Source organism: Pseudomonas sp. dw_612 (genome assembly GCF_018449725.1).
Lineage (GTDB): Bacteria > Pseudomonadota > Gammaproteobacteria > Pseudomonadales > Pseudomonadaceae > Aquipseudomonas.
In genome coordinates, this window is record NZ_JAAVVC010000010.1 from 1 (window position 1) to 55608 (window position 55608).

The 55608-nt window shown below is 59.8% G+C and carries 61 protein-coding genes and 1 pseudogene (1 of these 62 only partly in view); 36 read left to right on the forward strand and 26 right to left on the reverse strand.

Annotated elements, in window-relative coordinates:
- The 6 genes from HB680_RS16550 to HB680_RS16575 form a co-directional block, all read left to right on the forward strand.
- On the forward strand, positions 1–964 hold a 964-nt coding region (locus HB680_RS16550; RefSeq protein ID WP_256735566.1), incomplete at its 5' end, for a metallopeptidase TldD-related protein.
- A 244-nt stretch (positions 965–1208) separates the two neighbouring features.
- Positions 1209–1613 carry a FagA protein gene (locus HB680_RS16555; RefSeq protein WP_213939691.1) on the forward strand — a complete coding sequence of 135 codons (405 nt, stop codon included), beginning with the start codon at positions 1209–1211 and terminating at the stop codon, positions 1611–1613.
- On the forward strand, positions 1594–2970 hold the full coding sequence (locus HB680_RS16560; protein ID WP_213939692.1) for an aspartate ammonia-lyase: 1377 nt from the start codon (positions 1594–1596) through the stop codon (positions 2968–2970). Before HB680_RS16555 ends, HB680_RS16560 begins: the two co-directional genes overlap by 20 nt.
- Before the next feature lie 27 nt (positions 2971–2997).
- Positions 2998–3438, forward strand: coding sequence for a hypothetical protein (locus HB680_RS16565; RefSeq protein ID WP_213939693.1), 441 nt, complete (start codon positions 2998–3000; stop codon positions 3436–3438).
- A gap of 1 nt (position 3439) precedes the next feature.
- A complete protein-coding gene (locus tag HB680_RS16570; RefSeq protein WP_213939694.1) occupies positions 3440–4051 on the forward strand; it encodes a superoxide dismutase in 612 nt (203 codons plus the stop codon).
- Between the two features lie 30 nt (positions 4052–4081).
- Positions 4082–4975: a ZIP family metal transporter gene (locus HB680_RS16575; RefSeq protein WP_213939695.1), complete on the forward strand. Its 894-nt coding sequence runs from the start codon at positions 4082–4084 to the stop codon at positions 4973–4975.
- A gap of 149 nt (positions 4976–5124) precedes the next feature.
- Here HB680_RS16575 and HB680_RS16580 read toward each other — a convergent pair whose 3' ends face one another.
- From HB680_RS16580 to HB680_RS16625, 10 genes are all read right to left on the reverse strand, one after another.
- Positions 5125–5400 carry an HPr family phosphocarrier protein gene (locus tag HB680_RS16580; protein ID WP_213939696.1) on the reverse strand — a complete coding sequence of 92 codons (276 nt, stop codon included), beginning with the start codon at positions 5398–5400 and terminating at the stop codon, positions 5125–5127.
- A 15-nt stretch (positions 5401–5415) separates the two neighbouring features.
- The gene (gene rapZ, locus HB680_RS16585; protein WP_213939697.1) at positions 5416–6273 is read right to left on the reverse strand and encodes an RNase adapter RapZ; all 858 of its coding nucleotides are present in this window, start codon (positions 6271–6273) and stop codon (positions 5416–5418) included.
- A gap of 2 nt (positions 6274–6275) precedes the next feature.
- Positions 6276–6740, reverse strand: coding sequence for a PTS IIA-like nitrogen regulatory protein PtsN (ptsN, locus tag HB680_RS16590; RefSeq protein ID WP_090175482.1), 465 nt, complete (start codon positions 6738–6740; stop codon positions 6276–6278).
- 12 nt (positions 6741–6752) lie between these two features.
- The gene (gene raiA / locus HB680_RS16595) at positions 6753–7061 is read right to left on the reverse strand and encodes a ribosome-associated translation inhibitor RaiA (protein WP_054049907.1); all 309 of its coding nucleotides are present in this window, start codon (positions 7059–7061) and stop codon (positions 6753–6755) included.
- Positions 7062–7134: 73 nt separating this feature from the next.
- Positions 7135–8628 (reverse strand): RNA polymerase factor sigma-54, encoded by a 1494-nt coding sequence (locus tag HB680_RS16600; RefSeq protein WP_032828652.1) that lies wholly within the window; start codon positions 8626–8628, stop codon positions 7135–7137.
- Positions 8629–8812: 184 nt separating this feature from the next.
- Complete coding sequence (lptB, locus tag HB680_RS16605) at positions 8813–9538, reverse strand: LPS export ABC transporter ATP-binding protein (RefSeq protein ID WP_054049904.1); 726 nt, start codon at positions 9536–9538, stop codon at positions 8813–8815.
- Positions 9538–10086 (reverse strand): lipopolysaccharide transport periplasmic protein LptA, encoded by a 549-nt coding sequence (gene lptA / locus HB680_RS16610; protein ID WP_213939698.1) that lies wholly within the window; start codon positions 10084–10086, stop codon positions 9538–9540. The genes lptB and lptA overlap by 1 nt, the downstream gene beginning before the upstream one ends.
- Positions 10073–10645, reverse strand: a complete 573-nt coding sequence (gene lptC / locus HB680_RS16615; RefSeq protein WP_169374248.1) for an LPS export ABC transporter periplasmic protein LptC — start codon at positions 10643–10645, stop codon at positions 10073–10075. Before lptC ends, lptA begins: the two co-directional genes overlap by 14 nt.
- 13 nt (positions 10646–10658) lie before the next feature.
- Positions 10659–11183, reverse strand: a complete 525-nt coding sequence (locus tag HB680_RS16620) for an HAD family hydrolase (protein ID WP_213939699.1) — start codon at positions 11181–11183, stop codon at positions 10659–10661.
- Positions 11183–12157, reverse strand: a complete 975-nt coding sequence (locus HB680_RS16625; RefSeq protein ID WP_213939700.1) for a KpsF/GutQ family sugar-phosphate isomerase — start codon at positions 12155–12157, stop codon at positions 11183–11185. The genes HB680_RS16620 and HB680_RS16625 overlap by 1 nt, the downstream gene beginning before the upstream one ends.
- Before the next feature lie 275 nt (positions 12158–12432).
- Here HB680_RS16625 and HB680_RS16630 point away from each other — a divergent pair, with 275 nt between their 5' ends.
- The 10 genes from HB680_RS16630 (at position 12433) to hisC (ending at position 20388) form a co-directional block, all read left to right on the forward strand.
- On the forward strand, positions 12433–13242 hold the full coding sequence (locus HB680_RS16630; RefSeq protein ID WP_213939701.1) for an ATP-binding cassette domain-containing protein: 810 nt from the start codon (positions 12433–12435) through the stop codon (positions 13240–13242).
- Positions 13242–14039, forward strand: coding sequence for a lipid asymmetry maintenance ABC transporter permease subunit MlaE (mlaE, locus tag HB680_RS16635; RefSeq protein ID WP_213939702.1), 798 nt, complete (start codon positions 13242–13244; stop codon positions 14037–14039). Before HB680_RS16630 ends, mlaE begins: the two co-directional genes overlap by 1 nt.
- Positions 14039–14506, forward strand: a complete 468-nt coding sequence (mlaD, locus tag HB680_RS16640) for an outer membrane lipid asymmetry maintenance protein MlaD (RefSeq protein WP_054049893.1) — start codon at positions 14039–14041, stop codon at positions 14504–14506. The genes mlaE and mlaD overlap by 1 nt, the downstream gene beginning before the upstream one ends.
- An 11-nt stretch (positions 14507–14517) precedes the next feature.
- Positions 14518–15171, forward strand: coding sequence for an ABC transporter substrate-binding protein (locus HB680_RS16645; protein ID WP_213939703.1), 654 nt, complete (start codon positions 14518–14520; stop codon positions 15169–15171).
- On the forward strand, positions 15168–15473 hold the full coding sequence (locus HB680_RS16650; RefSeq protein ID WP_213939704.1) for an STAS domain-containing protein: 306 nt from the start codon (positions 15168–15170) through the stop codon (positions 15471–15473). The genes HB680_RS16645 and HB680_RS16650 overlap by 4 nt, the downstream gene beginning before the upstream one ends.
- A gap of 115 nt (positions 15474–15588) precedes the next feature.
- On the forward strand, positions 15589–15828 hold the full coding sequence (locus HB680_RS16655) for a BolA family protein (RefSeq protein WP_007912386.1): 240 nt from the start codon (positions 15589–15591) through the stop codon (positions 15826–15828).
- A 22-nt stretch (positions 15829–15850) separates the two neighbouring features.
- The gene (gene murA / locus HB680_RS16660; protein ID WP_213939705.1) at positions 15851–17116 is read left to right on the forward strand and encodes a UDP-N-acetylglucosamine 1-carboxyvinyltransferase; all 1266 of its coding nucleotides are present in this window, start codon (positions 15851–15853) and stop codon (positions 17114–17116) included.
- A gap of 129 nt (positions 17117–17245) precedes the next feature.
- A complete protein-coding gene (gene hisG / locus HB680_RS16665) occupies positions 17246–17881 on the forward strand; it encodes an ATP phosphoribosyltransferase (RefSeq protein WP_092273233.1) in 636 nt (211 codons plus the stop codon).
- 126 nt (positions 17882–18007) lie between these two features.
- A complete protein-coding gene (gene hisD / locus HB680_RS16670) occupies positions 18008–19333 on the forward strand; it encodes a histidinol dehydrogenase (protein WP_213939706.1) in 1326 nt (441 codons plus the stop codon).
- A gap of 2 nt (positions 19334–19335) precedes the next feature.
- Complete coding sequence (gene hisC, locus HB680_RS16675) at positions 19336–20388, forward strand: histidinol-phosphate transaminase (RefSeq protein ID WP_213939707.1); 1053 nt, start codon at positions 19336–19338, stop codon at positions 20386–20388.
- Between the two features lie 122 nt (positions 20389–20510).
- Here the strand turns inward: hisC and algW are convergent, their stop codons facing one another.
- Positions 20511–21665: a Do family serine endopeptidase AlgW gene (gene algW / locus HB680_RS16680; RefSeq protein ID WP_201200607.1), complete on the reverse strand. Its 1155-nt coding sequence runs from the start codon at positions 21663–21665 to the stop codon at positions 20511–20513.
- Between the two features lie 102 nt (positions 21666–21767).
- On the opposite strand from algW, the gene HB680_RS16685 reads away from it, so the two are divergent.
- The 4 genes from HB680_RS16685 to cysN all read left to right on the forward strand — a co-directional run bounded on the left by HB680_RS16685 (position 21768) and on the right by cysN (position 26108).
- Positions 21768–22526, forward strand: coding sequence for a Nif3-like dinuclear metal center hexameric protein (locus HB680_RS16685; protein ID WP_213939708.1), 759 nt, complete (start codon positions 21768–21770; stop codon positions 22524–22526).
- 267 nt (positions 22527–22793) lie between these two features.
- Positions 22794–23711 (forward strand): sulfate adenylyltransferase subunit CysD, encoded by a 918-nt coding sequence (gene cysD, locus HB680_RS16690; RefSeq protein WP_010463281.1) that lies wholly within the window; start codon positions 22794–22796, stop codon positions 23709–23711.
- Positions 23712–23814: 103 nt separating this feature from the next.
- Positions 23815–24156 carry a four helix bundle protein gene (locus HB680_RS16695; protein WP_213939709.1) on the forward strand — a complete coding sequence of 114 codons (342 nt, stop codon included), beginning with the start codon at positions 23815–23817 and terminating at the stop codon, positions 24154–24156.
- A gap of 53 nt (positions 24157–24209) precedes the next feature.
- Positions 24210–26108 (forward strand): sulfate adenylyltransferase subunit CysN, encoded by a 1899-nt coding sequence (cysN, locus tag HB680_RS16700; RefSeq protein ID WP_213939710.1) that lies wholly within the window; start codon positions 24210–24212, stop codon positions 26106–26108.
- Positions 26109–26276: 168 nt separating this feature from the next.
- On the opposite strand, the gene HB680_RS16705 is transcribed toward cysN, so the two are convergent.
- Genes HB680_RS16705 through HB680_RS16715 form a run of 3 tightly spaced genes read right to left on the reverse strand, consistent with a single transcriptional unit; the run spans position 26277 to position 29681 of the window.
- Positions 26277–27182: an acyltransferase gene (locus tag HB680_RS16705; protein WP_213939711.1), complete on the reverse strand. Its 906-nt coding sequence runs from the start codon at positions 27180–27182 to the stop codon at positions 26277–26279.
- Positions 27183–29282, reverse strand: coding sequence for a phosphate acetyltransferase (gene pta, locus HB680_RS16710; RefSeq protein WP_213939712.1), 2100 nt, complete (start codon positions 29280–29282; stop codon positions 27183–27185).
- A gap of 60 nt (positions 29283–29342) precedes the next feature.
- A complete protein-coding gene (locus HB680_RS16715; RefSeq protein WP_213939713.1) occupies positions 29343–29681 on the reverse strand; it encodes a DUF3565 domain-containing protein in 339 nt (112 codons plus the stop codon).
- Between HB680_RS16715 and HB680_RS16720 the strand changes: the two genes are divergently transcribed.
- From HB680_RS16720 to HB680_RS16730, 3 genes are all read left to right on the forward strand, one after another.
- Positions 29650–30135, forward strand: a complete 486-nt coding sequence (locus tag HB680_RS16720) for a peptidylprolyl isomerase (RefSeq protein ID WP_008150718.1) — start codon at positions 29650–29652, stop codon at positions 30133–30135. The two genes, HB680_RS16715 and HB680_RS16720, sit on opposite strands and share 32 nt — an antisense overlap.
- Positions 30136–30256: 121 nt before the next feature.
- Positions 30257–30739, forward strand: coding sequence for a glutathione peroxidase (locus HB680_RS16725; protein WP_213939714.1), 483 nt, complete (start codon positions 30257–30259; stop codon positions 30737–30739).
- Positions 30740–30922: 183 nt separating this feature from the next.
- Positions 30923–32026: an NADH:flavin oxidoreductase gene (locus HB680_RS16730; protein WP_054049862.1), complete on the forward strand. Its 1104-nt coding sequence runs from the start codon at positions 30923–30925 to the stop codon at positions 32024–32026.
- A gap of 101 nt (positions 32027–32127) precedes the next feature.
- On the opposite strand, the gene HB680_RS16735 is transcribed toward HB680_RS16730, so the two are convergent.
- Entirely contained in the window at positions 32128–33303 is a 1176-nt protein-coding gene (locus tag HB680_RS16735) for a glycosyltransferase family 1 protein (protein WP_213939715.1), read from the reverse strand.
- Between the two features lie 36 nt (positions 33304–33339).
- On the reverse strand, positions 33340–34116 hold the full coding sequence (cysZ, locus tag HB680_RS16740; RefSeq protein ID WP_213939716.1) for a sulfate transporter CysZ: 777 nt from the start codon (positions 34114–34116) through the stop codon (positions 33340–33342).
- A 314-nt stretch (positions 34117–34430) separates the two neighbouring features.
- Here cysZ and trxB point away from each other — a divergent pair, with 314 nt between their 5' ends.
- A complete protein-coding gene (gene trxB / locus HB680_RS16745) occupies positions 34431–35393 on the forward strand; it encodes a thioredoxin-disulfide reductase (RefSeq protein ID WP_213939717.1) in 963 nt (320 codons plus the stop codon).
- 176 nt (positions 35394–35569) lie between these two features.
- Here the strand turns inward: trxB and HB680_RS16750 are convergent, their stop codons facing one another.
- From HB680_RS16750 to HB680_RS16780, 7 genes are all read right to left on the reverse strand, one after another.
- Entirely contained in the window at positions 35570–36820 is a 1251-nt protein-coding gene (locus tag HB680_RS16750; protein WP_213939718.1) for an aspartate aminotransferase family protein, read from the reverse strand.
- A 213-nt stretch (positions 36821–37033) separates the two neighbouring features.
- Entirely contained in the window at positions 37034–37372 is a 339-nt protein-coding gene (locus tag HB680_RS16755; RefSeq protein ID WP_213939719.1) for a HopJ type III effector protein, read from the reverse strand.
- Entirely contained in the window at positions 37365–37661 is a 297-nt protein-coding gene (locus HB680_RS16760) for a DUF1244 domain-containing protein (RefSeq protein WP_213939720.1), read from the reverse strand. Before HB680_RS16760 ends, HB680_RS16755 begins: the two co-directional genes overlap by 8 nt.
- A 118-nt stretch (positions 37662–37779) precedes the next feature.
- Positions 37780–38151, reverse strand: coding sequence for a dihydroneopterin triphosphate 2'-epimerase (folX, locus tag HB680_RS16765; RefSeq protein ID WP_054049847.1), 372 nt, complete (start codon positions 38149–38151; stop codon positions 37780–37782).
- Between the two features lie 2 nt (positions 38152–38153).
- A complete protein-coding gene (gene folE, locus HB680_RS16770; RefSeq protein WP_213939721.1) occupies positions 38154–38729 on the reverse strand; it encodes a GTP cyclohydrolase I FolE in 576 nt (191 codons plus the stop codon).
- Between the two features lie 22 nt (positions 38730–38751).
- The gene (folM, locus tag HB680_RS16775; protein WP_213939722.1) at positions 38752–39462 is read right to left on the reverse strand and encodes a dihydromonapterin reductase; all 711 of its coding nucleotides are present in this window, start codon (positions 39460–39462) and stop codon (positions 38752–38754) included.
- Between the two features lie 161 nt (positions 39463–39623).
- On the reverse strand, positions 39624–40193 hold the full coding sequence (locus HB680_RS16780) for an antibiotic biosynthesis monooxygenase (RefSeq protein ID WP_213939723.1): 570 nt from the start codon (positions 40191–40193) through the stop codon (positions 39624–39626).
- A 232-nt stretch (positions 40194–40425) separates the two neighbouring features.
- Here HB680_RS16780 and HB680_RS16785 point away from each other — a divergent pair, with 232 nt between their 5' ends.
- A complete protein-coding gene (locus tag HB680_RS16785; protein WP_213939867.1) occupies positions 40426–41385 on the forward strand; it encodes a MerR family transcriptional regulator in 960 nt (319 codons plus the stop codon).
- Positions 41386–41388: 3 nt separating this feature from the next.
- Here HB680_RS16785 and HB680_RS16790 read toward each other — a convergent pair whose 3' ends face one another.
- Both HB680_RS16790 and HB680_RS16795 read right to left on the reverse strand, forming a co-directional pair.
- On the reverse strand, positions 41389–41994 hold the full coding sequence (locus tag HB680_RS16790) for a hypothetical protein (RefSeq protein ID WP_213939724.1): 606 nt from the start codon (positions 41992–41994) through the stop codon (positions 41389–41391).
- A 54-nt stretch (positions 41995–42048) separates the two neighbouring features.
- The gene (locus HB680_RS16795; RefSeq protein WP_213939725.1) at positions 42049–42525 is read right to left on the reverse strand and encodes a PAS domain-containing protein; all 477 of its coding nucleotides are present in this window, start codon (positions 42523–42525) and stop codon (positions 42049–42051) included.
- Between the two features lie 151 nt (positions 42526–42676).
- On the opposite strand from HB680_RS16795, the gene HB680_RS16800 reads away from it, so the two are divergent.
- The gene (locus tag HB680_RS16800; protein WP_213939726.1) at positions 42677–43132 is read left to right on the forward strand and encodes a flavodoxin; all 456 of its coding nucleotides are present in this window, start codon (positions 42677–42679) and stop codon (positions 43130–43132) included.
- Here the strand turns inward: HB680_RS16800 and HB680_RS16805 are convergent.
- Complete coding sequence (locus HB680_RS16805) at positions 43113–44009, reverse strand: LysR family transcriptional regulator (RefSeq protein ID WP_213939727.1); 897 nt, start codon at positions 44007–44009, stop codon at positions 43113–43115. The genes HB680_RS16800 and HB680_RS16805 overlap by 20 nt on opposite strands.
- 96 nt (positions 44010–44105) lie before the next feature.
- Here HB680_RS16805 and HB680_RS16810 point away from each other — a divergent pair, with 96 nt between their 5' ends.
- The 10 genes and pseudogenes from HB680_RS16810 to HB680_RS16850 all read left to right on the forward strand — a co-directional run.
- A complete protein-coding gene (locus HB680_RS16810; RefSeq protein ID WP_213939728.1) occupies positions 44106–44492 on the forward strand; it encodes a CidA/LrgA family protein in 387 nt (128 codons plus the stop codon).
- The gene (locus tag HB680_RS16815) at positions 44482–45168 is read left to right on the forward strand and encodes an LrgB family protein (protein ID WP_213939729.1); all 687 of its coding nucleotides are present in this window, start codon (positions 44482–44484) and stop codon (positions 45166–45168) included. The genes HB680_RS16810 and HB680_RS16815 overlap by 11 nt, the downstream gene beginning before the upstream one ends.
- A 134-nt stretch (positions 45169–45302) precedes the next feature.
- The gene (locus HB680_RS16820) at positions 45303–46085 is read left to right on the forward strand and encodes a class II aldolase/adducin family protein (RefSeq protein WP_054049827.1); all 783 of its coding nucleotides are present in this window, start codon (positions 45303–45305) and stop codon (positions 46083–46085) included.
- On the forward strand, positions 46085–46987 hold the full coding sequence (locus tag HB680_RS16825) for an alpha/beta hydrolase (protein WP_213939730.1): 903 nt from the start codon (positions 46085–46087) through the stop codon (positions 46985–46987). The genes HB680_RS16820 and HB680_RS16825 overlap by 1 nt, the downstream gene beginning before the upstream one ends.
- A 254-nt stretch (positions 46988–47241) precedes the next feature.
- A complete protein-coding gene (locus HB680_RS16830) occupies positions 47242–48153 on the forward strand; it encodes an SDR family oxidoreductase (RefSeq protein WP_213939731.1) in 912 nt (303 codons plus the stop codon).
- A gap of 717 nt (positions 48154–48870) precedes the next feature.
- Positions 48871–50664, forward strand: a complete 1794-nt coding sequence (locus HB680_RS16835; protein WP_213939732.1) for a DUF1302 domain-containing protein — start codon at positions 48871–48873, stop codon at positions 50662–50664.
- A gap of 23 nt (positions 50665–50687) precedes the next feature.
- A complete protein-coding gene (locus HB680_RS16840; RefSeq protein ID WP_213939733.1) occupies positions 50688–52055 on the forward strand; it encodes a DUF1329 domain-containing protein in 1368 nt (455 codons plus the stop codon).
- A 13-nt stretch (positions 52056–52068) separates the two neighbouring features.
- Positions 52069–52164 (forward strand): annotated as a pseudogene (locus HB680_RS32845) (metal ABC transporter ATP-binding protein); the annotation flags it as partial.
- 122 nt (positions 52165–52286) lie between these two features.
- Positions 52287–54839 carry a LuxR C-terminal-related transcriptional regulator gene (locus HB680_RS16845; protein ID WP_213939734.1) on the forward strand — a complete coding sequence of 851 codons (2553 nt, stop codon included), beginning with the start codon at positions 52287–52289 and terminating at the stop codon, positions 54837–54839.
- Between the two features lie 199 nt (positions 54840–55038).
- On the forward strand, positions 55039–55608 hold the beginning of the coding sequence (locus HB680_RS16850; RefSeq protein WP_213939735.1) for a DUF6543 domain-containing protein. 1839 nt of this gene lie beyond the right edge of the window; 570 of the gene's 2409 nt are visible here — the first part of the coding sequence; the start codon lies at positions 55039–55041; the stop codon falls past the right edge of the window.

Genomic DNA, 55608 nt, shown 5'->3' on the forward strand with positions numbered 1-55608 from the left:
GACCACCACGCGGAAAAAACCCACCGAAGGGGCCTGGGGCGGGAAGGGGGGGGCTTTGCCCCCCGACAGCCGGATCAAGAACGCCGACGGCACTACCCTCAGCACCCATCAGGGCTGCCGCGTGTACGGCAACAGCCACGGCTTTATCGGCGGTTACGCGTCGACCCGCCACAGCCTGAGCTGCGTGATGATCGCCGAGGCCGAAGGCCAGATGCAGCGCGATTACTGGTACGACGTGAACCGTCAGGGCAGCTTGCTGGCGGATCCGGTGAGCATTGGTCAGCGCGCCGCGCAACGGGCCGCGAGCCGACTGGGCGCGCGTCCGGTGCCGACTTGTGAAGTGCCGGTATTGTTTTCGGCAGAACTGGCCGGTGGTTTGTTCGGCAGCTTCCTGTCGGCGGTGTCCGGCGGCAGTCTGTATCGCAAATCGTCGTTCCTCGAAGGTACGCTGGGGCAGAAACTCTTCCCGGAATGGCTGACCCTCGATGAGCGTCCTCACCTGATGCGCGCCATGGGCAGTTCGGCATTCGATGGCGATGGCTTGGCGACCTACGCCAAACCGTTCGTCGAAAACGGCGTGTTGGTGTCGTACATCCTCGGCACCTATTCCGGTCGCAAACTCGGCATGCCGAGCACCGCCAACGCGGGCGGCGTGCACAACCTGTTCGTCACCCATGGCGATGAAGACCAGGCTGCCCTGTTGCGTCGCATGGGTCGTGGCTTGCTGGTGACTGAATTGATGGGGCAGGGCCTGAACATGGTCACGGGCGATTACTCCCGTGGCGCGGCGGGTTTCTGGGTCGAGAACGGCGAAATCCAGTTCGCGGTCCAGGAAGTGACCATTGCCGGCAATATGCGCGACATGTTCAAGCAGATCGTCGCGGTGGGGAATGACCTGGAACTGCGCAGTAATATTCGTACCGGTTCGGTGTTGATCGAGCGGATGACGGTGGCGGGCAGCTAAGCCCGACCGTTACACAAAAAGGCGCGCCATCCATTGGATGGCGCGCCTTTTTTTGCGCCCTGCACCAATCCCCTGTGGGAGCGGGCTTGCTCGCGAATGCGGTGTATCAGCCGAAATTATGGCGACTGATACACCGCATTCGCGAGCAAGCCCGCTCCCACAATGAATCTCATCGATTTCCCGGGGTTGTTTTGGTTCTCATTATCATCTAATAATAAATCTCATTACCGAATGAGCCCGGATTATGAGTTCTGCCTTGCACGAGCAGCCGTACCTCGAAAGCTGGCGCTGGATGAGTCGCCAGATCCGTTGCGCGATGGATCCCGACGAACCGCGCCTGATCGAACATTACCTGGCCGAAGGCCGGTATCTGGCCTGCTGCACGGCCACCTCGCCCTGGACCATCGCTGAAACCTCCTTCCGTTTGCTGCTCGACACCGCCGCCGATGTCGCGCTGCCGTGGCACTGGCGCACTTACTGTCTCGACCAGGCCTGGCGCCCGTTGCGCGAACTGGAACGTCTCTCCCTGTGTAAATGCCGGCTCAAACGCTGGCAGAGCTACACCTGGCAACTGGCGACCTGCGAGTTGCAGCCCTCGATTCCCCTCATAGAACTGGTGCAAGGATTTAGTGATGACCAAGCGTATTGAACGCGACAGCATGGGCGAGCTGCAAGTCCCGGAAGCCGCCCTCTACGGCGCGCAAACCCAACGTGCGGTGGATAACTTCCCGATCAGCGGCCAGCCGATGCCGGTGCAGTTCATTCGCGCGTTGATCCTGGCCAAGGCGGCCGCCGCCCGGGCCAACGTCGAGCTCAAGCAGATCAGCGAATCCCAGGGCAAAGCCATCGTCGATGCGGCGCAAGGCTTGCTTGAAGGCGATTTCATGCAGCACTTTCCGGTGGATATCTTCCAGACCGGTTCCGGCACCAGCTCCAACATGAACGCCAACGAAGTGATCGCCACCCTGGCCAGCCGGCTCCTGGGCGAGCCGGTGAACCCCAACGATCACGTCAACTGCGGCCAGAGCAGCAACGACATCATCCCGACCACCATCCACGTCAGCGCCGCGTTGGCCTTGCATGAACAATTGCTGCCGGCGCTGGTGCATCTGGTGCAGGTGATCGAGGACAAGGCCGAGCAGGTTCATCACCACGTCAAAACCGGCCGCACGCACCTGATGGACGCCATGCCCGTGCGTATGAGCCAGGTGCTGAATGGCTGGGCGCAACAGCTCAAGGCGAATATTGGCCACCTGCAAGACTTGTTGCCGAGCCTGCAATCCCTGGCCCAGGGCGGCACGGCAGTCGGCACCGGGATCAACGCGCATCCGCAGTTTGCGGCGCTGTTCAGCCAGCAACTGAGCAAACTGACCCAGGTGCAATTCCAGCCAGGCAAGGACCTGTTCGCGCTGATCGGTTCCCAGGACACGGCGGTTGCAGTGTCCGGGCAACTCAAGGCCACCGCCGTGTCGCTGATGAAAATCGCCAACGATCTGCGCTGGATGAACTCCGGCCCATTGGCGGGTCTTGGCGAAATCGAACTCGAAGCCTTGCAGCCGGGCTCCTCGATCATGCCGGGCAAGGTCAATCCGGTGATCCCGGAAGCCACCGCGATGGTCGCCGCTCAGGTGATCGGCAACGACACGGTGATCACTATCGCCGGCCAGTCGGGGAATTTCGAACTGAACGTGATGCTGCCGATCATCGCGCAGAACCTGCTGAGCAGCATCGAATTGCTGGCCAACTCCAGCCGTCTGCTGGGCGACAAAGCCATCGCCAGCTTCAAGGTCAACGAGGCCCGGATCAAGGAAGCGCTGGCACGCAATCCGATTCTGGTCACCGCACTCAACCCGATCATCGGTTACCAAAAAGCCGCGGAGATCGCCAAGAAGGCGTATCAGCAGGGCCGTCCGGTGATTGATGTCGCCCTGGAACACACCGAGCTGTCGCGCAGCCAACTGGAAGAGTTGCTCAACCCGGAAAAGCTCACCGCCGGCGGCGTGTAATCACTGCTACCGCTTTGGAGGCACACCATGGACCACTGGAAACGCACGATCGAAAGGGCCAATCGCCATTTCATGCTGGGCGAGTTCGTCGATGCCCGCGAGGCATACTTGCAGGCACTGGCGCTGGCCCAGGTGTTGTTCGAACGCTGGGCGGATGCCGACGAAGCGGTGGCTGCTTGCGTGATTTCCCACCACAACCTGGCGGACCTGCATTTGCGTCTGAACCAGCCGGAGGAGAGCGCCGAGTACCTGTGCGCCATCCATCAACGCTTGTTGCAGACCATGCAGGACTCGCGCCTGGCCCCGGCCCTGCGCGAGGCCGCGCTACGCCAGAGCAGCAAAACCTACGTCGAACTGCTGAATTTCATCAGTGAACACGGCGAATACCCGCGCACCCATCGTTTGCTGCACATGGATGCTGCGTCGCCCCGGCATCAGCCTGCCCCTCTTCAACATGGAGTCCATTGAAATGGCTTTTACCTTGCCTGCCTTGCCGTACGCCTACGATGCCCTGGAACCGCATATCGATGCGCAGACCATGGAAATCCACTACACCAAGCACCACCAGACCTACATCAACAACCTCAACGCCGCCGTCGAAGGCACCGAGTTTGCCGAATGGTCGGTGGAAAAACTCGTGGCCAGCGTCCAGCAGCTTCCGGAAAAACTGCGCGCTGCAGTGATCAACCAGGGAGGTGGCCATGCTAACCATTCGCTGTTCTGGGAAGTCATGGCGCCCAACGCCGGCGGCAAGCCTGACGGCGCGCTGGCCACAGCCATTGATGAGCAATTGGGTGGCCTCGACAGTTTCAAGGACACCTTCACCAAAGCCGCGCTGACTCGCTTCGGCAGTGGCTGGGCGTGGTTGAGCGTCACGCCTCAGAAGACTCTGGTCGTGGAAAGCAGCGGCAATCAGGACAGCCCGCTGATGAACGGCAACACGCCGATCCTCGGCCTGGATGTCTGGGAGCACGCCTATTACCTGCGTTATCAGAACCGTCGTCCGGAATACATCAACGCGTTCTACAACGTGATCAATTGGCCCGAAGTCGCGGCGCGCTATCAGGCGGCGCTGGTTTAAGTCCTCTATAAAAACAATCCAAGGCTGACTATGGGCACTGAAACACTGGCGATCGGTAGCGGACGAATGTTTCGTTACGCGTTGGGATCGCTGTTACTAATGGCGGGTATGACGTTGTTGGTCGCCCAGGGATTGGCGTGGCTGGACCTGGAGCCGAAGTTGCTGCGCGCCCTGCAAGGTGGGGCGATTTGCGCCTTGGGCACGGCGCTCGGTGCGGTGCCAGTCCTGGTGATTCGGCGCATGCCCCAGGCGCTCAGCGATACCCTGCTCGGTTTCGGTGCCGGGGTGATGCTCGCGGCGACGGCGTTTTCGCTGATCGTCCCGGGCATTTCCGCGGCCGAAAGCCTGGGGCTGACGCCTTGGGCCGCCAGTGGTCTGATCAGCTTCGGCATCATGTTCGGCGCGTTCGGGTTGTTTCTGGTGGACCGCAAAGTCTCCGGGGCCAGCCCGGAAATGCTCGTCGGCACATTGGAACGACCGGTGATTCCGCCGCGAATCTGGCTGTTTGTGTTCGCCATCATCGCCCACAACATTCCTGAAGGCATGGCGGTCGGGGTGTCGGCCGGTGGCGGCATGCCGGACGCCGACAGCCTCGCGATGGGCATCGCCTTGCAGGATGTGCCCGAAGGGCTGGTGATTGCGTTGGTGTTGGCCGGGGCGGGGATGTCGCGGGTCAAGGCGTTCCTGATCGGTGCTGCATCAGGATTGGTGGAGCCGGTGTTCGCGCTGTTGTGTGCGTGGCTGGTGAGCCTGGCTGAATTGCTCTTGCCGTTGGGTCTGGCGCTGGCGGCCGGGGCGATGCTGCTGGTGGTGACCCATGAAGTCATTCCAGAGTCGCGGCGCAATGGTCACGACAAACTGGCCAGCCTTGGGTTGTTGATGGGGTTTTGTTTGATGATGGTGATGGATACTGCGCTGGCTTAGCAGACTTCGGAGTCTTGTAGAAGCTGCCGAAGGCTGCGTTCGACTGCGAAGCAGTCGGAAGTCTGGCATACGCGGTTTGCTTGAAGGACTGTGGTGTCTGATTTTACGACTGCTCCGCAGCCGAACGCAGGCTAGCCAGCTGCTACAGGCTAGCCGCCTTCGCCGAAGTAGTCGTTGATCAGATCCACCAATGCCTGCAAGGCTTCGTCAGCCTGCTCACCTTCGGTGCTCAGGTGAATGATGGTGCCCTTGCCGGCCGCGAGCATCATCATGGCCATGATGCTTTTGCCGTCTACCAGGGATTCGGAATTGCGCCCGACCCGGATCGTGCACTCCTTGAACTCACCGGCAACGCCAACGAATTTCGCAGAAGCACGGGCATGCAGGCCCAGCTTGTTGATGATTTCAATTTCCAGAGCAGGCATCGCGTTGTGAATCCTTTAGCTGAGGTCGCGGTGGCGGACCTGGACGTTCTTCAGGGATTGTTGCAGGGCCTGGCCCAGACGTTCGGTCAGGTAGACGGAGCGGTGATGACCGCCGGTGCAGCCAATGGCAATGGTGACGTAGGCGCGGTTGCTGGCGGCAAAGCGCGGCAGCCACTTGAACAGGTAGTTGTAGATGTCCTGGAACATCTCCTCGACGTCCGGCTGTGCCGCCAGGTACTCGGCCACCGGTTGATCAAGCCCGGACTGGGCTCGCAGCTCCGGTTTCCAGTAAGGATTGGGCAGGCAGCGCACATCGAACACCACGTCGGCATCCACCGGCATGCCACGCTTGAACCCGAAAGACTCCACCAGGAACGCCGTGCCGGGCTCCGGCTGGTTCAACAGGCGCAACTTGATGGTGTCGCGCAGCTGGTACAGATTCAGGTTGGTGGTGTTGATCTTGAGGTCGGCCAGGTCGGCGATCGGTCCCAGCAGTTGGGTTTCGTCGTCGATCGCCTCGGCCAGTGAGCGACTGGCATTGCTCAGGGGGTGACGGCGGCGGGTTTCCGAGAAGCGCTTGAGCAGCGTTTCCTCATCGGCGTCCAGATACAGCACATCGCACTGGATATGCCGGCTGCGAACTTCTTCAAGCAATTCGGGAAAACGCGAGAGGTGGCTGGGCAGGTTACGGGCGTCGATGGACACGGCGACCAGCGGCTGTGCCAGCTCGGTATGAATCAGCGCGCGTTCGGCCAGCTCCGGCAGCAGGCCGGCGGGCAGGTTGTCGATGCAGTAGTAGCCGTTGTCCTCAAGGACATTGAGCGCGGTACTTTTACCGGAGCCGGAACGGCCACTGACAATGATCAGGCGCATGATTAGTGACCGTTTTGCTCGCTCAGGACAACCTGATACAAGGCTTCGTTGCTCGGGGCACTGCGCAGTTTTTCGCGTACTTCCTTGCGATCGAGCATGCTGGCGATCTGGCGCAACAGTTCCAGGTGCGCATCGGTGGCGGCTTGCGGGACAAGCAGGACAAACAGCAAGTCAACCGGGGCGCCGTCGATGGCGTCGAAATCGATAGGTGCGTCCAGGTGCATCAGGGCGCTGATGGGTGAGGTGCAACCCTTGAGGCGACAGTGGGGGATAGCGATGCCGTTGCCAAAACCAGTGGAACCGAGTTTTTCACGGGCAATCAGAGCCTCGAAGACATCTTGCATCTCCAGATCCGGCACTTCCCGGGCGATCAGGTTGGCAATTTGCTCGAGGGCTTTCTTTTTACTGCCGCCCGGCACGTTCACGAGGGAACGGCCGGGGGTCAGGATGTTTTCAAGTCGGATCATGGGTTGGGAGTGTTAACGACCGGTTGCGCCCTGGAGGAGGCTCTGGGTCTTTTCCTTATGCTTTTTGAGTTGTTTATCCAGCTTGTCGGTCAGTGAGTCGATCGCTGCGTACATATCGGTATGTTCCGCGTTGGCGACCACTTCACTGCCGGGAATATGCAGGGTGGCTTCGATTTTCTGCTTCAGCTTCTCGACCGTCATCGTCACCTGCACGTTGGTGATCTTGTCGAAATGCCGCTCTAATCGTTCGAGTTTTTCGCCGATGTAGGCGCGCAGGGGTTCGGTCACTTCCAGTTGGTGTCCACTGATGTTGACTTGCATACAGCTTCTCCTTCGTTGCCAGTGCATAAAGCGGCAGGTAGAGGTACCTGCCACTGGAACGCTGTGCTGTGGCTTACATCAACCGCTTGCGTTCGCTCGAAGGCGCGATCCCGAGGGACTCGCGGTACTTGGCGACGGTGCGGCGAGCCACCTGAATGCCTTGTGCCTCCAGTAAACCAGCGATCTTGCTGTCACTCAACGGCTTTTTCTGATTTTCCGCGGCAACCAGTTTTTTGATGATCGCGCGGATCGCTGTGGACGAGCATTCACCGCCTTCAGAGGTGCTGACATGGCTGGAGAAAAAGTATTTCAGCTCATATATGCCCCGTGGGGTATGCATGAACTTTTGGGTGGTGACCCGTGAAATCGTCGATTCGTGCATGCCCACCGCTTCGGCGATGTCATGCAGGACCAGCGGTTTCATGGCTTCGTCGCCGTACTCCAGGAAGCCGCGCTGATGCTCGACGATCTGGGTGGCTACTTTCATCAGGGTTTCGTTGCGGCTTTGCAGGCTTTTGATGAACCAGCGGGCTTCCTGCAGCTGATTGCGCATGAAGGTGTTGTCGGCGCTGGTGTCGGCGCGGCGCACGAAGCCGGCGTATTGGGCGTTGACCCGCAGCCGTGGCACCGACTCCTGGTTCAGCTCCACCAGCCAGCGCTCGTTGTCCTTGCGCACGATGACGTCGGGAACGACATACTCGGCTTCGCTGGATTCGATTTGCGAGCCCGGGCGCGGGTTCAGGCTCTGGACCAGTTCGATGACCTGGCGCAGTTCATCTTCCTTGAGCTTCATGCGGCGCATCAACTGGCTGTAGTCGCGGCTGCCGAGCAGGTCGATGTAATCGGTGACCAGGCGCTTGGCCTCGGCCAGCCAAGGCGTCTTGGCGGGCAGTTGGCGCAATTGCAGCAACAGGCATTCGCCCAGGTTGCGGGCGCCGATGCCGGCCGGTTCGAATTGCTGGATGCGGTGCAGGACGGCTTCGATTTCGTCCAGTTCGATGTCCAGTTCCGGATCGAAGGCTTCGAGGATTTCCTCGAGGGTTTCGTCCAGGTAGCCCTGATTGTTGATGCAATCGATCAGGGTCACGGCGATCAGGCGATCGGTGTCGGACATCGGTGCGAGGTTCAGTTGCCAGAGCAGGTGGCTTTGCAGGCTTTCACCGGCGGATGTGCGGGTGGTGAAATCCCACTCGTCGTCATCGTTGCTCGGCAGGCTGCTGGCGCTGGTCTGGTAGACGTCTTCCCAGGCGGTATCGACGGGCAGCTCGTTGGGAATGCGCTCGTTCCAGTCACCTTCCTCGAGGTTGTCCACCGTCGGGGCGGTTTCCTGGTAGGAGGGTTCCGAAACATCGGCGTTGGGTTGCTGTTCGGCTTTGTCGGCCAAGGGGTCGGCGTTATCGAAGTCGTCGCCTTCTTCCTGGCGTTCGAGCATCGGATTGGACTCCAGGGCCTCCTGGATTTCCTGTTGCAGGTCCAGGGTCGACAATTGGAGCAGGCGGATGGCCTGTTGCAGCTGAGGTGTCATCGTCAGCTGCTGGCCCATTCTCAAGACTAGCGATGGTTTCATGGCAGGGGCTTAACACCTTATTCGCCGGCGCGCATGCGCCATCCACTACAGGGCGCCGAAGCGCCAAACTTAAGCAAATTATATGCCCGAAACCACGGCGTTTGACTAGAGCGCCGTAACAATAAAAAAATGTTGTTTTTTTATCGATACGAGCGCTCGGGCAACCAGCCAGGCACCTCAGTGCTTACAGGCGGAACTCGTGGCCCAGATACACTTCCTTGACCAGTTCGTTGGCCAGGATGGTGGCAGAGTCACCTTCGGCGATCAGTTGACCATCGTTGACGATGTAGGCGGTTTCGCAGATATCCAGGGTTTCACGGACGTTGTGGTCGGTGATCAACACGCCAATGCCCTTGGCCTTGAGGTGGTGGATGATCTGCTTGATGTCGCCTACCGAAATCGGGTCTACACCGGCGAAAGGTTCGTCGAGCAGGATGAATTTCGGGTTGGTGGCCAGCGCGCGAGCGATTTCTACCCGGCGGCGTTCACCACCGGACAGGCTCATGCCCAGGTTGTCGCGGATGTGGCTGATGTGGAATTCCTGCAGCAGGCTCTCCAGCTCTTTGCGACGACCGGCCTTGTCGAGTTCCTTGCGGGTCTCGAGGATGGCCATGATGTTGTCGGCCACCGACAGTTTGCGGAAGATCGACGCTTCTTGCGGAAGATAGCCGATACCGGCCTTTGCACGACCGTGCATCGGCTGGTGGCTGACGTCCAGGTCATCGATCAGTACGCGACCCTGATCGGCCTGCACCAGGCCGACGATCATGTAGAAGCAGGTGGTCTTGCCAGCGCCGTTCGGGCCCAGCAGGCCGACGATCTGACCGCTGTCGATGGACAGGCTGACGTCACGCACGACCTGGCGGCTCTTGTAGCTCTTGGCCAGATGCTGAGCTTTCAGGGTTGCCATTAATTGGCCTTTTTCTGGTCGGATTTCGGCTTCGGCTGGATCACCATGTCGATGCGCGGACGCGCTTCGGTGACCTTGTTGCCCGTGGCGCGACCGGCGCTGGCCAGTTTCTTGACCGTGTCGTAGACGATTTTCTCGCCCTGGGTGGTGTTGTTGTCCTTGTCGACAACCTTGGCCTTGTCGATCAGCACGACGCGGTTTTGCGCGGCGTGGTACTGGATGGTCACGCCCCAACCCTGAACAGGCTTGGTGTCGCCAGCGGTTTGCAGTTGCTCGAAGTAGGCGAGGTTGCCCACCGAGGTCACCACGTCGATGTCACCGGCCGGGGTGCGGGTGATGGTCACGGTGTTGCCGGTAACCTTCATCGAGCCTTGGGTGATGATCACGTCACCTTTATAGGTGGCAATGCCATTCTTGTCGTCCAGTTGGGCGTCGTCGGCCTGAATGCGGATAGGCTGCTCTTGATCGTTCGGCAGAGCCCAGGCGCTCACGCTTCCCAGTGCTGCGCCCAGACTGAGCAAAATAGGGAGAGTTTTAACGAGCCTCATACTGTCCTCTTACGTTCGATAGCAGGTGTATCCTGCTTTCTTTCAAATACGCTTTCATTCCGTTGCCAGTCGACACACCGCCAGCGCCGTCGATTCTAACGGGTTGATCGGTCTGCGCATATTGCTGCTGCGGGAACACGGTCATCCGGGTGCTGGTAACGATCAAATTACGGTTCTTTTCATCGGTGCGTGCAATACGGACCGAGTCGATCAGTTCGACCTGGGTGCCGTCCGCGTTCACTTCACCGCGCAAACTGGTGACGTGCCACGGGAAATCGGTGCCGCGGTACATGTTCAAGTCCGGGTTGGTCAGCAACGACACATCGGTCGCCTTGAGGTGCTCTACCTTGTCGGACGTCAGGTCGTACTGCAGGCCACCGTCGGGCAGGTACTGAACACTGTGGGCATTGAGCGCGTAATAGTCGATCGCGCTTTCATCGACCTTGGCCACCGGCTTGTCGAGGAAGCGTTCCGGGCTGATGTTCCAGTAGCCGACCGCCGCGAATATCGCCGCGATGCAACCGAATAGCAGGAATCTGCGAAACTTTTTGCTCAGGATAAACATAATAGGCTCACAAGTACGCAGCGTTGGCCGCATCGAGGCGGCCCTGGGCGCGCAGGATCAGTTCGCAGAATTCGCGGGCAGCCCCTTCGCCGCCACGGGCCTGGGTGATGCCGTGGGCGTGTTCGCGCACGAAACTGGCGGCATTGGCCACGGCCATGCCCAGGCCTACGCGGCGAATCACCGGCAGGTCCGGCAGGTCGTCACCGAGGTAGGCCACCTGTTCATAGCTTAGGTTGAGTTGGGCAAGAAGTTCGTCCAGCACCACCAGTTTGTCTTCGCGCCCCTGATACAGGTGTGGAATGCCGAGGTTTTTCGCTCGACGTTCGACCACCGGGGTTTTGCGGCCGCTGATGATAGCGGTCTGCACGCCGGCTGCCATCAACATCTTGATGCCTTGGCCGTCGAGGGTGCTGAATGTCTTGAATTCACTGCCGTCTTCGAGGAAGTACAGGCGTCCGTCGGTGAGGACGCCGTCGACGTCGAAAACCGCCAGTTTGATGTTCTTGCCGCGTTGCAGCAGGTCATTGCTCATCACATTACTCCGGCACGCAGCAGGTCGGACAGGTTGAAGGCGCCAACCGGGCGGTCTTCCTTGTCGACGACTACCAGTGCGTTGATTCGATGGTCTTCCATGATTTTCAGGGCTTCGGCTGCCAGCATATCGGGCCGGGCGGTCTTGCCATGAACGGTCATGACCTCATCGATGGTCGTATGGTGGATATCGATAGTCCGGTCAAGGGTGCGGCGCAAGTCGCCGTCCGTGAAGATCCCGGCCAGTTTGCCATCGGCTTCAAGAATCGCGGTCATGCCCAGGCCCTTTCGGGTCATTTCCATCAGGGCGTCCTTGAGCAGCGTGCCGCGTTGCACCTGGGGCAGTTCTGCGCCGGCGTGCATCACGGTTTCGACTTTCAGCAGCAGGCGTCGGCCAAGCGCGCCACCCGGGTGGGAAAACGCGAAGTCTTCAGCGGTAAAGCCGCGGGCTTCCAGCAGCGCCACGGCCAGGGCATCGCCCATGACCAGCGCGGCGGTGGTCGACGAGGTCGGCGCCAGGTTCAGCGGGCAGGCTTCGTGCTCCACGTGCACGTTGAGGTTGATCTCGGCAGCCTTGGCCAACGGTGAGTCGGGGTTGCCGGTCATGCTGATCAACTGGATGCCCTGGCGCTTGATCAGCGGCAGCAGGGTGACGATTTCGTTGGTGGAACCGGAGTTCGACAGCGCCAGGATGATGTCGTCGCGGGTGATCATGCCCATGTCGCCGTGGCTGGCTTCGGCCGGGTGCACGAAAAAAGCGGTGGTGCCGGTGCTGGCCAGGGTGGCGGCAATCTTGTTGCCGATGTGCCCGGATTTGCCCATGCCGAGCACGACCACGCGGCCTTTGCTGGCCAGAATCATCTCGCAAGCGCGTACGAAATCAGCGTCGATATGGGGCAGCAAGCCTTGTACGGCTTCCACTTCGAGACGGATGGTGCGTTGTGCCGATTGAATCAGGTCGCTGGATTGGCTCATGTCAGAATCGTATAGCCCGATGAAAAGGCGGCGATTATAGCGGTAATGATCGAAACCCTCACGCAAGTTCGTCGTGCTTTGTAAATAGCTGTTACCGAATCCCTCTAAATCAGCGTATTCGCCTGTCCTGTTGCTGAACATGTCCCGGCTTTGGCCTTGGGCGCTTGGCCTTTGCAGTGATATAGTTCGCCGCCAGTTCGGCCTGCCCACGGAGGTGTGTGCTTTCGTCAGAAAGCCAGGCGTCCGAGTGAGAGGCTGCATCGCAAGGAGTTTAGATGAGTGCCGATAACGCCTACGCGGTCGAGCTGAAGGGACTGACCTTCAAGCGCGGTACGCGCAGCATTTTCAATAACGTCGATATCCGCATCCCGCGCGGCAAGGTCACCGGCATCATGGGACCTTCCGGGTGTGGCAAGACCACGCTGTTACGGCTGATGGGCGCACAGTTGCGACCTTCCAGCGGTGAAGTCTGGGTCAACGGTCAGAATCTGCCCCAATTGTCTCGCAGCGATCTGTTCGATGCGCGCAAGCACATGGGTGTGCTATTCCAGAGCGGCGCACTGTTTACGGATCTCGATGTGTTCGAGAACGTCGCCTTTCCGCTGCGCGTTCATACCGAATTGCCGGAAGAAATGATCCGTGACATCGTCCTGCTCAAATTGCAGGCGGTGGGCTTGCGTGGCGCCATCGACCTGATGCCGGACGAGTTGTCCGGTGGCATGAAGCGTCGCGTCGCGCTGGCCCGCGCCATTGCCCTCGATCCGCAGATCCTCATGTATGACGAGCCCTTCGTGGGGCAGGACCCGATCGCCATGGGTGTACTCGTGCGCCTGATCCGCCTGCTCAACGACGCGCTGGGCATCACCAGCATCGTGGTTTCCCATGATCTGGCGGAAACCGCGAGCATTGCCGATTACATTTATGTGGTGGGCGAAGGGCAAGTGTTGGGGCAGGGCACGCCTGAAGAGCTGATGAACTCGGACGAGCCGCGTATCCGTCAATTCATGACAGGCGAACCCGACGGCCCGGTCGCCTATCACTTTCCAGCGACGGATTACCGCGCAGATCTTCTGGGGAAGCGCTGATGCGCAAGATTTCACTAATAGAAAGAGTGCGCCGGTTCGGCCAGGCGGCGATCGATGCCATCGGGGTGTTCGGGCGCGCGGCGATTTTCCTGTTCCATGCGTTGCTGGGGCGCGGCGGAATTGGCGGCGGTTTCGGCTTGCTGGTCAAGCAACTGCATTCGATCGGCGTGATGTCCCTGGTGATCATCGTGGTCTCCGGGGTGTTCATTGGCATGGTGTTGGCGCTGCAAGGCTTCAATATTCTGTCCAGCTACGGTTCGGAGCAGGCCGTCGGGCAGATGGTTGCCCTGACGTTGCTGCGTGAACTGGGGCCGGTAGTGACTGCATTGCTGTTCGCCGGGCGTGCCGGTTCGGCCCTGACCGCCGAAATCGGCAACATGAAGTCCACCGAGCAGTTGTCCAGTCTGGAAATGATTGGCGTCGACCCGCTCAAGTACATCGTTGCCCCGCGTCTGTGGGCCGGTTTCATTTCCCTGCCGGTGCTGGCGATGATTTTCAGCGTCGTCGGGATCTGGGGCGGTTCGTGGGTCGCAGTCGACTGGCTGGGGGTCTATGACGGCTCCTACTGGGCGAACATGCAAAACAGCGTGACGTTCAATGGCGACGTGCTCAACGGCATCATCAAAAGCATCGTTTTCGGGTTTGTCGTGACCTGGATTGCCGTATTCCAAGGCTATGACTGCGAGCCCACTTCCGAGGGGATCAGTCGTGCCACAACCAAGACCGTGGTGTATGCCTCTTTGGCAGTGCTCGGCCTGGACTTTATTCTGACTGCCTTGATGTTTGGAGATTTCTGATGCAAAACCGCACCCTGGAAATCGGTGTCGGCCTTTTCTTGCTGGCTGGCATCCTGGCTTTGCTGCTGCTTGCGTTGCGGGTCAGTGGCCTGTCCCCGACCGCAAACGCCGAAACGTATAAACTTTATGCGTACTTCGACAATATCGCCGGTTTGACTGTCAGAGCTAAAGTGACCATGGCCGGTGTGACCATCGGCAAGGTCACGGCGATCGATCTGGACCGCGACAGTTTCACCGGCCGGGTGACCATGCAACTGGAAAAGCGCGTAGATAATCTGCCGACTGACTCCACTGCATCTATCCTGACGGCGGGCCTGTTGGGCGAGAAGTACATCGGTATCAGCGTGGGCGGGGAACAAGCCTTGCTCAAGGATGGTGGAACCATCCACGACACCCAGTCGTCGTTGGTGCTCGAGGACCTGATCGGTAAATTCCTGCTCAATACCGTTAGTAAAGACGCCAAATGAGGAGCTTTTGAATGATCTCTACCTTGCGACGTGGCCTGTTGGTATTACTCGCGGCCCTGCCGTTGATGGCTAACGCCGTGGCGGCGCCTTCGGCGCACGATCTGGTTCAGGACACTACAACCCGGATGCTTGCCGATTTGTCGGCCAATAAAGAGAAGTACAAGCAGGATCCCGCAGACTTTTACACGGCGCTGAACACCATCGTCGGGCCTGTGGTGGATGCCGAGGGTATTTCCAAGAGCATCATGACGGTCAAGTATTCGCGCAAAGCTACACCTGCGCAGATGCAAGCGTTTCAGGAAAACTTCAAGAAAGGCCTGTTCCAGTTCTATGGCAACGCCTTGCTTGAGTACAACAACCAGGGCATTACCGTTGAGCCTGCCAAGGATGAGTCGGGCGACCGCACCAGCGTTGGCATGACCGTCAAGGGTAGCAATGGCGCGGTTTATCCTGTGCAGTACACGCTCGAAAAGATCAATGGCGAGTGGAAACTGCGCAACGTGATCATCAACGGCATCAACATCGGCAAGCTGTTCCGCGATCAATTCGCTGACGCAATGCAGCGCAACGGCAACGATCTGGACAAGACCATCAACAATTGGGCCGGGGAAGTCGCCAAGGCCAAGGCTTCTACCGAAGGCGCCGACAAGAAGTCCGCCCAATGAGTGAGTCGGCCGTTCGCATGAGCGAAGCCGGCGAGTTGCTGCTCAGCGGCGTGCTGGATTACCGTACCGGCCCTGACTTGCGCAAGCAGGGTCAGGCGCTGATCAAGTCCAGCAAGGCTACCGCCGTAGTGGTTGATTGTTCGGCGGTGGTGAAGTCCAGCAGTGTCGGCTTGTCGCTGCTGCTGTGCTTCATGCGCGATGCCCAGGCGGCTGGTAAGGCCCTAAGCATCCGCGCAATGCCCGAAGACATGCGCGAAATCGCTCAGGTCAGCGAATTGACCGAGCTGTTGGCGCACCCCTAACGACATCTATTAAAGAAGCCCCCCGTCAGAGTCCTGTGAATGCGGGGTTCGCAGGCGCGGGGCTTTTTTGTATGATGTCCGACCCGCGCGCACAGGGCGCCGATTGAGGTTGAGCATGCAGGCCGTAGAAGTGAAGAGCTTCCTTGAAGGAAAGCTGCCCGGAACGTTGGTAGAAGTTGAGGGCGAAGGCTGCAATTTCCAGCTGAACGTGATTAGCGATGAACTGGCGGCGTTGAGCCCGGTGAAGCGTCAGCAGCAGATCTATGCCCATTTGAACCCATGGATCACCGATGGCAGCATCCATGCGGTCACTATGAAATTTTTCAGCAGCGCGGCCTGGGCCGAGCGCACCTGAGCCCAAGGGCGTCGAGATTCTTATGGATAAATTGATTATTACTGGCGGCGTTCGTCTTGATGGCGAAATCCGCATCTCCGGGGCAAAGAACTCTGCCCTGCCGATCCTGGCCGCCACCTTGCTGTGCGATGGCCCGGTCACCGTGGCCAACCTGCCGCACCTGCACGACATCACCACCATGATCGAGCTGTTCGGTCGCATGGGTATCGAGCCGGTGATCGACGAGAAACTGAGCGTCGAAATCGACCCACGCACCATCAAGACCCTGATCGCGCCGTACGAACTGGTGAAAACCATGCGTGCCTCGATCCTGGTGCTGGGCCCGATGGTTGCCCGTTTCGGTGAAGCCGAAGTCGCACTGCCTGGCGGTTGCGCGATCGGTTCGCGTCCGGTTGACCTGCACATCCGTGGCCTTGAAGCCATGGGCGCGATCATCGACGTCGAAGGCGGCTACATCAAGGCCAAGGCGCCAGAAGGCGGCTTGCGCGGTGCGCACTTCTTCTTCGACACCGTCAGCGTGACCGGTACCGAAAACATCATGATGGCCGCTGCTTTGGCCAAGGGCCGTAGCGTGTTGGCTAACGCCGCGCGCGAGCCTGAAGTCATCGACCTGGCGAACTTCCTGATCGCCATGGGCGCCAAGATCACCGGCGCGGGCACAGACACCATCACCATCGATGGCGTTGAGCGTCTGCACCCGGCCACCTACAAGGTGATGCCGGACCGTATCGAAACCGGCACCTACCTGGTCGCGGCAGCCGTGACCGGCGGTCGTGTGAAGGTCAAGGACACCGATCCGACCATCCTCGAAGCCGTTCTGGAAAAACTTCGTGAGTCGGGTGCCGAAATCACCTGCGGCGACGACTGGATCGAGCTGAACATGCACGGCAAGCGGCCAAAAGCCGTCAACGTGCGGACCGCTCCGTACCCGGCGTTCCCGACCGACATGCAGGCGCAGTTCATCTCCCTCAACGCCATTGCCGAAGGCACCGGTGCGGTGATCGAGACGATCTTCGAAAACCGTTTCATGCACGTGTACGAACTGCACCGCATGGGCGCCAAGATCCAGGTCGAAGGCAACACGGCCATCGTCACCGGTACCGAGAAGCTCAAAGGCGCGCCAGTCATGGCCACCGACCTGCGTGCTTCGGCCAGCCTGGTGATCTCGGCGCTGATCGCCGAAGGCGACACCCTGATCGATCGCATCTACCACATCGACCGTGGTTACGAGTGCATCGAAGAGAAACTGCAGATGCTCGGCGCCAAGATCCGCCGCGTACCGGGCTAGTTTCTGCTGCATGGGCGCAGGGACGCGCCCGTTGAATTCGTTTCAGGTCGAGGGTGGTTGCGCCCTCGATGTGTGTCCGGCGCCGTTTGCGACCGGGCATGAGTACCTTGATAAGGACTGACGTTTCCCATGTTGACCATCGCACTGTCCAAGGGCCGCATCCTTGACGACACCCTGCCGCTTCTGGCTGAAGCGGGCATCGTGCCGACCGAGAATCCGGACAAGAGCCGCAAGCTGATCATCCCCACGACCCAGCCTGACGTCCGTCTGCTGATCGTGCGCGCCACCGACGTGCCGACCTATGTCGAGCATGGTGCCGCGGACCTGGGCGTCGCCGGTAAAGATGTGCTGATGGAATACGGCGGCCAGGGTCTCTATGAGCCACTGGACCTGCGGATTGCCCTGTGCAAACTGATGACCGCCGGCAAGGTCGGTGCCATCGAGCCCAAGGGCCGTCTGCGCGTCGCCACCAAGTTCGTCAATGTTGCCAAGCGTTACTACGCCGAGCAGGGCCGTCAGGTCGACATCATCAAGCTCTACGGCTCGATGGAGCTGGCGCCGCTGATTGGCCTGGCCGACAAGATCATCGACGTGGTCGACACCGGTAACACGCTGCGGGCCAATGGCCTGGAGCCACAGGATTTCATCGCTGACATCAGCTCCCGGCTGATCGTCAACAAGGCTTCGATGAAAATGCAGCACGCCCGTATCCAGGCGTTGATCGACACCCTGCGCAAGGCAGTGGAGTCTCGACACCGCGGCTGATTCACCTGCGCGACGTTAAGTCGCGCCCGTCTATCCGCCTCATAGCCAGAATTCTCAGGTGCCCAAGCGGATCGGCTGCTAGCTTACGGCACCTGAGTTTTTTGCCATTCCTATGAGGCTCTCGCTATGACCGCACCGACTGCAATTCGCCGACTCAACGCTGCTGACCCGGATTTCGCGCATCATCTGGATCATCTGCTGAGCTGGGAAAGTGTGTCTGACGACTCGGTCAATCAGCGGGTGCTGGACATCATCAAGGCTGTGCGCGAGCGCGGCGATGCGGCGCTGGTGGAATTCACCCAGAAGTTCGACGGCCTGCAAGTCGCGTCCATGGCGGACCTGATTCTGCCGCGCGAACGCCTGGAACTGGCTCTGACCCGTATCACGGCGCCGCAGCGCGAAGCCCTGGAAAAAGCCGCGGCCCGGGTGCGCAGCTACCACGAAAAACAGAAACAGGAATCCTGGAGCTACACCGAAGCCGATGGCACGGTGCTGGGCCAGAAAGTCACGCCGCTGGATCGCGCCGGCCTGTACGTGCCGGGCGGCAAAGCCTCGTACCCGTCGTCGGTGCTGATGAATGCGATTCCGGCCAAGGTGGCCGGGGTGACCGAAGTGGTCATGGTTGTGCCGACCCCGCGCGGTGAAATCAATGAATTGGTGTTGGCCGCGGCCTGCATCGCTGGCGTGGATCGGGTGTTCACCATCGGCGGCGCGCAAGCGGTCGCCGCGCTGGCTTACGGCACCGAAAGTGTGCCGAAGGTCGATAAGGTCGTCGGCCCGGGCAACATCTATGTCGCCACCGCCAAGCGCCACGTGTTTGGCCAGGTCGGCATCGATATGATCGCCGGGCCTTCGGAAATCCTCGTGGTCTGCGACGGCCAGACCGATCCGGACTGGATCGCCATGGACCTGTTCTCCCAGGCCGAGCACGACGAAGACGCCCAGGCGATTCTGGTCAGCCCGGACGCCGAGTTCCTCGACAAGGTGGCCGCGAGCATCAGCAAATTGCTGCCGACCATGGAGCGTGCCGAGATCATCGAAACCTCGATCAATGGTCGCGGTGCGCTGATCAAGGTGCGCGACATGGAGCAAGCCATCGAAGTGGCCAACCGCATTGCGCCGGAGCATCTGGAGTTGTCGGTCGCTGATCCGCAAGCCTGGCTGCCGCAGATTCGTCACGCTGGTGCGATTTTCATGGGCCGTCACACTTCCGAAGCCTTGGGCGATTACTGCGCCGGTCCGAACCATGTGTTGCCGACCTCGGGCACCGCGCGCTTCTCGTCGCCGCTGGGTGTGTATGACTTCCAGAAACGCTCGTCGATCATCTTCTGCTCCGAGCAGGGTGCCTCCGAACTGGGCAAGACTGCTTCCGTGCTGGCCCGTGGCGAGTCGCTGACCGCCCACGCCCGCAGTGCCGAATACCGCATCGTTGACGATAAGAAGGTTGACTGATCATGAGTAAATTCTGGAGCCCCTTCGTCAAGAGTCTGGTGCCTTACGTGCCGGGCGAGCAGCCGAAACTGGCGAAACTGGTGAAGCTCAACACCAATGAAAACCCTTACGGCCCATCGCCTAAAGCCTTGGCGGCGATGCAGACCGAGCTGAACGACAACTTGCGTCTGTACCCGGACCCGAACAGCGATCTGCTGAAAAATGCGGTGGCCAAGTATTACGGCGTGCAGAGCAATCAAGTGTTCCTCGGCAACGGTTCCGATGAAGTCCTGGCGCACATCTTTCACGGCTTGCTGCAGCACGACAATCCGGTGCTGTTTCCGGACATCAGCTACAGCTTCTACCCGGTTTACTGCGGGTTGTACGGCATCGCCTTTGACGCGGTGCCGCTGGACGCGCAGTTCCAGATCAACCCGGCGGACTATGCCAAGCCCAACGGCGGGATCATTTTCCCTAACCCGAATGCGCCGACCGGTTGCCTGCTGGCGCTGGACGCGGTGGAACAAATCCTCAAGGCGAACCCGGATTCGGTGGTGGTGGTTGATGAAGCCTATATCGACTTCGGCGGCGAAACCGCGATCAGCCTCGTGGACCGTTACCCGAACCTGCTGGTGACTCAGACCCTGTCCAAGTCCCGTTCCCTGGCGGGCCTGCGGGTCGGTCTGGCGGTGGGGCACCCGGACTTGATCGAGGCGCTGGAGCGGATCAAGAACAGCTTCAACTCCTACCCGCTGGATCGCCTGGCGAATGTTGGGGCGGCGGCGGCGTTTGAGGATCGTGAGTATTTCGACAAGACCTGCCGGTTGGTTATCGAGCATCGCGAGAAGGTTGTTGGGCAGTTGGAAGCGAAGGGTTTTGAAGTGCTGCCGTCAGCGGCCAACTTCATCTTCGCCCGTCACCCGCAGCACGATGCGGCGGGGCTGGCGGCGAAGTTGCGTGAGCAGGGTGTGATCGTTCGGCACTTCAAGCAGGAGCGGATTGCCCAGTTCCTGCGGATCTCCATCGGCACGCCAGAGCAGAATCAGGCCCTGATCGACGGCCTCGGCGACCTCTAAACCACGGAACCCAATGTGGGAGCGGGCTTGCTCGCGAAGGCGGCAGCACATCCAGCAGTGATGTGACTGACACTCCGCTTTCGCGAGCAAGCCCGCTCCCACATTGGTTTTGTGGTGTGTGCTTACTCTTCTTCTTTAACCGGCGCCGGCGGCGGACGCAGGCCAATCTCCGCGCTCAGCTTCAACTCCTTGCCGTTACGCATCACCTGAATCGAAACCTTGTCCGTCGGTTTGATCCGCGCCACCTGGTTCATCGAGCGACGGCCATCGCCCGCGGGTTCGCCGTCAATGCTGAGGATCACATCACCGAGTTGCAGGCCGGCCTTCTGTGCCGGGCCGTCGCGGAAAATCCCCGCCACCACAATTCCCGGACGCCCGGACAGGCCAAACGATTCCGCCAGTTCCTGGGTCAGCGGCTGCACTTCAATCCCGAGCCAGCCACGAATCACCTGGCCGTGTTCGATGATCGACTTCATCACTTCCATCGCCAGTTTCACCGGGATCGCGAAACCGATGCCTTGGGAACCGCCGGACTTGGAGAAGATCGCGGTGTTGATGCCGGTCAGGTTGCCGTTGGCATCCACCAGCGCACCGCCGGAGTTGCCGGGGTTGATCGCGGCGTCGGTCTGGATGAAATCTTCGTAGTTATTCAGGCCCAACTGGTTACGCCCGGTGGCGCTGATGATGCCCATGGTCACGGTCTGGCCGACGCCGAACGGGTTGCCGATGGCCAGCGCGACGTCACCGATGCGGATGTTGTCGGAGCGGCCGATGGTGATCGACGGCAGGGTTTTCAGGTCGATTTTCAAGACCGCCAGATCGGTTTCCGGGTCGCTGCCGATGACGCGGGCCAGGGTTTCGCGGCCATCCTTGAGCGCCACGACAATCTGGTCGGCGCCGGTGGTCACGTGGTTATTGGTCAGGATGTAGCCTTCCGGGCTCATGATCACGCCGGAACCGAGGCTCGACTCCATGCGCTTTTGCTTGGGCGAGTTGTCGCCGAAGAAGCGGCGGAACTGCGGATCTTCAAACAGCGGATGATTCGGTTTGTTGATGACTTTGGTGGTGTACAGGTTGACCACCGCCGGCGCGGCGATCACCACGGCGTCGGCATAAGACACCGGCCCCTGTTGCACGCTGGTGGTTTGCGGAGCTTGCTGCAGGTTGACGTCGAGGCTCGGAAGCCCGACCCACTGCGGGTAACGCTGGATTATCAACAGAGCGATAAGCACGCCGGCCAACAGCGGCCAGCCGGAAAAACGCAGCGCCTTAAGCATTAAGCAAGTCCTGGAAAGGTTGCAGGTGGTATGAGACCGCCCATAATGTCGCGCATTATACGAGGCGAGCGTGCCTCTGAACGGGATATTTAGGAGTCTTTTATGGCCGTCGCCCTGAGCACCCTGGTCGAAGAAGCCGACCGTTACCTTAACAGTTCAAAGATCGCCGACTACTGCCCGAATGGCTTGCAGGTCGAAGGTCGTCCGCAAGTGATGCGCATCGTCAGCGGCGTCACCGCCAGCCAGGCGCTGCTGGACGCGGCAGTCGAGGCCAAGGCCGATCTGGTGCTGGTGCATCACGGTTATTTCTGGAAGGGCGAGAACCCGTGCATCACCGGCATGAAGCAGCGCCGGTTGAAAACCCTGCTCAAGCACGACATCAGCCTGCTGTCTTATCACTTGCCGCTGGATCTGCACCCGGACGTTGGCAATAACGTGCAGCTTGCACGTCAGTTGGACATCACCGTCGAAGGTCCGCTGGACCCGGACAACCTGAAAGTCGTCGGCCTGGTCGGCTCGCTGAGCGAACCGATGAGCCCCCGGGATTTTGCCCGTCGCGTGCAGGAAGTCATGGGTCGCGAGCCGTTGCTGATTGAAGGCAACGCGATGATTCGTCGCGTCGGCTGGTGCACCGGTGGTGGCCAGGGCTATATCGATCAGGCGGTGTTGGCCGGTGTCGATCTGTACCTCAGTGGCGAAGCGTCCGAGCAGACCTTTCACAGCGCCCGGGAAAATGACATCAGCTTCATCGCCGCCGGGCATCACGCCACCGAGCGTTATGGCGTGCAGGCATTGGGCGATTACCTGGCGCGACGCTTTGCCGTTGAACACATCTTCATCGATTGCCCGAACCCGATCTGACTCCTGAGCGCAATGCTATCTCCTCCAGGAGCTGCCGAAGGCTGCGATCTTTTGATCCTAAAATCAAAGTCAAAAGATCGCAGCCTTCGGCAGCTCCTACAGAGGTAAGGTTTCAAAGAGCCCGGTATGGGTGAGGCCAAACGAGGGGGTATATTCATATACCCTTTCGATCTAGTTGGCGTCCTGATTAGAAGGGGGCGCTGTGCTAGGATTCCCCGCTCGAACACGGCCCGCTGGCCGTCCATAAGATCGTTTTCGTGAGTAGCCATGGTCGACAAACTGACGCATCTGAAACAGCTGGAGGCCGAAAGCATCCACATCATCCGCGAGGTCGCCGCCGAGTTCGATAACCCGGTGATGCTGTACTCCGTCGGTAAAGACTCCGCCGTGATGCTGCACCTTGCGCGCAAGGCATTCTTCCCGGGCAAACTGCCGTTCCCGGTGATGCACGTCGACACCCGCTGGAAGTTCAAGGAAATGTACGCGTTCCGCGACCGTATGGTCGAAGAACTCGGCTTGGACCTGCTGGTGCACGTCAACCCCGATGGCGTTGCGCAGGGTATCAACCCGCTGACCCACGGCAGTGCCAAACACACTGACATCATGAAGACCGAAGGCCTCAAACAGGCCCTCGACAAGTACGGTTTCGACGCCGCTTTCGGTGGCGCCCGTCGTGACGAAGAGAAGTCCCGTGCCAAAGAGCGCGTGTATTCCTTCCGTGACACCAAGCACCGCTGGGACCCGAAAAACCAGCGTCCAGAGTTGTGGAACGTCTACAACGGCAACGTCAACAAGGGCGAATCCATTCGTGTATTCCCGTTGTCGAACTGGACCGAACTGGACATCTGGCAGTACATCTACCTCGAAGGCATCCCGATCGTGCCGCTGTATTTCGCCGCCGAGCGCGACGTTATCGAGATGAATGGCACCTGGATCATGATCGACGACGAACGCCTGCTCAATCACCTGAGCGACGAAGACAAGGCGCGCATCGTCAAGAAAAAGGTGCGTTTCCGTACGCTGGGTGACTACCCGTTGACCGGTGCGGTCGAGTCCGAGGCCACCAGCCTGACCGACATCATTCAGGAAATGCTCCTGACGCGAACTTCCGAACGCCAGGGCCGGGTCATCGATCACGATGGCGCAGGCTCGATGGAAGAAAAGAAACGTCAGGGGTATTTCTAAGCTTTGAGTTACAAGCGGCAAGCTGCAAGTTAAGGGCGGTATGCGTAACGTTGTAGTTTGGTGCTTGTGGCCGGTTGCTGCGAGCCGTTACGGATGACTCGCAATGGATTTCGAGAAGCTGATTGTCTGGCAGAGAAGCAAGTGTTTGGCGGTAAGGATCTATAGAGAGTTTGCGAGATGTGGGGATTTTGGTTTCAAGGATCAAATTACCCGCTCCGCACTATCGGTGCCTTCCAATATTGCTGAAGGGATGGAGCGTTGCGGTGCCAAGGAAAAAGTACATTTTCTTTGGGTGGCAAAAGCTTCGTGTGGTGAGTTGCGCACTCAGATCCTCATCGGCCGTGATATTGCCTACATTGCTGATCTTCTGGCTGACGATTGGATTAAAGAAACCCGCGAGCTTTCAAGAATGCTATGCGGCTTGATCAACAAAATTTCTGAGTAGCTGTACGCCGACAAGCTTGCCGCTTGAAGCTTACAGCTTGGAGCTCGAATGCAATGAGTCACGTATCTGATTTGATCAGCGAGGACATCCTCGCCTACCTGGGCCAGCACGAACGCAAGGAAATGCTGCGCTTTCTGACCTGTGGCAACGTCGACGACGGCAAGAGCACCCTGATCGGGCGCTTGCTGCACGACTCCAAGATGATCTACGAAGATCACCTGGAAGCCATCACCCGTGACTCGAAAAAAGTCGGCACCACCGGTGAAGACATCGACCTGGCCTTGCTGGTCGACGGCTTGCAGGCCGAGCGGGAGCAGGGCATCACCATTGATGTCGCTTACCGTTATTTCTCCACCGCCAAGCGCAAATTCATCATCGCCGACACCCCTGGCCATGAGCAGTACACCCGCAACATGGCCACCGGTGCGTCCACCTGTGACTTGGCGATCATCCTGGTCGATGCCCGTTACGGCGTGCAGACCCAGACCCGCCGCCACAGCTTCATTGCCTCGTTGCTCGGCATCAAGCACATCGTGGTCGCCATCAACAAGATGGACCTCAACGGCTTCGACGAAACTGTGTTCGAGTCGATCAAGGCCGACTACCTGAAGTTCGCCGACGGCATCGCGTTCAAGCCGACCACCATGGCCTTCGTGCCGATGTCCGCTCTGAAGGGCGACAACGTGGTGAACAAGTCCGAGCGCTCGCCGTGGTACACCGGCCAGTCGCTGATGGAAATTCTCGAAACCGTCGAGATTGCCAACGATCGCAACTACACCGACTTGCGTTTCCCGGTGCAGTACGTCAACCGTCCGAACCTGAACTTCCGTGGTTTCGCCGGCACCCTGGCCAGCGGCATCGTGCACAAGGGCGACGAAATCGTGGTGCTGCCGTCGGGCAAGAGCAGCCGCGTGAAATCCATCGTCACCTTCGAAGGTGAGCTGGAGCATGCTGGCCCGGGTCAAGCGGTGACGCTGACCATGGAAGACGAGATCGACATTTCTCGTGGCGATTTGCTGGTGCACGCCGATAACCTGCCGCAAGTGACTGACGCCTTCGACGCCATGCTGGTGTGGATGGCCGAAGAACCGATGCTGCCGGGCAAGAAATACGACATCAAGCGCGCCACGTCCTACGTGCCGGGTTCGATCACCAGCATCGTCAATCGCGTTGACGTGAACACTTTGGAAGAAGGTCCGGCCAGTTCGTTGAACCTGAACGAGATCGGCCGGGTCAAGGTCAGCCTCGACGCTGCCATCGCACTGGATGGCTACGCGAGCAACCGCACCACCGGTTCGTTCATCGTGATCGATCGCTTGACCAATGGCACCGTCGCCGCTGGCATGATCATCGCTCAGCCGTTGGCGCATGGCAGCAGCACGCACCATGGCAAATCGGCCCATGTAGCCACCGAGGAGCGTGCCCAGCGCTTCGGCCAGCAGCCGACCACCGTGTTGTTCAGCGGCTTGTCCGGCGCCGGCAAAAGCACCCTGGCTTACGCGGTTGAACGCAAGTTGTTTGACATGGGCCGGGCGGTGTTTGTACTGGATGGGCAGAACCTGCGTCATGACCTGAACAAAGGCCTGCCATTGGATCGTGCCGGACGTAATGAGAATTGGCGTCGTGCCGCTCATGTGGCGCGTCAGTTCAACGAAGCCGGTTTGCTGACGTTGGCGGCGTTCGTTGCGCCGAGTGCCGAAGGTCGTGAACAAGCCAAGGACCTGATCGGCAAGGAGCGTCTGCTGACCGTTTACGTCCAGGCCTCGCCGACGGTGTGTGCCGAGCGTGATCCGCAAGGGCTGTACGCCGCCGGTGGCGACAACATCCCGGGCGACTCCTTCCCGTACGACGTACCGCTGGACGCCGACCTTGTGGTCGACACCCAGTCGCTGTCGCTGGAAGAAAGCGTCAAGCAAGTGTTGGATCTGCTGCGTCAGCGTGGCGCGATCTAAGCGTTAGCCGGTCATAAAAAACCCGCCGATGAGTGATCATCGGCGGGTTTTTTTGAGCCTGGTGATTTCAAAATGTGGGAGCGGGCTTGCTCGTGAATACGGACTGACGTTCAACATTGTTGTCGACTGACACACCGCTTTCGCGAGCAAGCCCGCTCCCACATGGGTTCAGCGGCGGTCAGGGAATTCGCGATGCATCTGCCCCAACAACGCATCCTTGTCTTCCCACAGCTGATTAATCCAGCCCTGGAACTGCAATCGATACTCGCCATCCTGGTCGTAATTCTTGCCAATGAACTGCGGTGGAATCTTCAGTTCCTGGAAATGCACCACCACGTCCTTCACGTTCCCGCAAAGCAGATCCCAGTAACCTGGACGCCCACCCGGATAGTGAATGGTCACGTTGACGATGGACTCAAGCTGTTCACCCATCGCATCCAGCACAAACGCAATGCCACCTGCCTTCGGCTTGAGCAGGTACTTGAACGGTGATTTCTGCTGCGCATGCTTGCCTTCAGTAAACCGCGTGCCTTCAACAAAGTTGAAAATCCCCACCGGGTTGTTGCGGAATTTGTCGCAGGTCTTGCGCGTGGTTTCCAGGTCTTTGCCTTTCTTCTCCGGGTGTTTTTCCAGATAGGCCTTGGAGTAGCGTTTCATGAACGGAAACCCCAGCGCCCACCAGGCCAGGCCAATCACCGGGACCCAGATCAGCTCTTGCTTGAGAAAGAACTTCAGCGGCTGGATACGACGGTTGAGCACGTATTGCAGGACCATGATGTCGACCCAGCTCTGGTGGTTGCTGGTGATCAAGTACGAGTGCTGATAGTCGAGCCCCTCGAGACCGCTGAGGTGCCAGCGGGTGCGGCAGACCAGATTCATCCAGGCCTTGTTGTTGCTGATCCAGGCTTCGTGGGTGTGGCTCATCAACCAACGGGTGAAGCGCTGGGCGAGGGCGAAGGGCAGCACTTTGAACAGCGCCACGAGGAACAGAAACGAGCACAGCAGAATGGTGTTCAGGGCCAGCAATAACGAGGCAATCACACCGCGCACGGCGGCAGGCAGGAAATCCAGCATTTAAAGATCCATAGGTCGGTTGGCAGCTTGAATCGCGGTCAACGCGATGGTGTAGACGATGTCGTCGACTTGCGCGCCGCGCGGCAGGTCGTTCACCGGTTTGCGCAGGCCTTGCAGCATTGGCCCGAGGCTCACGCAATCGGCGCTGCGCTGCACGGCTTTGTGGGTGGTGTTGCCGGTGTTCAGGTCCGGGAACACGAACACCGTGGCGCGACCGGCCACCTGACTGTTCGGCGCCAATTGCTTAGCGACGGCTTCGTTGGCCGCGGCGTCGTACTGCAACGGGCCGTCGATCAGCAGCGAGTGTTGTTGTTCGTGGGCGAGCAACGTCGCTTCACGGACCTTCTCGACTTCTTCGCCACTGGCGGATTCACCGCTGGAGTAGCTGATCATCGCGACGCGCGGTGTGATGCCGAACGCCGCCGCCGAGTCGGCGCTTTGCAACGCGATCTCGGCCAGTTCGCTGGCGCTCGGGTGCGGGTTCATCACACAGTCGCCGTAAACCAATACTTCTTCTGGAAACAGCATGAAGAACACCGACGACACCAGCGTGCAGCCCGGTGCGGTTTTAATCAGCTGAAGAGCCGGGCGAATGGTATTGGCGGTGGAGTGAATGACCCCGGACACCAGGCCATCGACTTCGTCCAGCGCCAGCATCATGGTGCCGATCACCACGGTGTCTTCCAGTTGCTGCTCGGCCATCGGCGCGTTGAGGCTTTTGCTCTTGCGCAGGGCCACCATCGGTTCGATGTAATTGCCGCGAATCAGGTCCGGGTCGAGAATCTCCAGGCCTGGCGGCAACTCGATGCCCTGGGCGCGGGCCACGGCTTCGACATCGGCCGGTTTGGCCAGCAACACGCAGCGGGCGATGCCACGGGCCTGGCAAATCGCGGCGGCTTGCACGGTCAGCGGCTCGCTGCCTTCGGGCAACACGATGCGCTTGTTGGCGGCCTGGGCGCGCTGGATCAATTGATAACGGAACACGGCGGGCGACAGGCGCATTTCCCGTGGTGTGCCGCAACGCTGATGCAGCCACTTGGCGTCGAGGTGGCTGGCGACGAAGTCGGTGATGATCTCCGCACGCTCGCGGTCGTCGATCGGGATTTCCTTGTTCAGGCCGTTCAACTGGTTGGCGGTGTCGTAGGAGCCGGTGCTCACCGACAACACCGGCAGGCCCGCCTGCAAGGCGCCACGACACAGATCCATGATCCGTGGGTCGGGCAGGGTGTCGCTGGTCAGCAACAGGCCAGCCAGGGGCACGCCGTTCATGGCGGCGAGGCTGACGGCGAGGATGATGTCGTCGCGATCGCCCGGCGTCACCACCAGCACGCCGGGCTTGAGCAGCTCCACGGTGTTGCGCATGGTGCGGGCGCAGATGATGATTTTGGTCATGCGCCGGGTTTCGTAGTCACCGGCATTGAGAATCTGCGCGCCCATCAGATCGGCCACATCGCGGGTGCGCGGGGCGTTCAATTCCGGCTGGAAGGGAATGCAGCCGAGCAGGCGGAAGTCACCACTGCGCAGCAACGGCGAGTGTTCCTTCAGACGTGAAGCGAAGGCCTCCATGCTTTCATCGGTCTTGACCTTGTTGAGGATCACGCCGAGGACTTTCGGGTCTTTCGGTCCGCCGAACAATTGCGCCTGCAATTCCACCCGGCCGGAGAGTTCGGTCAGCACTTCGTTTTCCGGCGCCGAGACCAGAATCACTTCCGCATCAAGGCTCTTGGCCAAGTGCAGATTGACCCGCGCGGCGTAACTGGCGCTGCGGGTCGGCACCATGCCCTCGACGATCAGCACGTCTTTGCCCACGGCGGCCTGCTGATACAGGGTGATGATTTCTTCGAGCAACTCATCCAGTTGGCCGTCGCCGAGCATGCGCTCAACATGGGCCAGGCCCAGCGGTTGCGGCGGCTTGAGGCCGTGGGTGCGCGCCACCAGTTCGGTGGAACGCTCGGGGCCGGTGTCGCCCGGATGGGGCTGGGCAATCGGTTTGAAAAAGCCGACTTTCAGCCCGGCTCGCTCAAGGGTACGCACCAGCCCGAGGCTGATGGAGGTCAGACCCACACCAAAATCGGTGGGCGCGATAAAAAAAGTTTGCATGCGGATTCTCTGGAGGTGCATGGCAATGGTGACGGCCTATGGCTGGTCGTCTACCGAAATTCAGTCGCCAAGGTTATCGCTAACCGAGCCTTGTGCGCACCAACCGCAAGCAAAGGGCTGGCCTATTTTTTCAATACGTTGCGCCGGGTCCAGGACCCAGGCCCGGGATTGCCAGGGCGGCTGATGGCGCAGGTGCTGGGTGTGGCCGCAGGATAGCTCGGCCACCCAATGGCCATCCTCGTCTTGATGAAAGCCTGTGACCGTTGAGGGTTTCATGGCGATCCGTCTGTCCGGGTTGTGTTCGCTTTCGGGCGATTGCTTCGCTAAACTCGCTCTTTCTATATTCTTCTGCAAAAGGTCTCGCCCCATGCTGATCGCCGCCAATAAGGCTGTCTCCATCGACTATACCCTGACCAACGACGCTGGTGAGGTCATCGACAGCTCCGCCGGCGGCGCGCCGCTGGTCTACCTGCAAGGCGCAGGTAACATCATCCCGGGCCTGGAAAAAGCCCTGGAAGGCAAAACCGTCGGTGACGAACTGACGGTTGCCGTAGAACCTGAAGATGCCTACGGCGAATACGCTGCCGAACTGGTCAGCACTCTGAGCCGCAGCATGTTCGAAGGCGTCGACGAACTGGAAGTGGGCATGCAGTTCCACGCTTCCGCACCGGACGGTCAGATGCAAATTGTCACCATTCGTGACCTGGACGGCGACGATGTCACCGTTGACGGCAACCACCCGTTGGCCGGTCAGCGCCTGAATTTCCAGGTCAAGATCATCGACATCCGTGACGCCAGCCAGGAAGAAATCGCTCATGGTCACGTCCATGGCGAAGGTGGCCATCACCACTGATTTCTGCGCTAAGCTCAGAGAACTGGAGAGGCGCCCGAGGGCGCCTTTTTAGTCCGCGGCTGTCCCAGGCGGCACCGCCAAGTGGCTGTTTCGAGAAGAACACGGGAATTTGGAGTTCGTCATGAGTGCTTTCCACGACCTTAAATTGACAGCCCTGGATGGTCAGGAGCTACCTCTGGCGCCCTTCAAGGGGCACGTCGTGCTGGTGGTCAACGTTGCCTCCAAATGTGGCTTGACCCCACAGTACGCGGCACTTGAAAACCTCTATCAGCAATACAAGGGCCAGGGCTTCAGCGTGCTCGGCTTGCCGTGCAACCAGTTCGCGGGACAGGAGCCGGGCACTGAGCAAGAGATTCAGGACTTCTGCAGTCTCAACTATGGCGTGACCTTTCCGTTGTCCAGCAAGCTGGAAGTCAACGGCCATGACCGTCATCAGTTGTACCGTTTGCTGGCGGGCGAGGGTGCGGAGTTTCCGGGCGACATCACCTGGAACTTCGAGAAATTCCTGCTCGGTAAAGACGGGCGTGTCTTGGCGCGCTTTTCGCCGCGTACCGCGCCGGATGATCCGACAATTATCCATGCGATTGAAAAAGCGCTGAGCTGAAAAAACATCAAAAGATCGCAGCCTTCGGCAGCTCCTACGGGTGTTCACATTCCCGCGTAGGAGCTGCCGAAGGCTGCGATCTTTTGCTTTTGACTCTTAATCACCCAAATCAATAGTGCTGTTCAAGGCTTGCGACTCTCCATATTATCCTCGTCATAAAGTCATTTTCCCGTGGAGCGTCCCATGCCCGTCAAAGCCTTGTTCAAACCGTTCCACCTCGGCACCCTCGAACTGCCGACCCGCGTCGTCATGGCGCCGATGACCCGCTCCTTTTCCCCAGGCGGCGTACCCAATTCCAAAGTGATCGAATACTACCGTCGCCGTGCTGCGGCCGGCGTGGGCTTGATCATCACCGAAGGCACCACCGTCGGGCACAAGGCCTCCAACGGCTACCCGAACGTGCCGCACTTCTACGGTGAAGCGGCGCTGGCCGGTTGGAAGAAGGTTGTCGACGCGGTGCACGCCGAAGGCGGCAAGATTGTTCCGCAGCTGTGGCATGTGGGCAGCGTGCGTCGCATCGGCACCGAGCCGGACGCCAGCGTCCCAGGTTACGGCCCGTCGGAAAAACTCAAGGACGGTCAGGTCGTGGTTCACGGCATGACTAAACAGGATATCCAGGACGTGATTGCTGCGTTCGCCCAGTCGGCCAAAGACGCCCAGAGTATCGGCATGGACGGCGTGGAAATCCACGGCGCCCACGGTTATCTGGTGGACCAGTTCTTCTGGGAAGGCACCAACCAGCGTACCGACGAATACGGCGGCAGCCTGGCCAACCGTTCGCGTTTCGCCATCGAATTGATTCAGGCCGTGCGCGCGGCGGTGGGCGAAGGCTTCCCCATCATCTTCCGTTTCTCCCAATGGAAGCAGCAGGATTACACCGCACGCCTGGTGCAAACGCCGGAAGCCTTGGGCGAATTCCTCAAGCCGTTGTCCGACGCCGGCGTGGACATTTTCCACTGCTCGACTCGACGTTTCTGGGAGCCGGAGTTCGACGGTTCTGAACTGAACCTGGCTGGCTGGACCCGTAAACTCACCGGCAAGCCGACCATCACTGTGGGCAGCGTTGGCCTGGACGGCGAGTTCCTGCAGTTTATGGTCAACACCGACAAGATCGCCCAACCGGCCAGCCTGGAAAAACTGCTGGAGCGTTTGAATAACGATGAGTTTGATCTGGTGGCCGTCGGTCGTGCGTTGTTGGTCGACCCGGACTGGGCGCAGAAAGTGCGTGACGGTCGCGAGGAAGACATTCTGCCGTTCAGCCGTGAGGCGTTGATGACGTTGGTTTAAGTAGCGACTGGAAGGGCCCCTTCGCGAGCAAGCCCGCTCCCACATTTGATCTCATGTGGGAGCGGGCTTGCTCGCGAAGGCTTACTAACAGTCACTGAAAATCAGGGCAAAATCGACGCGTTCGGCACCACCTGCTCCCCGACACAAGCCCCCCGCAACTGCCCCTCAAACTGCTCGATAATCGCCGCCCATCCCTGGCGACTCGCATGCTGGCGTGCATTCAGCCGCATGCAGCGCAAGGTTTCCCGTTCCTCCAGCAACCAGCGCGCCGCATCACAGAACGCCGCCTCATCCCCGGGCATTGCCAGCACGCCGTTATAGCCGTGACGAATGTGCTGACCCGCCGCCGCCAGATCGTACGCCACCACACCCAACCCCGAGGCCAGCGCCTCAAGCACCACATTGCCGAAGGTTTCGGTCATGCTCGGAAACAGAAACACATCCCCTGACGCATAGTGACTGGCCAAGGCTTCGCCGCGCTGTGAGCCGCAGAAGATTGCCTCGGGCAATTCCTTCTCCAGCGTGATCCGTAAAGGACCGTCGCCGACTACGATCAGCTTCAAGTTGCGCTGTGGATACGTCGCCTTCAGTGCGTCGAAACTGCGTTTGAGCAAGCCCAGGTTCTTTTCCGGTGCCAGGCGTCCGACGTGAATGACGGCGATGTCATCGTCAGTTAATCCCCATTGCTCACGCAGCGCGTTCAGGCGTTTGGCTGGGTGAAACAATTGGCTGTCGACGCCTCGGGACAACAGCGCCAGGCGTTCGAATTGCCGACGCTCCAGCTCCAGACGTTGGCTGACGCTGGGCACCAGGGTCAGGGTCGAGCGGTTGTGAAACCAGCGCAGGTAGTGGGTCAGCAAGCGCGTCAGCAGACCGAGCCCGTACTGGCTCGAGTACTGCTGGAAGTTGGTGTGAAAGCCACTGACCACCGAAATCCCCAGGCGCCGCGCGGCGCGCAATGCCGATAAACCCAGCGGCCCTTCAGTGGCGATGTACAGCACGTCGGGGCGATGGCGTTTCCAGCGTCGCAGCAACTTGTGCATCGACGACTGGCCCCACTGCAACCCGGGATAACCCGGCAGCGGCCAGCCGCGACACAGCAGCAATGCGTCGTCACTGCCCAACTCCCGATCACAACCCTGACGCGGCCGCACCAGCTCGACCTGATGCCCGCGCGCGCGCAAACCATCGCACAAGCGGCCAAGGGTATTGGCCACGCCATTGATTTCCGGAGGGAAGGTTTCGGTGATCAGAGTGATATGCAGAGCTGTCGTCATGACCTCAGTGTCCGCTGAGGCCGTGTCGTCATTGTGTCAATGCGATGATGGATTTATGACCGAGCGCTGGGGCATCAGGTTTTCCGCACCGCGCTCACGCACCCAGAACAGCGTCGCCCCGGCCACGGCGGCCGGCATCATCAGGATGTTGACCACCGGAATCAGCAGCACCAGGTAAACACTTGCGCCAAAACTCATGCTCTGCCAGCGCTTCTCGCGCAGCCAGGCGAGCATCTCGTTCCAGCCCAGCTTGTGGTTGTCCGCCGGGTAGTCGATGTACTGGATCGCCATCATCCACACGCCGAACAGCAGCCACAGCGGTGCGGCGACGATATTCACCACCGGGATGAACGAGAGGATGAACAGCCCGATGGCTCGGGGCAGGAAGTAGCCGAGTTTGCGCATCTCCCGGGCCAGAGTCCGGGGGATCATCTCAATCAGCTCGCCCCAACTGAACGCCGGGAAGTCATCGGTGCCACGCACCACCACTTCGACTTTCTCCGCGAGGAAGCCGTTAAACGGCGCGGCGATGACGTTGGCGAGCAGGGTGAAGGTGAAGAACACCATCAGCACCACCAGCACCACGAATATCGGCCAGAGGATGTAACTGAGGAAACTCAGCCAGTCGGGCAGGGAGGGCATCAGCGTATCGACCCACAGACTGAATTGGTGGCCGGCCAGGTAAATCAATCCGACGAACAGCACCAGGTTGATCATCAGCGGCAACAACACGAACAAACGCAGGCCTGGGCTCAGGACCAGTTTGAGGCCTTCGCGCAGGTATTGCGGGCCGGACAGAACAGGGGCGGGCATAGCGTGCTCCGAGCAAAGGGTAAACGCGCCGACCTTACCGACTTTGCCGGGCGGGTGAAAGCGCAGCATTGGCATCGACATTCACTGTAACAAAGGCGTCTATAAAATCACTGTAACGGGATAGAGACCGCCTATGAGCTGGATTGTTAAACCGTATTTCCTTAATCTTCGCCCCCTCGATACGCTGCACCCATTCTTTTTACAGGACTGTCGAGCTCAAGCCTTCCCCAAGTGCTTTCAACAGTCCTTTTTTATTCCCGCCGGCAAACCCGGCGTTCCGCGCCAGTATTCGGGCCGGTTAACAGGAGCAGGTCATGTCTGAAGTCCGTCATTCGCGAGTGATTATTCTCGGTTCCGGCCCTGCCGGTTACAGCGCCGCGGTGTATGCCGCCCGTGCCAACCTCAAGCCGTTGCTGATCACTGGCATGCAGGCCGGCGGTCAACTGACCACCACCACCGAAGTCGACAACTGGCCGGGCGACGTCCATGGCCTGACCGGCCCGGCGCTGATGGACCGCATGAAAGAGCACGCCGAGCGCTTTGAAACCGAGATCGTGTTCGATCACATCAATGCCGTGGACTTCGCTGCCAAGCCGTACACCCTGACCGGTGACAGCGCCACTTACACCTGCGACGCCCTGATCATCGCCACCGGCGCCAGCGCTCGTTACCTGGGCCTGCCGTCGGAAGAAGCGTTCATGGGCAAAGGCGTGTCGGCCTGCGCGACCTGCGACGGTTTCTTCTATCGCAACAAGCCAGTGGCTGTGGTCGGTGGCGGTAACACTGCCGTTGAAGAAGCGCTGTACCTGGCCAACATCGCCAGCACCGTGACCCTGATCCACCGTCGCGAAACCTTCCGTGCCGAGAAGATCCTGATCGACAAACTGAATGCCCGGGTTGCCGAAGGCAAGATCATCCTCAAGCTGAACTCGAACCTGGACGAAGTCCTGGGCGACAACATGGGCGTGACCGGTGCTCGCCTGAAGAACAACGACGGCAGCTTCGACGAACTGACAGTAGACGGCGTATTCATCGCCATCGGCCACACGCCGAACACGTCGCTGTTCGAAGGCCAACTGACGTTGAAAGACGGTTACCTGGTAGTGCACGGCGGCCGTGAAGGCAACGCCACTGCAACCAACCTGGAAGGCATCTTCGCTGCCGGTGACGTGGCTGACCACGTTTACCGTCAAGCGATCACCTCGGCCGGTGCGGGTTGCATGGCTGCTCTGGACGCTGAGCGTTACCTCGACGATTTGCAGAACGTTAAGTTCTGATAGCGTTGAAATGAAAAAACCGGCCTTGGCCGGTTTTTTTGTGCCCACGATTTCACAGCCAACCCTGCACCCCTGTGGGAGCGGGCTTGCTCGCGAAAGCGGTGCATCAGTCGATATTGATATTGACTGACACACCGCTTTCGCGAGCAAGCTCGCTCCCACAAGGGAATGCGTGATCAGGTCAATTTCTTGATGCAAGCCTCAAAAATATCCAGCCCTTCCTCCAGCACCGCCGCCTCAATGGTCAGCGGCGCCAGCAGCCGAATGATGTTTCGCGACTTGCCGCTGGGCATCAACAGCAACTCCGCGTCCCGTGCCAGGGCCAACAACTGCGTCAACTGCGCAGATGCCGGTGAACCATCGGCGTTGGTCAGCTCGATGCCGCGCATCGCCCCGACGCCCGTCAACCGCCCCAGATACGGCGAAACTTTGCTGGCGCGCCAGGCTTCGTAGCGGCTGACGATGGCTTCTTCCTGCTGCGAACCCCAGGCCTGCAGGTTCGCATCGGTCATCTCGTCCAGGGTCGCCAGTGCCGCGGCGCAGGCGATCGGGTTACCCGAATACGTGCCGCCCAGCCCGCCCTTGGGCAAGGTGTCGAGCAATGACTTGCGCCCGACCACCGCCCCCAGCGGTACGCCGCCGGCGATGCTTTTGGCGAGCAGGATCAGGTCGGGCTCAATGCCCAGTCGCGAGAAGGCAAAACGTTCGCCGGTGCGGCCGAACCCGGACTGGATTTCGTCGGCGATCAGCAGGATGTTTTTCTCGTCACAGAAGCGCCGCAATGTCTGGGCGAATTCCACGTCCATCGCCAGGAAACCCGCTTCACCCTGCACCGGTTCCAGAATAAAACACGCGACGTCATTAACGTCGATCTCGACGCTGAACAGCCGATCCATGGCTTTCAAGGCCTCGGCGCAGGTCACGCCGTTGTCCTTGCTCGGGAAGGGCAGGTGATACACCGGGCCTGGCAGCACGCCGACTTTCTGTTTGTAGGGCGCGACTTTGCCATTGAGGTTGAGGGTGGCCAGGGTGCGACCGTGGAAAGCACCGTCAAACGCGATGACAGCTGTGCGGCCGGTGGCGCCACGCACGATCTTCAAGGCGTTTTCGGCCGCTTCCGCGCCGCTGTTGGTGAGCATGCCGCTGACCGGGTAGTCCACGGGAATGAACGCGGTCAGACGATCCATCAGTTCGATGTAGGGCGTATGCGGGGCGGCGTTGAACGCGTAGTGGGTCAGCCGGGTGGCTTGTTCGCGAATGGCCTCGACGATACGCGGGTGGCAGTGACCGAGGTTCAGCACGCCGATGCCGCCGACAAAGTCGATGTAGCGTTTGCCCTCGGTGTCCCAGACCTCGGCGTTTTTGCCGTGGCTGAGGGTGACGGGATGCACGACGTTGATCGACTGGCTGATGGACTCGCTGCTCATGGGTACCTGACTCGGAAGAAGGGTTGCTTCTTTTTATCTAAGCCGTGAGCAGTGGTGCCGGGCAAACGAAATAAAGTCGCCGGGTCAATCTTAAAAGTCGGGATGTGCTGTAGCAGCAAAAAGATCGCAGCCTTCGACAGCTCCTACAGGGGAATACGTACACCCGTAGGAGCTGCCGAAGGCTGCGATCTTTTGATTTTGCTCTCGCGTGAATCAGCGACGAGTCAGCGGCTGCTGAGTGAATTTCACACCGGCCAGACCATGGGCCATAAGCGCGCGGATATTGCCGTGATCGCTGCCCTCAGGCGTGGCCGCCACCGAACGGTAATGCTCGCCAAACGCCAACAGCGCCTCTTTGTCGCTCAAGCCTTCCAGCAGCGCCAGGCCCAGGGTTTTGCACGAACCTTCGTTCTGCCCGGCAGCGTTTTCCACGCCGCCGTTGTTGAAGGCTTGCGGCTGGTAGTCGTAACCGGCGGCGATGAAGGCCAGGGTGTCGGCGAAAGCGTGTTCGCCGCCGTTGAGGCTGGCGCGCAGGGTGTTCAAATCACTCATTGGGTTTTCCTTTGGCGAACGCCGCTTGTTGTTCGGCGCTGGCTTCTTGCTGGTATTGGGCTTTCCACTCGGCGTACGGCATGCCGTAAACCACTTCGCGGGCGTCCTCGAGGCTGACCTCGATCTGACGTTCGTCGGCGGCGGCCTTGTACCACTTGGACAGGCAGTTGCGGCAGAAACCCGAGAGGTTCATCAGGTCGATGTTCTGCACGTCCTTGCGGCTGTCCAGATGGGCAACCAACCGGCGAAAGGCGGCGGCTTCAAGTTCCAGGCGTTGTTGATCGGTCATAGGGGTCTCTGCGAGACAGCGGTAAGCGGTAAGCTTCAAGCTGCAAGTTGGGATGTGTTGGCCGTTAGCTTACCGCTTGAAGCTTGAAGCTTGAAGCTTGAAGCTTGAAGCTTGAAGCTTAGCGGCTCGCCGCTAGCGTGATCGACACCGACTCGGCAAATCGCAGGGCATGGGGTTTGTCGACTTCCACTTCGGCGTACAGCACCGACTCGTTGACCATGACCAGATCGAGAATTTCCTGGGTCAGGCGTTCGAGCAAGGCAAAGCGATTGCCTTCCACGTGGGCGATGATCGCCTTGGTGATGGTGCGGTAGTTCAGCGCGTGATCGATATCGTTGTCGCGCACCGCTTCTTGCGCCGCGTACAGGATGGTCAGGTTGATCAACACATCCTGCTTGTTGAGGATTTCGTCCTCGTTGATGCCGATGAAGGTGCGCAGGCACAGGTCCTTGACCCGGATGCGCGCCATTCCTGGTTGAAGTTGTGGCATTGCTACTTGCTCCGTCCAATCAATTGCAGGAACTCCTGGCGGGTGTTGCTCGACTCGCGGAAGGCGCCAAGCATCACTGAGGTGTTCATGGTCGAATTCTGTTTCTCGACGCCGCGCATCATCATGCACATGTGCTTCGCCTCGATCACCACGGCGACACCGGCGGCGTCCGTGACGTGCTGCACCGCGTCGGCGATCTGCCGGGTGAGGTTTTCCTGAATCTGCAGGCGACGGGCGAACATGTCCACCAGCCGCGCAATCTTCGACAGGCCCAGCACCTTGCCTGTCGGAATATAAGCCACATGCGCCTTGCCGATGAAGGGCAGCATGTGATGCTCGCACAACGAATAGAGCTCTATGTCGGCGACGATGATCATCTCGTCGGTATCGGAGGAAAACAGCGCGCCGTTGACGATCTCCTCGACACTTTGCTCGTAGCCATGACACAGGTACTGCATGGCTTTGGCGGCGCGCATCGGGGTGTCTTGCAGGCCTTCGCGGTCGGGATTTTCACCGAGGCCGATGAGGATTTCGCGATAGCTCTGGGATAAGGCGTTCTGGGGCAGGGATAACGACATGTTACATCCTCGCGGGGGCAGCTTATTTGACGTGCCGTCCGCCGTTGACGGTCAGGGTCGTGCCGGTGACATAAGGGTTGTCGAGCAAATAACGCAGGCTTTGGTAGATCACTTCGCTGCCGGGTTCGATGCCCAGCGCGGACTTGGCCAAAGCCTTGGCGCGGTACGCCGCGTCGTCGTCGGGATTGAACAATAGCAGGGCTGGCGCGATGCCGTTGACCTTGATCGTCGGCGCGTATTTCGCCGCGAAGGACAGGGTCAGGCTGTCGAGCCCGGCTTTGCTGGCGCAGTAGCCGATGTGTTGGCTGCTGCCCTTGCGGGTCACGTCGTCGCTGATGTGCACGATGTCGGCGGGGCTCGAGCGTTCGAGCAAGTCGGCGCAATGCAGGTTGATCAGGTAGGGCGCGAGCATATGCACAGAGAACATTCGGGTAAATGCCTGTGCGTCGGTGTCCGGGGTTTCAGCCAGCCATTCGGAGGCGTTATGGACAATCGCCCGCAGGCTGTCGGTGTGGGTTTTCAGTTCGCTGATGAACGCAAGGATACCGGCTTCGCTGGAGAAGTCCGCGAACACCGCCGTCGCGCCCAGATCGCGCAATACCTGTACGCCGGGGCGTTCGCTGCGGTAGCTGAAGATCACGCGGTGGCCGTCGTCGAGCAAACGCTGCGCACAGTGCAGGCCGACACGCTGGCCGGCACCGGTAATGAGGATGGGGGCTGCGGAAGAGGTCATGAACAGCTCGCGTCGCGGTGAGAGCAAAACTATACCAGCGACGGCAAGCGTTCACCTACGACACCTGTAGGAGCAAAGCTTGCTCGCGATTGAGACGACTCGGTCTTTCTGTCAGACCGCGTCATCGTTCATCGCTGGCAAGCCTTGCTCCTGCAAGGGTATTAGCGGTTCTGAGGGGTGGGCGCAGCCGGCAAAGGTCGCGCCGGCGTACTGTGCAGCCAGTTGGCCAGTAAACGGGTCGACAGCGGAATAAAGAAATAGACCATCAGGGGCGTCAGGCACAACGTGCTGATGAGCACGCGAGGCAACAGGCTCATTTCGCCGAGCAACGGCCCCAGGACGAAGTTGAACAACAGCGAGACCGGGAAGAAAGCCAGCCAGATTGCCACAGCCTGTTTCCAGCGCGGCGGACGTTGGCCGGCCGCACCGAACCAGCCTTCGATGCCGCTGACCCGATGCTCTGTCGGATGGGCGAACAAGTCGCTGCCGCGGCCCAGCCAGGCGGTACGCGAGGCGGAATGCTCCCAGGCGTGCAAGGTCTGCTCGTCGACGAAACGGAAGATAATCTGGAATTCGTCATCCTCGGGCGGCGGAGCCAGAACGCCAGAGCCGAGATAACCGGGAAAGTCGGTAGCCAGTTGTTCGCCTTCACGCAACCAGACGATCAGGTCCTGATAACGTCCATCGGCAACGCGGCGCGCCACCATTAGCGTGACGGGGGAGGTAGACATTTTGTATCTCCATGTGACAAACGCGTCGCTCCGGGTAGGAACTTCGCCAAACGCAGCGCCGGGGTAGTGGGCTACGTTGCGGAACAAGCAAGGATTATTCCTGATTATCCGAATAACACCAGTGGCATTCGTCATCCATCAATATCGCGCTTGTCATCCATCAACAACTTGAATGATTGCTGGGGTTAGGCGTTAAATGGGATCCAATTCGACCACGGACGATCACCCACAAATGCCAGCCCTGACTGACGTTGTCCCTAGCTTGATGCCAGCAGGTTCTCTTGAGCGGGAAGAGCTTTTTCCGATTCGAGAAGTGGCCCGTCTTACCGGCATCAACCCGGTGACGCTGCGAGCATGGGAACGTCGGTATGGCCTGATTCAACCGACGCGCACCGAAAGCGGGCACCGGCTCTACTCCATGGCCGATATCGAGACGGTTCGCAGCATCCTGGGGTGGATCGACCGTGGCGTGGCGGTGAGCAAGGTCGGCAAGATCCTGGCGAAGACCGAACCGCTCAAAGTGCTTGCGCAGATCATCCCCAATGAACTGGTCCTGGCCGACTACGCCCAATGGCAGCAGCAGGTCCAGGCCGCGATCAGCGCGTTTGACGAAGCTCAACTGGAGCGGGTGTACGGGCAGGTTTTTTCCAGCTACTCACTGCCGGTGGTGTTTCAAGACATTCTGATGCCGCTTTGGAAGCAACTGTTGCAGCGTCAGGAGATGTTCGGTCAGACCAGCGAATGGTTGTTCTTCGATGGGTTTCTGCGATCACGCGTGGCGCAGCGTCTGCTACTGATACGTGATACATCGCCGCGCCGGATCGTTGTCAGCGCATTGGCCGGTCAGTGCCGCGAACTGGAATTGCTGGTGGCTGCGCTGTTTTTGAGTGGGGCTGATTCGGGTGTGCGGGTGCTCACGATCGGCCAGCCATTCGATGAACTGACCCTGATCTGCGAAAGAATCAAGCCCCAGGCGCTGGTGTTGTTTTCCAATCACGTCCCCGCCCCCGAGTTGCCACGACGTCTGAATCGCCTGGCCATGAGTCTGGATTGCCTGCTGATACTCGCCGGTGACGCATCGGACCTGGCGCAGGAAAGCCTGGCCGGGTCGTCGGTCGGTTGTCTGGGTAACGAAGGTTTGTTGATGCGCCAGCGTCTGAAGCAGTTCCTGGCGGGCACCCTGGATACTTGAGGCTCAGACGTGGAATGCGGGATGAGTCAGGCGATGTTGCTGAAGGATGAACTGACGCAGACGCTCGGTTTCGTCCTTGTCGCTTTGGCTGAGCTGGTAGGCGAAAAAGCCTTGCTCGGTTTCCCGTTCGAACGTGCCGCGCAACGCGATCCGTTCGTAGCCTGAAGGGCTGAACCACAACGCGAAATGCTTCGGCGGTTTGGTCTTGTTACGGACTTCCAGCAACACCCCTTTGAACGAGACTTCGTGGACCCACATCGTACCCGGCTGCCCTTTGGCATTCTCCAGCGCGACCGGCTCCTCGAGTGTCAGGCGCCATGGTCGAACCATCGGGCCGTCTTCAAAAATGCTCGGTACGCCCAAGCGCAAATGCAGCGCGTGGAACTCATCTTCCACCAAGTGCAGCGGGAAGGTCATTTGCTGATTTTCGAAGTTGGCCTGGATGGTGACCTGTTCATGGGCGGCGAGGCGCGTGAGCAGGTCCCGGATCTGCGATCCACCGTTGACGAGCAGGCTCGACGTTGCATCCCGCACATTGAGCTGCGGGTTGTGCTGCATGGTCTGGATAAAATCCAGCTCATCCTGGGTCAAGAGTGCGTCGCGTTGCATGGCTTGCTCGTAAATAAAAGTTACAAAGTCATCGGTGATTGTAGTTAATGACAATTAATTCGCAGTTTTGTTTTGGCCGTTCGTCGTTTTGAGCGCCGTCAGCTCGGCCTGCAATTCGGCCACCTGCGCTTCAAGCTGCGTCACTCGCTGCTGCGCCTTGACCTGAACCGTCACATCTTTTTGTATACCGACAATGTACGTTTGTCCGTCGCTTTCGTTTTTAACCGTCGAAAGGGACAGCTCATTCCAGAACGGCGTGCCGTCCTTGCGGTAGTTGCGCAGCACTTCACGACACGAGCCGTCATTGGCCAGTACCTGGCGAATCGTCGCCAAGGCTTCTTGATCCCGGTCGCCGGCTTGCAGGAAACGGCAGTCCTGGTAAAGGATTTCTTCGCTGCTATACCCGGTCAGACGTTCGAAGGCCGGGTTGACGTAAATCAGGACGTTGTCTTGCTCGCCTTCCTTCTCGGCAATCACGATGCCGTCGTGGGAGGCGTTGATCACCATTTGCAGTAGCTGTGCATTGATCATCAGAGAATCCTTTCCAAGTTGATTGAGCGCTGCATTCTAGAAGAACAATAAAGACTGTCTACTGGCCACCAGCCCAAATGGCGAGGCAATCACAGGTTTTTTGCCGGGGCTGTTAATATCGCCCATCTTTTACAGCTTCAGGATCAGATTGATGAAAGTCGCCATCCTTTCCGGCTCGGTGTACGGCACGGCTGAAGAAGTCGCCCGGCACGCCGCGACTATTTTGAAAGAAGCCGGTTTCGAGACCTGGCACAACCCCCGGGCCAGCCTGGCTGACGTTCAGGCGTTCGGCCCCGACGCCTTCCTGGCCGTGACCTCGACCACGGGCATGGGCGAGTTGCCGGACAATTTGCAACCGTTGTACTCGATGATTCGCGATCAGTTGCCTGGCGCCTGGCGTGGTTTGCCGGGCGCAGTGATCGGCCTGGGCGATGCGAGTTATGGCGATACGTTCTGCGGCGGTGGTGAGCAGATGCGCGAATTGTTCGCCGAGCTGGGTCTGCGTGAAGTGCTGCCGATGCTGCGTCTGGATGCCAGCGAAAGCGTCACCCCGGAAACCGACGCCGAGCCTTGGCTGGCGGAGTTGGTCAGCGCTCTGCGGGGCTGACCGGACGCTCGCGCAGCAACGCGAGCCAGGCCTGGGCGGCTTTTGACAGGTACGCGCCCTGGCGCCAGATAAAGGCAATGTCCCAGCGCAGATACGCCGGTGCGTTCAAGGTCAGACGCACCACGCCTGGCCGCACCAGCCCACGCGCAACCACACTGGGCAGCAGCACCACGCCTTGCCCGGCGGCCACCAGCGCCGCGAGAAAGTCCGCCTGGCCGCTGCGCCCGCCTTCTTTGGGCGTAAACCCCAACTGTTGGCAGGCCTGAAGCAAGCGGTCATTGAGCACGAAGCTGCGCTGATACAGCAGGAAGGGTGTGTCGGCCAATTCCTCCAGACCAATTGCGGTCTTCGTTGCCAGCGGATGATCGGTCGGTAGCAGTGCGTCCAGCGGTTCATCGCAGAACGGCTGGAATGCGAATTGCGGATCCTTCGGCAGCAAGCTTCCGCCCAGCTCCAGTTCGCCGCTCAACACCGCTTGTTCGATGTTCCGGCTGCCGCCCTCGAGCAATTGAACGCTGATGTTCGGGTAGCGCCGCCGGTATTCGGCGAACAACCCGGCAAACAATGCGTCACTGCCCAATAGCGGCAACCCCAGGCGCAATTCTCCACGGGCCAGTTGGCTCAAATCATCCAGTTCGCTGAGCAATTCGTTGCGCAGGCGCAGCATGCCTTCGGCCCGTTGCAGGACCACGCTGCCGGCGGCGGTCAGGCGCAACTGCGAACCGAGGCGTTCGAGCAGCGGAGTGCCGAGGCTTTGCTCCAGTTGGGCGACCTGCTTGCTCACGGCCGATTGGCTGATGTGCAACGTCTTGGCTGCCTGGGTGAAACCACCCTGGTGCATCACTTCGATGAAACTGCGCAGCTGTTTGAATTCCATGGGCTGAATTCCATTTTGGAATGACGTTGAGTCTAACAATTCGCTTCGGGGATAGCAGCCCGCTCCGTAAAATGAGCGCATGTGAGGACCGAAACCATGAAATCAGCAACCTTTAAATACCTTTCGCGACTGATCGCCGAGCTGGCCGTGCTGCTGGCGATCTACCTGCTCGGCTGCCAATTGGCCGCCTGGTTTGCCTGGCCGATACCGGGAGGCGTGATCGGTATGGTGTTGTTGCTGCTGGCGTTCGCGTTCGGTTGGGTGAAACCCGCGGCGTTGCAGATGGGCGCCGGGTTGTTGATGGCCGAGATGCTGTTGTTCTTTATTCCCGCGTTAATGAGCCTGCTCGATTACGGCGGCCTGCTGCGTGACGACGGCTGGCGGATTTTGTTGGTGATCGGCGTCAGCACGTTGATGGTGATGCTGGTGACGGCGTTTACCGTGGAGCTGGTCGTGCGATTGAGGAGGCCCCATGAAGCTTGAACTGATGCCAATGTTCTGGCTGGCGTTCACGTTGCTCGCCTATTTGTTCAGTCGCTGGATCTACCGGCGCACGGGTCGTTATTTATTGTCGCCGCTGATTCTGGTCCCGGTTCTGCTACTGGCCCTCGCCGTGCCGCTGCACACCGCGTATGCCGAATATTCGAGCAACACCCATTGGCTGATGCTGGTGCTGGGCCCGGTCACCGTGGCGTTCGCTGTGCCGATCTGGCAGCAGCGGCAGATGTTGGCGCGGCACTGGTCGGCCTTGCTGCTTGGGATGCTCGCGGGCAGTGCGGCGTCCATCGGCAGTTCGTTCGGTCTGGCCAAAGCGCTGGCCCTGGACAGCTCGGTGACGATGTCGCTGGTACCTCGTTCTATCACCACACCGTTCGCCATGCCGCTGGCTCACGACCTGGGCGGTGTGCCGGAATTGGCCGCGGTATTTGTGATGTTCACCGGGGTATTCGGCGCGATGCTTGGCGGCATTCTGCTCAAGTGGTTGCCGCTGCGCAGCGCCCTGGCGCGGGGGGCCTTGTTTGGTGTCGGCGCGCACGGCGCAGGGGTCAGTCGAGCCCATGAGGTGGGCGGTGAAGAGGGCTCGGTGGCGGGGTTGGTCATGGTTCTGACAGGGTTGCTGAATCTGTTCGCGGCACCCTTATTGGCGTCGGTGCTTTGACATGGATCCAAGCTCATTCCGTCGCTGACTCGCTAGGCCATCAAGCTGGCTGCGAATGCAACTACACGAATTCCGGGGGCTGACTAGACTGCTGACACGTGAGCAAAAATAATAAAAACCAGGAGGTTCTTGCCGTGAGTGTCGCCCCCGTCCAATCCCCCCACAGTGTCAAAGACCAGGTCAGTGCCGCCGAGTGGCAGACCCGCGTCGATCTGGCGGCCTGCTATCGCCTGGTCGCTCTGCATGGCTGGGATGATCTGATCTTTACCCATATTTCCGCCAAGGTGCCGGGCACCGAAGACTTCCTGATCAACCCGTTCGGCCTGATGTTTCATGAGATCACCGCGTCGAGCCTGGTCAAGGTCGATCAGGCCGGCAACAAGCTGATGGACAGCCCCTACGAGATCAATCCGGCGGGCTACACCATCCACAGCGCCGTGCATGAAGTGCGTCACGACGTGGTCTGCGTGCTGCATACCCACACCGCCGCAGGGGTGGCGGTTTCGGCGCAGAAGCAGGGCATCTTGCCGATCAGCCAGCAGTCGTTGTTTGTGCTGTCCAGCCTGGCTTATCACGCCTACGAAGGCGTTGCGCTGAACCACGAAGAGAAGGCGCGACTGCAAGCCGACCTCGGTGAAAACAATTTCCTGATGCTGCACAACCACGGTCTGCTGACCTGTGGCGGCACCATCGCCGACACCTTTTTGATGATGTTCACCTTCCAGCGCGCCTGCGATATCCAGGTGCTCGCACAAAACGGTGGCGCCGAGCTGATCGCCATCGAGCCGCAGATTCTGGCGGGCGCCAAGGCGATGATCGCCGGCGTCACCAAAAGCGCTCAAGGGATGGGTGGCGCGCTGGCCTGGCCGGCGCTGCTGCGCAAACTCGATAAACAAGACCCGGGTTATAAACTCTGATGCCACTCGCCGAGATCCCGCTGTGTGTCTGGCGCAAACGCGGCCAGACCTTCGTATTCCGTGGCCAGGCCATCCGCTACTGGACGGCCGGGCAGGGTGAGCCGCTGTTGCTGATCCACGGCTTTCCGACCGCCAGTTGGGACTGGCATTACCTGTGGCAGCCGCTCGCGCAGCGTTATCGGGTGATTGCCTGCGACATGCTCGGCTTCGGCGATTCGGCCAAACCGGTGAATCACGAGTACAGCCTGCTGGAGCAAGCCGACTTGCAACAGGCCTTGCTCGATCATCTGAACATCGAGCAGCCGGTGCACCTGCTGGCCCACGATTACGGTGACAGCGTGGCCCAGGAACTGCTGGCCCGGCATCACGAAGCGCGGATTGATATCGCCAGTTGCGTGTTTCTCAATGGTGGCCTGTTCCCTGAAACCCATCGCCCGCTGCTGACGCAAAAATTGCTGCTCAGCCCCTTGGGCTGGATGATCGGCCGGGCCTTTACCCGCGATGCGCTGGTGAAAAGTTTCCGGCAGATATTTGGTCCCCAGACCCGGCCCACCGAAAGCGAAATGGATGATTTCTGGAGCCTGATCGACAGCAATCGCGGGCCGCGGATCATGCATAAATTGATCGGCTACATTCCGGAGCGGCGAGTCCAGCGCGATCGCTGGGTCAGCGCCATGCAGCGCGGCAACGTGCCGTTGCGGGTGATCGATGGCGAGGTCGATCCGATTTCCGGGGCGCACATGGTCGAGCGTTATCGGGAGCTGATCCCTGATCCTGACACCGTGCTGCTGCCGGGCATTGGTCACTACCCGCAGACTGAAGCGCCGGTGCAGGTGCTCAAGCACTATCTGGAGTTCCGTGATCGGCTGGTAGCAGCGCCGCTCAAACGGGCGTGCTCATGACCTTGAACATCCCAATCCCTGTAGGAGCAAAGCTTGCTCGCGATGACGGACTGACATTCAACATCGACGTCGCCTGATAAACCGCCATCGTGAGCAAGCTTTGCTCCTACAGGTTCTGCGATCTTTTTCCCACACTCACCGCATCATCCCCCTGCCTTATCGCACACCATTCAGCCCCCTCGTCTTGATTGTGACCCGCCGCCCCGTGCCTGACACTCGAGGTCATCGTCCCTTAGGCCTGCTGGAGTCCCCCCATGAATGAGTCTGTGCGCTTCGAAGATAAAGTCGTGATCATCACCGGCGCTGGCGGCGGCCTCGGGCGGGCTCATGCGCTGCTGTTCGCCAAGCAGGGCGCGAAAGTGCTGGTCAACGACCTCGGCGGCACGGCTCAAGGTGAAGGTGCCAACGCCTCGGCAGCGGACCGCGTGGTCGCCGAAATTCGCGAGGCGGGCGGTATCGCCGAGGCCAACCACGACTCCGTCACCGACGGCGACAAACTCGTGCAAAACGCCCTCGACGTGTTTGGCCGCGTCGATGTCGTGGTCAACAACGCCGGCATCCTGCGGGACAAGACCTTCCACAAAATGGACGACGCCGACTGGGATCTGGTTTACCGCGTCCACGTCGAAGGCGCCTACAAAGTCACCCGCGCGGCCTGGCCGCACCTGCGCGAGCAAAGCTACGGCCGCGTGATCTTCACCGCCTCGACCTCCGGCATCTACGGCAACTTCGGCCAGTCCAACTATGGCATGGCCAAACTCGGCCTCTACGGCCTGACCCGCACCCTGGCCATCGAAGGCCGCAAGAACAACATCCTGGTCAACGCCATCGCGCCGACCGGCGGCACCCGCATGACCGAAGGCCTGATCCCGCCGCAAGTGTTCGAACAACTCAAACCGGAACTGGTCAGCCCATTGGTGGTGTACCTGGCCAGCGAAAACTGCCAGGAAACCTCAGGGCTGTTTGAAGTCGGCGGCGGCTGGATGGGCAAGGTGCGCTGGGAGCGCAGCCTCGGCGCCGGGTTTGATCCTCGCGTAGGGTTCTCGCCGGAAGATGTTGCGGCGCACTGGCAGCAGATTTGCGATTTCGAAGGGGCGGCGCATCCGAAGGACAACATTGAGGCGTTGAAGGAAATGATGGCGAATTTGCAGAAGTATTCTCTCTGATCACGCTTCACCCGGCAGGCTTGCCTGAGTCTGCCATTCCCGTCAGCCATCCCTCGCTCACAAACCATCGCCCATAAAAAAGGCCGCTGCAAACGCAGCGGCCGAAGTAAGACGTAGATCAAGGAGCAATAAATCAACGTCAGTGAACACGGTAGCGATGACCTGAAAAACCACTTCAACTCATCTGAAATCTTGCGCAAATGGCCTCAGCCATCGCTGCATCCTTCCCGGCGGTTTTCCGTGAAAGCCCGGCAAGAATAAGGGGTTGAACCCAAAGGAAAAATAGCGATTCCAGACATGCACTGTTACGGGGCATGTAACAGTCCCGGATAAACACGGATCGCCCGCTTTTGTAGCAGCTGCCGAGGTACGAGGCTGCGTTCGGCTGCGAAGCGGTCGTAAAACCTGGGCACGCGGTCTTCCAGAAACACCGCGCCGCCTGATTTCACGACTGCTTCGCAGCCGAACGCAGCCTCGTACCTCGGCAGCTGCTACACCGAACGCAGGCTTCGGCAGTTGCTACAGAGCGGGCGCCAACCCGGCGTCATGCGTTCAGTTGATAACCCGCCATCCAGCCCGTCCATACCCCGCGCAAAACCCCGTCCTGTGCGGGCATTCATCCTTTAGAGGTACAGCGCGAATACCTCCTTGGTGCGCTTATCGCTCCCCGGTTACGGCAGTAGGGTGGGGCCTTCTGTCACTCACCGGGGAAGACGCATGACAAAAACAACAATGCGCGCCATCTTCACGCCGCAGGCGCTTGCCGCTGCGGTGGCCTTGGGTTGCTGCGCCCAGGCGCACGCCGTTGCATTCAATATCGGGGAAATCGAGGGGACGTTCGATTCTTCGTTGTCCGTCGGCGCGAGCTGGGGCATGCGCGACGCGGACAAGTCGTTGGTCGGCACGGTCAACGGCGGTACGGGCCAGTCTTCGACCGGTGATGACGGGCGGCTGAACTTCAAGAAGGGCGAAACCTTTTCGAAGATCGTGAAAGGCATCCACGACCTTGAATTGAAATACGGCGACACCGGTGTGTTCGTGCGCGGCAAGTATTGGTACGACTTCGAACTCAAGGACGAGGACCGCGAGTTCAAACAGATCAGCGACAGCGGCCGTAAAGAAGGCGCCAAGTCTTCCGGGGCACAGATCCTCGATGCCTTTATCTATCACAACTATTCCATCGCCGATCTGCCGGGCACTGTGCGTGCCGGCAAGCAGGTAGTGAGCTGGGGCGAAAGTACCTTCATCGGCAACTCGATCAACAGCATCAACCCGATCGACGTTTCTGCGTTTCGTCGTCCCGGCGCCGAGATCAAAGAAGGCTTGATCCCGGTGAACATGCTGTTCGGCTCGCAAGGCCTGACCGATCAACTGACCGTCGAAGGCTTCTATCAGTTGGAATGGGACCAGACCGTTCTCGACAACTGCGGCACTTACTTCGGTGTCGATGTGGCGGCCGACGGTTGCAACAACAACTACAGCGTCGGCAGCCCGGCGATTGCACCGTTGGCGCCGCTGGCGGCAGCCTTTGGCCAGCCGATTCAGGTCACTCGCGAAGGCGTCATCGTGCCTCGTGGCGGCGACCGCGATGCGCGGGATTCGGGGCAGTGGGGCACGGCGTTGCGCTGGCTCGGTGACGATACCGAGTACGGCCTGTATTTCATGAACTACCACAGCCGCACGCCAACCGTCGGCACGATCACTGCCGGTGCATCGACCCTGGCCAGCCTGCCGGGCATGGTCGGCATCGCCAACCAACTGGCACCGGGCAGCGGTTCGGGGCTGGCGCAAAGTGTGATGCTCGGTCGCGGCCAGTATTACCTGGATTACCCGGAAGACATTCGTCTGTACGGCGCGAGCTTCTCCACCACCTTGCCCACCGGCACCGCGTGGACTGGCGAAATCAGCTACCGGCCCAACGCCCCGGTGCAGGTCAACACCAACGACCTGACCCTGGCGTTGCTGAACCCGATTGCCGGTGGCACGGCATCGCCGATCGCCAGCGCACCGGGCGCCGACAACAAAGGTTATCGCCGCAAGGAAGTGACCCAGATCCAAAGCACCCTGACCCACTTCTTCGATCAAGTGCTGGGCGCCCAGCGCTTGACCCTGGTCGGCGAAGCAGCGGTGGTGCGCGTGGGTGGCCTGGAGTCGCGGACCAAGCTGCGTTATGGCCGCGACTCGGTCTATGGCCAGTACGGTTTCGGCGGCGACACCGACGGCTTCGTCACCTCGACCTCCTGGGGCTACCGCGCCCGGGCGATCCTCGATTACGCCAACGTGATCGGCGGCATCAACCTCAAGCCCAACCTGTCCTGGTCCCATGACGTCAGCGGTTACGGCCCCAACGGCCTGTTCAACGAAGGTGCCAAAGCCATCAGTGTCGGGGTCGATGCCGACTACCGCAACACCTATACCGCGAGCCTGAGTTACACCGACTTTTTTGGCGGGGACTACAACACCCTGACTGACCGCGACTTCCTGGCGCTGAGCTTCGGCGTGAACTTCTGATCTGGCTGAGAAGGATGATTTAGATGCGCAAGATGATTCTGCAATGCGGCGCCCTGGCCCTGAGCCTGCTGGCCGCCAACGTGATGGCGGCGGTGTCGCCGGATGAAGCGAACAAGCTCGGCACTACTCTCACCCCACTGGGCGCGGAGAGGGCCGGCAACGCCGACGGCTCGATCCCGGCCTGGACTGGCGGCATCCCGAAAAATGCCGGCGCGGTGGACAGCAAAGGCTTCCTCGCCGATCCGTTTGCCAACGAAAAGCCGTTGTTCGTGATCACCCCTGCGACGGTCGACAAGTACAAGGACAAACTCTCGGAAGGTCAGGTGGCGATGTTCAAGCGCTATCCGGAAACCTACAAGATCCCGGTCTACCCGACCCACCGCACCGTGGCCGTGCCGCCGGAAATCTACGAGTCGGCCAAGCGCAGCGCGCTGAACGTGACCAGCATCAACGACGGTAACGGCCTCGCCAACTTCACCGGCAACCGCTACTACGCGTTCCCGATTCCGAAGAATGGCGTCGAGGTGCTGTGGAACCACATCACCCGTTATCACGGCGGCAACCTCAAGCGCATCATTACCCAGGTGACCCCGCAGACCAACGGCAGCTACACGCCGATCCGCTTCGAAGAAGAGATCGCCGTGCCGCAATTGATGAAAGACCTGGACCCGGAAAAAGCCGCCAACGTGCTGACGTTCTTCAAGCAATCAGTGACCGCGCCGGCGCGTCTGGCCGGTAACGTGTTGCTGGTCCACGAAACACTGGATCAGGTGAAGGAGCCGCGCCTGGCGTGGATCTACAACGCCGGTCAGCGCCGTGTGCGTCGCGCACCGCAGGTTGCCTACGATGGGCCGGGTACTGCCGCCGATGGCCTGCGCACCTCCGACAACTTCGACATGTTCTCCGGCGCGCCGGATCGCTACGACTGGAAACTGATCGGCAAAAAGGAAATGTACATCCCGTACAACAGCTACAAACTCGACTCGCCGAGCCTCAAGTACGACGACATCATCAAGGCCGGGCACATCAACCAGGACCTGACCCGCTATGAACTGCACCGGGTCTGGGAAGTGGTCGGCACGGTCAAGCCGAGCGAGCGGCACATCTACGCCAAACGCCACATGTACATCGACGAAGACAGCTGGCAAGTGGCGCTGGTGGACCACTATGACGGTCGCGGTCAACTGTGGCGCGTGGCCGAAGGTCACGCCCAGTACTACTACGATCACCAGGCCCAGGCCTACACCCTCGAAGCGCTCTACGACATCATTGCCGGTCGCTACATTGCCCTGGGCATGAAGAACGAAGAGAAGCACAGCTTCGAATTCGGCTTCGAAGCCAAGGCTGCGGACTACACGCCATCGGCCCTGCGCGCGGAAGGCGTTCGCTAAGAAAGCACCATAAATCCCTGTTGGTGCGGGCTTGCTCGCGAAGGCGGCTTGTCAGTCGACATCAACGTTGACTGATCCACCGCTTTCGCGAGCAAGCTCGCTCCCACAGGGAATTGCGCATGACTGCTGAGTCGCGTTTTTTATGAAGGCCAATCAGCGTTCTGAATGTTTCTCAACAAGCGGGTTGCAGAGGGCTAGGGTGGTGGCACAACTATAAAAAGGCACGCCGCAATGACCGCCATGACCCCGTGTCTGGATCGTCCTGGATTTCTTCCTCGCCTGTCGTCCCATCACCTTTCCCGAGCCCGGTTGAGCGAACCGCTGCTGGCGTCGCCCGCGCGGGTAAAACTGCTGTGTGCGCCGGCGGGCAGTGGCAAGAGTGCGTTGCTGGCAGAGTGTTTGTTGCAGGCGCCGGCGCAGTGTCGGGTGGTTTGGCTGGCGTTGTTCGGCGCAGCATTGAGCCGGGCCGATTTTTGCCAGCGGCTGGCGGAGGCGCTTCAACTGCCGGTGGCGGACGAGTCCGGCTTGTTGGCGCACCTGGCGCGCGTGCAGACGCCCACCTGGTTGTTTGTCGACGACTATTGCCGTGTCCCGGCACCGGAACTGGACGGGCTGCTCGATCAACTATTGGCGGTCAGCAACCCGCTGATCACCTGGTGGCTGAGTGGTCGGCGGCGGCCGCATTGCAACTGGCCGCGCCTGTTGCTGGATGATGAACTGCATGAGTTCGAAGGTCGGACACTGGCACTGACGGCGGCCGAAATCGAGCGACTGTTGCTGCACTTCGAGGCACCGTTGGCGGCGAAAACCGCGAGGCGGATTTTTCAGCGCAGTGGTGGTTGGTGCGCTGCCGTACGCATTGCTTTGCTCGATGGCTGCCAATGGGCCAAGGACCCCAATCATCCTGGCCGCACGGCAACCTTGCTCGATTATCTGCAGCACGAACTGTTCAGCCACTTGCCCGCCGAACTGACCGAAGCCTGGCAGGTGCTGGCGCATCTGCCACGGTTCAACGCCAGCCTGTGCGAGCACCTGTTCGGTGCCGGGGAGGGCGCGCGCTGGATGCATGAGTTACACGTGCGCGGTTGTTTTATCGAAGCCTGGCACGATTCGCCGGACTGGTTGCAAGTGTTCGCGCCGCTGAGTCGATTGATGCGTGATGAACCGTGGCCGGGCGGGCGGTCCTGGCATCGGCGTGCCTGTCAGTGGTTTTGCGCCCAGGAAGACTGGCAAGCAGCGTTCGAACAAGCGCTGTTGGCGGAAGAGTTCGAGGTGGCCGTCAGCCTGTTGCAGCATTTCAATCTCGAGCACTTGTTTCGCGGCCAGAATGTCGCGCTGCTGTTGCGGCTGCATGAGCAACATGGCGATGACTTGATGCTCGGTTCGCCGCAATTGGTCGGGCTGGTCACGGCGGCTCTGTTGTTCGCCGGTCGCTTTGAGCAGGCGTCGGACTGCATCGAACAATTGGCGCGTTTCGCCCCGCAACCGAGCGCGGCATTGCAGCGTCAGTTGCTCGCGCGTTGGCAGGCGCAGATGGGCTGGTTGCTGCATCTGCAGGGGCGCGGGGAGTCTGCCCGCGCGCACTTTCTGGAGGCACTGACGGCGTTGGGCGCCGAGGCTTGGTCCGCACGTCTGTTGTGCCTGTCCGGGCTGACCCAGCAGGCGTTGCTCAACGCCGACCTTGAAGCCGCCCAGGCCCTGAATCGCGAAGCGCTGTGCCTGGCGCGGGCGCACGATTCGTTGCTATTCGAAGGGTTGCTGGAACTCGATCACGCGCAGTTGCTGGAACAACGCGGCGCTGCCGGACGTGCCGAAAGCCTGCTGGCCAATATCCATGAACTGTTGAGTCAGCAAGCCGACCCGGCAACACCGTTGTTGGGGCGCATCGCTTTGCGCCGGGGCCGTCTGGCGTTGAGCCAGGGGCACGATGAGCAGGCGGCCGAGTTCTTTGATTCGGGTCTGCACGCTTGCCTGCGCAGCCAGGACAAACGCGTGTTGTACGGCTTTCTCGGCCAGGCGCAATTGGCGGCCAATCAGGGCGACTATGCCCAGGCTTTTATCCGCTTGCGCGATGCCGAACGCTTGATGCAACAACGGCAAATTCCCGACACGGTGTATCGCGGGGTTTTGTTGCAGGTCAGCAGTCAGTTCTGGTTGCAGCAGGGCCGGCCGGAGTTGGCCCATGAGGCGTTGACGCGGGTGTTACGCCATTACCGTGGGCCGAATGCACGGCAGGCTCCGCCGGCGACGCTGGAGTTGATTCCGCGGATTGAGTGTTTGTTGGTATTGGCGCAGGTTTACTTGCATCGCTGCCAGGACCCGATCCTGCAACTGAACCGGTTATTGGAGCAGGCCCGGCGCTGTGGCTTGGTGAACCTGGAAACCGAACTGTTGTTCGCCCAGGTGGAAGTCTCATGGCTCGTCGGTGATGAATCGGGCGCCCGTGAATTCTGGCGCGAGGCGCAAGAGCGGGTTGATCGCTGTCATTTGCAGCAAGCGCGGCGAGATATCTGTTCGCGCCTGCCAGAACGGATCAAGCGCCTGGTCGACCAGGATGATCACCTGCCGGTGGCACACTGCAATGCTGATCACCCGCTGAGTCAGCGAGAACTTGAAGTGCTGGAGTTGATTGCACGTGGTAATTCCAATCAACAGATTGCAGAACAATTGTTCATCTCGTTACATACAGTTAAAACCCATGCGCGGCGGATTCACGGGAAGTTGGGCGTAGAGCGAAGAACCCAGGCGGTCGCCAAGGCCAAGGGGCTGGGGTTATTGGCGTGAAGGCTATTTTTATTGAGTCTGTGATTTAAGTCTGTTCTGTTTGAAGTTATATCGGTTGCAAGTTTTGTATTTTAGGCTCTGTCGGATTGTTCTACATAAGTGGCAAGGAGTCTCTGCTTTTATTTGTACTGTGCAGTCGTTAGCTTTGTTCGCAGAGGGGAGTCATAAGGACTTTTCAAATGAGACAAGGTTAATTGAAATGGATATCAACAACTCAGTAGCTGATCGCAATTCCGTACTTGATTATTGGCGCGAAAAGTTTGGCGAACATAATATGCGCCGCTTTGACGCTCTTCAAACGGCCATGCTGGAAACTGAAGCTGAACTTAAAAAAGTCATGGGGCCGCGCGCTTCGTTGAGTGCATACGCACGACACCGCGCACAGGAATGGCTGCGCAGCGCGACCAGTGCGTCGATCGACCCGGATCAATCCATTATCAGAACCCGTTACCAATATAAGTTGGGCGGTCGGGAAGTGATTCAGGAGGATCGTCGCTCGTTAACCGACTATGCGATTTTTGGTCAGCAGGACAAGGACCGGATCACGCTGTCATTCGAGGGGCAGACGGCTGGCGGTATCTCGTATTTTCCAATGCAGAATTGGCTTTCCCAAGTAGACATACGCTCCGATTACGCACAAATGCTGATGAACGATCCCTCGCAGGCCGTGCATTGCGCCGCACTGGAATACCTGTCCCGGCAGATGGAGTTCACTGCGTTTTGCGATCGTTTTGAGTACCCGAACAGCGGAATAAACGAGGATTGGCTG

Bases quoted from the DNA above. Each gene is read 5' to 3' on its own strand.
- HB680_RS16555 (WP_213939691.1), top strand. From the start codon at position 1,209: ATGAGTTCTGCCTTGCACGAGCAGCCGTACCTCGAAAGCTGGCGCTGG.
- HB680_RS16565 (WP_213939693.1), top strand. From the start codon at position 2,998: ATGGACCACTGGAAACGCACGATCGAAAGGGCCAATCGCCATTTCATG.
- HB680_RS16570 (WP_213939694.1), top strand. From the start codon at position 3,440: ATGGCTTTTACCTTGCCTGCCTTGCCGTACGCCTACGATGCCCTGGAA.
- HB680_RS16575 (WP_213939695.1), top strand. From the start codon at position 4,082: ATGGGCACTGAAACACTGGCGATCGGTAGCGGACGAATGTTTCGTTAC.
- HB680_RS16580 (WP_213939696.1), bottom strand. From the start codon at position 5,400: ATGCCTGCTCTGGAAATTGAAATCATCAACAAGCTGGGCCTGCATGCC.
- rapZ (WP_213939697.1), bottom strand. From the start codon at position 6,273: ATGCGCCTGATCATTGTCAGTGGCCGTTCCGGCTCCGGTAAAAGTACC.
- ptsN (WP_090175482.1), bottom strand. From the start codon at position 6,740: ATGATCCGACTTGAAAACATCCTGACCCCCGGCCGTTCCCTCGTGAAC.
- raiA (WP_054049907.1), bottom strand. From the start codon at position 7,061: ATGCAAGTCAACATCAGTGGACACCAACTGGAAGTGACCGAACCCCTG.
- HB680_RS16600 (WP_032828652.1), bottom strand. From the start codon at position 8,628: ATGAAACCATCGCTAGTCTTGAGAATGGGCCAGCAGCTGACGATGACA.
- lptB (WP_054049904.1), bottom strand. From the start codon at position 9,538: ATGGCAACCCTGAAAGCTCAGCATCTGGCCAAGAGCTACAAGAGCCGC.
- lptA (WP_213939698.1), bottom strand. From the start codon at position 10,086: ATGAGGCTCGTTAAAACTCTCCCTATTTTGCTCAGTCTGGGCGCAGCA.
- HB680_RS16620 (WP_213939699.1), bottom strand. From the start codon at position 11,183: ATGAGCAATGACCTGCTGCAACGCGGCAAGAACATCAAACTGGCGGTT.
- HB680_RS16625 (WP_213939700.1), bottom strand. From the start codon at position 12,157: ATGAGCCAATCCAGCGACCTGATTCAATCGGCACAACGCACCATCCGT.
- HB680_RS16630 (WP_213939701.1), top strand. From the start codon at position 12,433: ATGAGTGCCGATAACGCCTACGCGGTCGAGCTGAAGGGACTGACCTTC.
- mlaE (WP_213939702.1), top strand. From the start codon at position 13,242: ATGCGCAAGATTTCACTAATAGAAAGAGTGCGCCGGTTCGGCCAGGCG.
- mlaD (WP_054049893.1), top strand. From the start codon at position 14,039: ATGCAAAACCGCACCCTGGAAATCGGTGTCGGCCTTTTCTTGCTGGCT.
- HB680_RS16645 (WP_213939703.1), top strand. From the start codon at position 14,518: ATGATCTCTACCTTGCGACGTGGCCTGTTGGTATTACTCGCGGCCCTG.
- HB680_RS16650 (WP_213939704.1), top strand. From the start codon at position 15,168: ATGAGTGAGTCGGCCGTTCGCATGAGCGAAGCCGGCGAGTTGCTGCTC.
- HB680_RS16655 (WP_007912386.1), top strand. From the start codon at position 15,589: ATGCAGGCCGTAGAAGTGAAGAGCTTCCTTGAAGGAAAGCTGCCCGGA.
- murA (WP_213939705.1), top strand. From the start codon at position 15,851: ATGGATAAATTGATTATTACTGGCGGCGTTCGTCTTGATGGCGAAATC.
- hisG (WP_092273233.1), top strand. From the start codon at position 17,246: ATGTTGACCATCGCACTGTCCAAGGGCCGCATCCTTGACGACACCCTG.
- hisD (WP_213939706.1), top strand. From the start codon at position 18,008: ATGACCGCACCGACTGCAATTCGCCGACTCAACGCTGCTGACCCGGAT.
- hisC (WP_213939707.1), top strand. From the start codon at position 19,336: ATGAGTAAATTCTGGAGCCCCTTCGTCAAGAGTCTGGTGCCTTACGTG.
- algW (WP_201200607.1), bottom strand. From the start codon at position 21,665: ATGCTTAAGGCGCTGCGTTTTTCCGGCTGGCCGCTGTTGGCCGGCGTG.
- HB680_RS16685 (WP_213939708.1), top strand. From the start codon at position 21,768: ATGGCCGTCGCCCTGAGCACCCTGGTCGAAGAAGCCGACCGTTACCTT.
- cysD (WP_010463281.1), top strand. From the start codon at position 22,794: ATGGTCGACAAACTGACGCATCTGAAACAGCTGGAGGCCGAAAGCATC.
- HB680_RS16695 (WP_213939709.1), top strand. From the start codon at position 23,815: ATGGATTTCGAGAAGCTGATTGTCTGGCAGAGAAGCAAGTGTTTGGCG.
- cysN (WP_213939710.1), top strand. From the start codon at position 24,210: ATGAGTCACGTATCTGATTTGATCAGCGAGGACATCCTCGCCTACCTG.
- HB680_RS16705 (WP_213939711.1), bottom strand. From the start codon at position 27,182: ATGCTGGATTTCCTGCCTGCCGCCGTGCGCGGTGTGATTGCCTCGTTA.
- pta (WP_213939712.1), bottom strand. From the start codon at position 29,282: ATGCAAACTTTTTTTATCGCGCCCACCGATTTTGGTGTGGGTCTGACC.
- HB680_RS16720 (WP_008150718.1), top strand. From the start codon at position 29,650: ATGCTGATCGCCGCCAATAAGGCTGTCTCCATCGACTATACCCTGACC.
- HB680_RS16715 (WP_213939713.1), bottom strand. From the start codon at position 29,681: ATGGAGACAGCCTTATTGGCGGCGATCAGCATGGGGCGAGACCTTTTG.
- HB680_RS16725 (WP_213939714.1), top strand. From the start codon at position 30,257: ATGAGTGCTTTCCACGACCTTAAATTGACAGCCCTGGATGGTCAGGAG.
- HB680_RS16730 (WP_054049862.1), top strand. From the start codon at position 30,923: ATGCCCGTCAAAGCCTTGTTCAAACCGTTCCACCTCGGCACCCTCGAA.
- HB680_RS16735 (WP_213939715.1), bottom strand. From the start codon at position 33,303: ATGACGACAGCTCTGCATATCACTCTGATCACCGAAACCTTCCCTCCG.
- cysZ (WP_213939716.1), bottom strand. From the start codon at position 34,116: ATGCCCGCCCCTGTTCTGTCCGGCCCGCAATACCTGCGCGAAGGCCTC.
- trxB (WP_213939717.1), top strand. From the start codon at position 34,431: ATGTCTGAAGTCCGTCATTCGCGAGTGATTATTCTCGGTTCCGGCCCT.
- HB680_RS16750 (WP_213939718.1), bottom strand. From the start codon at position 36,820: ATGAGCAGCGAGTCCATCAGCCAGTCGATCAACGTCGTGCATCCCGTC.
- HB680_RS16755 (WP_213939719.1), bottom strand. From the start codon at position 37,372: ATGAGTGATTTGAACACCCTGCGCGCCAGCCTCAACGGCGGCGAACAC.
- HB680_RS16760 (WP_213939720.1), bottom strand. From the start codon at position 37,661: ATGACCGATCAACAACGCCTGGAACTTGAAGCCGCCGCCTTTCGCCGG.
- folX (WP_054049847.1), bottom strand. From the start codon at position 38,151: ATGCCACAACTTCAACCAGGAATGGCGCGCATCCGGGTCAAGGACCTG.
- folE (WP_213939721.1), bottom strand. From the start codon at position 38,729: ATGTCGTTATCCCTGCCCCAGAACGCCTTATCCCAGAGCTATCGCGAA.
- folM (WP_213939722.1), bottom strand. From the start codon at position 39,462: ATGACCTCTTCCGCAGCCCCCATCCTCATTACCGGTGCCGGCCAGCGT.
- HB680_RS16780 (WP_213939723.1), bottom strand. From the start codon at position 40,193: ATGTCTACCTCCCCCGTCACGCTAATGGTGGCGCGCCGCGTTGCCGAT.
- HB680_RS16785 (WP_213939867.1), top strand. From the start codon at position 40,426: ATGCCAGCCCTGACTGACGTTGTCCCTAGCTTGATGCCAGCAGGTTCT.
- HB680_RS16790 (WP_213939724.1), bottom strand. From the start codon at position 41,994: ATGCAACGCGACGCACTCTTGACCCAGGATGAGCTGGATTTTATCCAG.
- HB680_RS16795 (WP_213939725.1), bottom strand. From the start codon at position 42,525: ATGATCAATGCACAGCTACTGCAAATGGTGATCAACGCCTCCCACGAC.
- HB680_RS16800 (WP_213939726.1), top strand. From the start codon at position 42,677: ATGAAAGTCGCCATCCTTTCCGGCTCGGTGTACGGCACGGCTGAAGAA.
- HB680_RS16805 (WP_213939727.1), bottom strand. From the start codon at position 44,009: ATGGAATTCAAACAGCTGCGCAGTTTCATCGAAGTGATGCACCAGGGT.
- HB680_RS16810 (WP_213939728.1), top strand. From the start codon at position 44,106: ATGAAATCAGCAACCTTTAAATACCTTTCGCGACTGATCGCCGAGCTG.
- HB680_RS16815 (WP_213939729.1), top strand. From the start codon at position 44,482: ATGAAGCTTGAACTGATGCCAATGTTCTGGCTGGCGTTCACGTTGCTC.
- HB680_RS16825 (WP_213939730.1), top strand. From the start codon at position 46,085: ATGCCACTCGCCGAGATCCCGCTGTGTGTCTGGCGCAAACGCGGCCAG.
- HB680_RS16830 (WP_213939731.1), top strand. From the start codon at position 47,242: ATGAATGAGTCTGTGCGCTTCGAAGATAAAGTCGTGATCATCACCGGC.
- HB680_RS16835 (WP_213939732.1), top strand. From the start codon at position 48,871: ATGACAAAAACAACAATGCGCGCCATCTTCACGCCGCAGGCGCTTGCC.
- HB680_RS16840 (WP_213939733.1), top strand. From the start codon at position 50,688: ATGCGCAAGATGATTCTGCAATGCGGCGCCCTGGCCCTGAGCCTGCTG.
- HB680_RS16845 (WP_213939734.1), top strand. From the start codon at position 52,287: ATGACCGCCATGACCCCGTGTCTGGATCGTCCTGGATTTCTTCCTCGC.